This is a genomic window from Rathayibacter sp. AY1F8 (assembly GCF_002932165.1).
GTDB lineage: Bacteria > Actinomycetota > Actinomycetes > Actinomycetales > Microbacteriaceae > Rathayibacter.
Genome location: NZ_PSVB01000024.1, coordinates 1 through 43,338 on the forward strand (window position 1 = coordinate 1; position 43,338 = coordinate 43,338).

Here is a 43,338-nt window from a genome sequence, read left to right on the forward strand (position 1 = left end):
CCGCGGGAGTCTCCGGGCCTCAGCCCTTCACCGCTCCGCTCATGATGCCCGCGATGAGCTGGCGTCCGGCGAGCAGGAACAGCACCAGCAGCGGGATCACCGAGAGCACGGCGCCGGCCAGCACGATCGAGTAGTCGACGTAGTAGCCCGACTGCAGCTGCGCGAGCGCCGTCTGCAGCGTCGGATTCGTGGGGCTGAGGACGATCAGCGGCCAGAGGAAGTCGGTCCAGGCCATCATGAACGTGAAGAGCCCGAGGATCGCCATCGCCGGTCGCGCCGCCGGGACGGCGACGGTGAGGAACGTCCGGAACTGGTTCGCTCCGTCCACGCGCGCCGCCTCGATCAGCTCGTCCGGGATCACGTCGACCAGGTACTGGCGCATGAAGAAGACGCCGAACGCGGTGACCAGCGTCGGCACGATCACGGCGCCGAGCGAGCCGGTCCAGCCGAGCTGCCGCATCAGGATGAACAGCGGGATGATGCCCAGCTGCGTCGGGATCGCCATGGTCGCGACGACTCCGATCATCAGGCCGTCGCGCCCGCGGAACCGCAGCTTCGCGAAGGCGTAGCCGGCGAGCGTCGAGAACGACACGACGGAGAGCGTGATGATCCCCGAGACGATGACGCTGTTCAGCAGCGCCGTCCAGAACGGGATCGCCGTCAGCACCTGCGACGCGTTGGCGAGGAAGTTGCCGCCCGGGACGAGCGGCAGGGTCTCGCTGCGGGTCGCGTTCGAGCCGCTCGCCACGACGAACGACCACCACAGCGGGTAGGTCGAGCCGAGGATGAAGGCGCTCAGCAGCCCGTAGGTGAGGAAGCCGGGCCGGTCGACGCGGCCGGCGCGGGAGGCGCGGACGCGGCGCACCGGGAAGGCGGCGGAGGTGGCGGGGGCGGTCATCGCTCGCTCTCGTTCTGGCCGAGGCCGGTGGTGGTGAGCAGGGGGTCCGCGGCGGCGATCTCGTCGGCGGTCGCGGGGCGGGCGGAGCGCCGCTTCGAGCGCTGCGAGATCCGGTTCTCGACGGAGGCGATCCGCCGCGAGATCGCGAAGTTCAGCAGGCCGATCAGCACGATCAGGAGGAACAGCAGCCACGCGATCGCGGCCGCCTCGCCGAAGTTCTGGCGGAAGAACGCCATCTCCCAGAGGTAGAGGACGGTGGTCTGGAACTGCCGGTCCGAGCCGCCGATGCCGCCCGCGTTCGACACGTCGAACAGGCGGGGCTCCGCGAAGATCTGCAGGCCGCCGATGGTGGCGGTGATGATCACGAAGATCAGGGTCGGCCGGATGCTGGGGATCGTGATCGAGCGGAAGCGGCGGAACGCGTTCGCCCCGTCGATCGCGGCCGACTCGTGCAGCTCGCGCGGCACGGCCTGCATGGCGGCGAGGAGGATGAGGGCGTTGTAGCCGGTCCAGCGCCAGTTGACCATCGTCGCGATCGCGACGTGGCTGGCGAGGCGGTCGTTCGTCCACTCGATCGGGCTGATGCCCACGAGGCCGATCAGATTGTTGATCAGGCCCTCCTGGTCGCTGAAGACGCTCGAGAAGATCAGCGCGACCGCGACCGGCGAGACGATGTACGGCAGCAGGACGCTCATCCGCCAGAAGGTGCTGGCCCGCAGCGCCTGGTCGAGGGCGGCCGCGAGCAGCAGCGCGACGGCGAGCTGCGGGATCGTGGAGAGCAGGAAGATGCTCAGCGTGTTGACGATCGAGTTCCAGAAGAAGCGGTCGCCGAGCACGGCCGCGAAGTTCGCGAACCCGACGAAGTCGCCCTGGCCCTGTAGCAGCTGCCAGTCGTAGAGCGACACGACGAGCGTGTAGACCAGCGGGAACGCTCCGGTGAGCGCGAAGAGCAGGAAGAACGGCGAGATGTAGAGGTAGGGCGAGGCCTTCACGTCGAAGCGGCTCGCGCGCTGGCGGAAGGTCAGCGGGAGTCGGGGCGCCGGGCGCCGCTTCCCCGCGGGGGGCGTCGCCGTGGTCGGCGGGGTGAGTGTGCTCGTCATGGCGCTCTCTTCGAGGTCGAGTCGGAGTCGGAGGGGATGCGGCGGGGCCGGAGAGGTCTCGGTCCGGCCGGCGGCAACGGTTCTCCCGTGCGGCGATGCCGGCCGGACCTCCCGTGATGGTGGGGCGTCGTCCCGGAGGGGTCAGCCCCCGGGCGTCGGCCCGACCGGATCAGTCGACGAGCTCACCGAGGAGCTGGAGCGCCTCGTTCCAGCCCTCCTTGCCGTCGATCTCGCCGCGGTCGACCTTCTGCAGGACCGGTCCGAAGACGTTCTCCTGGATCAGCGAGTCGTCCGGGCCCTTGTACTGGGCGACGACGCCCTCGGCGCGCTGCGCGAGGATCGCGCCGGTCGGGGAGTCGTTCATGCCGGGGTCGGGAGCGGCCGCGGAGGCGAGCTCCTTCTGCGCGTCGAGGGTGCTCGGGAACGGTCCGGCCGCCTCGAACGCCTTCAGCTGCTGCTCCGGCTCGCTGAGCCACGACGCCAGCGCGGCGGCCTCGGCGGGGTGCTTCGACTGGGTCGGGACGGAGAGGAACGAGCCGCCCCAGTTGGCGGGGCCGCCGGGGAAGACGTCGGCGAAGTCCCAGCCGGTGGCCTCGGCGTTCCCGCCGCCGGCCTCGACGTTGCTCTTCAGCGTGCCGAACATCCAGCCCGGGCAGACGAAGGTGGCGAAGGTCTGGTCGGTGAACGACTTGCCCTTGTTCCAGTCCCACGCCTTCTGCGCGGCCGAGAGGCCGGAGGCGGTGGCGTCGGTCAGCTGGCCCCAGCGCTCCTCGAGCTCCGGGTTGCCCTCGACGTTCAGCTCGCCGTCGGAGGTGTAGTACCCCTCGGGCAGCTGGTTGACCATGGCGTTCCAGACGAATCCGGAGTGGTCGAACCACGCCTTGCCGGTGGCGTCGTGGTACTTCTGGCCGGCGGCGAAGTAGTCGTCCCAGGTCGCGTCCGGCCCGCCGAGCATCTCGGCGACGGCGGCGCGGTCGGTGGGCATGCCCGCTGCCTCGAAGGCGGCGGTGTTGTAGCAGAGGCCCTCGGGTCCGATGTCGGTGCCGTAGCCGATGACGCGTCCCTCGGGGTCGGTCGCCTGCTCGTACTTCCAATCGACCCAGTCGGCCTTGCGGTCCTCGATGCCGTGGTCGCGCAGGTCGACGAACTGGTCCGAGACCTCCATGACGGAGCCGAGCCAGCCCTCCTCGATGGCGACGACGTCGGCGAGTCCGGAGCCGGCGGCGAGCTTGGTGAACGCGTCGGTCCGCGCGTTGCCGCCGGTGTCGATGTTGTTCGGGACGATGGTGATCCCCGGGTTGGCGTCCTCGTACTCGCCGTAGAGCTCGTCGAAGCCCATGGCGTTGAACGTGGTGACGGTCAGCTCGATCTCGCCGCCCTCGGAGGCGTCGGATCCCGACGAGCATCCGGTGACGATCAGGGCGAGGGCCGAGGCGCCGGCGATCGCCGCGGCGATCCTGGTGCGTCGTGAATAGGGCACGGTCACTCCTTCGTGATGGTGGTGGGGCACCCCTGGGAGCGCTCTCACGCGTGCTGTTCCGCGTATGTGAGAGCGCTCTCACGAGGTGTGCGGCGAGCTTACGCACGCCCCCGCGGAGAGGTCAAGCGTTTTCGAGAGAGCGCTCTCATCGATTTGATGGTCCGCGCCCAGCCGCGCGCCTCCCCGCCGCCCTCGCCCCACGAGAACGCAGAAGTCGCGGTACTCGAACGCGAGTACCGCGACTTCCGTGGACTCACCGCCCCCTGCCGATCGAGTAACGGCTACTCGACCAGCAGGGCCGACCTCAGCCCACCAGCACCGCGAAGCCCTGCGCGGGCAGCTGCACGGACACGGCTCCGGACGGCGACGTCTCGCTCACGAGCGCGCCGTCCTGCGAGTAGACGCGCAGGGTGCCGGAGCCGCCCGAGACGCCGATCGCCGTGGTGCGCACCCCGTCGGTGGAGTTGCGGATCAGCTCGGTGCGGCCGCCCTCTCCTCCGACCACGAGGCGCGTCACCAGCGGGCGCACCAGCAGCGCATCGAGGCGCGTCTGACCGCTCAGCGGGCGGACCTCGACGCTCGACGAGCCGGCCGGCACGGTGCGGCGGAGCTTCTCCGAGAGCAGCGCGCCCGACGCCTCCGTCACCCCCTGCGACCCGACGGTCGAGCGGAGCAGGTCGAGCGGCCGCTTCCCGGACGTCCAGACGCTCAGCGGCGTGCGCTCCGTACCGCGCTGCGGCTGGTCGATGACGGCCTCCACCACGCGGTCCTGCGTGGACGAGCCGATCGGGATCGACACCGCGCGGCGCGGGTCGGTCAGCGAGAGGTACGAGCCGCTCCAGCCGGCCTCCCCGGTCCAGGACGACTCGGGCGTCACGACGGTGCCGCCGCGCGCGCTCTCCGCCTCGACCAGCGTCAGCCCGTCGCGCGAGCGCTCGGTGGCGACGGAGCGGGCGCGGTCGGCGACGTCCGGGTGCTCGTCGAGCGCCAGCATCGCCAGCAGGCCGTGGATCGTGCTCTCGGCGCCGCTGTTGCGGTTGACGGACCCGTCGGCCTGGACGCCGTCGAAGACGACTCCGGTGGCCGGGTCGTAGACCGGGCCGAGGCTGCGGTTCAGGCCGAAGAACCAGGCGCCCTGCACGGCCGCGAGGTCGGTGAAGGCGCTGGAGCCGGTGGCGTCAGCCAGGGCGAGCGAGTTCTGCAGGCGGGAGTCGGCTCCGTAGGCGATCTGCACGCGGTCGGTCGGAGTGGGGTTCCAGCCGTTGTCGGGGCCGCCGGCGGTGAGCAGCTCCGGAGCGAAGCGGGCTCCGTCGACGAGCGCGGGCTCGAGGAGCGAGGAGTCGTCGAGCGCCGCGGACGACGCGGCCAGGCCGCCGGCCATCTGCGACGACCAGGAGTGCCAGAGCGTGCGCGACTTCGTCCACGGGAGGATCGCGCCGTACGGCCAGGCGGTGGTGTCCGCCTCCGTCGTCGTGGTGCGGGCGTAGGCGGCGACGCCCTCGGCGAGCTCGGCCGTGCTCGTGCGCACCGCGGAGTCGTCGGGAGCGGCCTCGAGGTAGGCGGAGAGGCCGAGCAGCGCCTCCGAGGTGGCGTCGGCGCCGTCCACGATCAGCCAGGCGGGAATCTGCACGCCGTCGGCCTGCGCGTACTCGCCGTAGCGCGTGAGCACCTCCCGGTCGACCGCCGCGACGCCGAGCCGCAGCCGATCCTGCAGGAAGGCGGCGAACTCCGGATCCGTGTCGCGGAACGCCGCGTAGCCCTCGCCGAGCGCCCAGAGCGTGCGGGCGAGCCAGTAGCTGTCCTCGGAATCGCTCGGATCCGGCAGCTCGACCGGCTCGGCGCTCGCGTTCAGCTCCCCGTCGGTCTGCATCCAGAGCACCACGTTCCCGGCGTCCTCGCCCTCGGTGGTCTGGAAGTAGGCGAGGGCGCGGAGCGTCTCGAAGGCCTTCTCGCGGCTCTCGGTCGATCCGGTCTGCTGCCAGTGGCGGAGGTAGACGACCGCGGCGCGCGAGATGTCGTCGGTGTTGAACGCGCCCTGCTCGTAGTCGCCGGTCGCCGGATCGAGGCGGCCGCCACCCACGCGCTCGAAGGCGCCGCCGTCGCGGGCGTCGGCGTAGGTCCACGGCATCACCAGGGTCGGCTCCTCGTCGAGCCGGTAGGTGGTGTGGCCGGGCTCGGGCACCGGAGTGGCGGTGTCGAGGAGGAAGTCGAGGTGCGCCGTGTTCGTCAGCGGCTCGGCCGCCTGCGCGGGGGTCGCGCCAAGGGCGAGGCCCCCGACGGTGAGGGCGGCGGCGGCCAGGACGGCCGCCGATCTGGTGAGCGTGTTCGTCATCGAACTCTCCTTGGGTGGGGTGCGGGGGCGGATCTCGATAGGCCCGCGATGCGGGCGGCTCGATCAGCGGGAGGCGCCGGTGGACTCGATCAGCGGAGTCAGCCGTCCGTCCGGACGAGGCGGGCCGCGCCGATCTTCGAGTCGGCCATGCCGTAGAAGACGTAGTGCTGTCCGTCGATCTCCTCGATCGCCGTCGGGAAGACGACGTTCGGGACGATCCCGCTGCGCTCCTCCTCCGTCTCGGCCTCGAGCAGCGGCTCGGCGGTGCGCGCGATCACCCGCGACGGGTCGTCGCCGTCGAGGAGGATCGCTCCGGCCGAGTAGTTCACGTGCTGCTGCTGCGCGAAGGCGCTGTCGATCACTCCGGTCACCCCGTGGTGGATGAGCAGCCACCCCTCGGGCACGCGCAGCGGCGCGGGGCCGCCGCCGACCTTCAGCTCCTCGAACGGGAACTCCGGGCCCGCGAGGAACCGGTGCCGCGTCCAGCGCGTGAGGCTCGCCAGGTCGCGGTCGACCTCGTCCACCGGCACGTAGCTGATCCAGATGCTCTGCCGCGGGTCCTCGATCCCGGCCGGGAGGCGCACGCCCTCGCCCGGCCGCGTCTCGCCGAGGTCCCACATCGGCCGGTGCAGCACCGCGAACGAGCGCGTGCCGTCCGGGGCGGCGACGATCTCGGGGAAGAACACGCAGTCCTTGTTGTGGAACAGGCCCAGGTCGATGTCGAGCGCGTCGTCGTAGGCGAAGGTCACCGGGCCCAGGCGCCGCCAGTCGCGGAGGTCCTCCGACACGGCGAGCGCCGTCCGGGGCCCGAGCGGCCCGTAGGCGACGTACGTCATCACGTGCAGGCCGAGCGCTTCGATGAAGGTGATCCGCGGATCCTCCACGCCGGCGTTGTGCGCGCCGCGCTCGAAGCCGCGGTCCGGCGCGAGCACGACGCCCTCGCGCTCGACTCCGACGGGCACGCCGCCCTCGACGATCACGCGGGCGAGGCCCACGCGGGAGACGTTGCCGGCGGCGACCATCCGGGGCAGGAGGTACAGCTCGCCGTCGGGTCCGCGGCCGCTGCCGGGGTTGAGCACCCCCTCGGCTTCGAGGGCGTCGCCCGGAGCGGGCTCCATCACGACGCCGACGCGCTCGAGACGGTAGGGGACTGTGGTGAGGGTGGGAGACATGGTCAGCCTTTCACTCCGGATCCGAGATCGGTCGAGACGAAGTAGCGCTGGAACACGATGAACAGCACCACGACGGGCGCGGCGAGCACGACGGCTCCCGCGAGGATCGCTCCGAACGGGTTGTCGGTCGACGACGCCACGTTCGAGATGTAGTTGGCGAGGGACACGGCGAGCGGCTGCAGCGACGCGTCCTTGGTGATGAGGAACGGCCAGAGGAACTCGTTCCAGGGGCCGATGAAGGTCAGCAGCACGGCGGTCACCAGCGCGGGGCGCACCAGCGGGAGCGCGATGGTCCACAGCAGCTTCAGCTCACCGGCGCCGTCGATCCGGGCCGCCTCGAACAGCTCCTTGGGGAGCTGCAGGAAGTACTGCCGGAAGATGATCACCGCCGTCGAGTTGATGGCGAACGGCAGGATCATCCCGAGGTGGCTGTCCGCGAGGCCGTAGTCGCGCGCGATCAGCACGTAGAGCGGGATCTGCAGCAGCTGGAACGGGATGACCTGCACCAGCAGCGCGAGCGCGAACACCGCGTTGCGCCCCCGCCACTGCAGCATCGCGAGCGCGTATCCGGCGAGGACGCCGAAGAACACCGTGCAGAGCAGCACGCCGCCGGTGAAGATCCCGGAGTTGACCAGTCCGGTGAGCAGGCTGATCCGCTCGTTCACGTTGACGTAGTTGTCGAGCGTGAGGTTGCCCGGCTCCGGGATCGCTCCCGCCAACGTGGGGTCCGGATCCGTCTGCAGGGAGCCGACGATCATGTAGTAGAAGGGGAAGAGGAAGACGATCGCGCCGATCGCGAGCACGACTCCGCGCACGATCACGGCTCCGCGGCTGGAGCCGACGGGGCGCCTCCGCGGCGACTTCTCGGGGGCGACGGCGGCGGGCACGGCCGAGGCGGCGCCTCCGGCACTGGACAGGGTGCTCATGAGTTCCTCTCCCCCGCGAAGCGGTTCTGCAGATAGGCGATGACCAGCACCAGCAGCACCAGGACCACGCCGATGGCCGAGGCCACGTCGGGCTGCCCCTGCTGGATCCCGAGCTGGTACATCAGCAGCACGGGCGAGGCGGACGCGCCGTTGGGGCCGCCTCCGCCGGTGAGGAGGTAGGGCTCGGTGAAGAGGTTCGCCCCGGTGACGGTCGACACCAGCAGCACCAGGAGGGTCGCGGGCCGCACGCTCGGCACGGTCACCGACCAGAACTGGCGGATGCGTCCGGCGCCGTCGGTCGAGGCCGACTCGTAGAGCTCCTTCGGCACGTTCTGGAGCGCCGCCAGGTACAGCAGGATGTAGAACCCGAGCTGCTTCCAGGTGACGTAGAGCGCGATGATCGGCATCGCGAGCTGCTCGTTGATCAGCCACGACGGATTCGGCGCGAGCGGCCCGAGGAGGCTGTTGACCAGCCCGTTCCCGTTGAAGAGGAACAGCCAGACGCCGACGACCGCGACGCTCGCCGTGACGTAGGGCACGTAGAAGCTGACGCGGAGGAACGTCCGCAGGTGCACGACCTTGTCGAGCGCCGCGGCGAGCAGGAGCGAGAGCACCACCGTCAGCGGCACGTTGATCACCAGGAAGATCCCGATGTTGCCGAAGGAGCGGATGACCTGCGGGCTCGAGAAGGCCGTGACGAAGTTGTCGAGGCCGACGAACGGCCGCTCCACCTGCACGCCGGGAGCCGCGAAGAAGAAGTCGTGGAACGCGATCCAGACCGAGTAGACGACCGGGAACGCGAAGACCGCGAGCACGAAGAGGAGGTAGGGGCTGCCGAACAGCAGCCCGAGGGGCTGGGGCCCGAGGACGCGGTGCAGGAGGCTCCGCTTCCCCGGTGCCCCGGCCGGCGCGGGCCGGCGGGTGAGGGTGGTCACGGCCGGGTCACTGCTGGCCGGCGAGCCCGGTGACGGTCTCGGCCGCTCCGTCGAGTGCCGTCTTCACGTCGCCCTCGCCGAAGATGACCGTCTTGCCCCACGCGTCGCGGATCGCCTGCAGCATCTGCACCGTGTTCGGGCCCGACGGCACCTCGATGGTGCGGCTCGCCTGGTCGCCGAAGCGCTGGTAGGCGGGGTTCGCCTCGAAGTAGTCGGCGTAGGTGGTCTGCAGGTCGGTGCGCAGCGGCATCTGGCCCGTGGTCTCCAGCAGCGAGCGGTCCTGCTCCTCGCTGGTCGCGAACTTCAGCACCTCCCAGGCCGTGCCCTTGTTGGCGCAGGCGGAGTAGAGGCCGACGTTCTTCGCGTCGCTGAAGGTCCACGTGTCCTCGGCGGGCGTGCCGTCGGGGGTGGGCACCGAGACGGAGCCCCAGTTCAGGTCGTCGTAGACCGAGACCGCCCACGGGCCGACGATCGACATCGCGGCCTGGCCGTCGGCGAAGGCGTCGCCCTGGTACTGCTCGCGGCCGGCGAGGCCCTGGTCGTAGAGGCTCTTCCAGAAGTCGGCGACCTCGTAGCCCTCGTCGTCGGCGAAGGTGGCCTTGCCGTCCTCGACGAGGCTCGTCCCTCCGGTGGCCGCGGCGTAGAGCGGCATGAAGTCGAACTGGGTCTGGAAGAACTCGCTGGTGGGCGCGGGCTGGATCGCGGCGGGCGCGGCACCCGACTCGACCAGCGTCTTCGACGTCGCGAGGAAGTCGTCGTAGGTCGACAGCGACGGGTTCTCGGGGTCGAGTCCCGCCTTCGCGAAGAGGTCCTTGTTGTAGAAGATGACGACCGGGTTGCTCTTCCACGGCATCTGGAAGTACTCGCCGTCGGCGTTCTGGTACTGCTCGGCGAGGTCGCCGCTGCGGGTCTCGATGTAGTCGGCGCCGCCGTCGAACTTCGAGAGGTCGACGAGTCCGCCCTGGCGCTCGAACTGGCCGACCGCGCTGGGGGCCGTGTTGAAGACGAGGCACGGCGCGTTGCCGGCCGTGATCGCGGCTCCGATGACCTCCTCGCTGCTCTTGCCCGCGGGGATCTCCTGCCCGGTGATCTCCTCGTCCGGGTGGTCCGCGTTCCACGCGTCGACCATCGCCTTGCCCCACTGCACCTCCTGCTCGTTGTTCGAGTACCAGATGGTGATCGGTCCGGTGGCGGTGAGGTCGGTCGACGCTCCACCGCCGCCGCTGCAGGCGGTGAGGGCGAGGGTCGCGAGGGAGGCGGTGGCGATCCCGGTCAGCCAGCGTCTCGTCGTCGAGGGGGCCATGGTGTTCTCCTTGTCCGGCGTGCGCGACGGTCCGCACGCGTCTTCAGTGGGTCGACGGCCGCGGAGGAGCGGTCGAGTGGCGCACCACGAGCCCGGCGGGCTCGAGGTCGACGTCGGGGGCGCTGCCGGACTCGATGAGGTCGAGCAGCGTGCGGGCGGCCTCCTCGCCCCAGTGCGCGGGGCGCGTGCGAGCCGAGGTCAGCGACGGGTAGACGTGGGCGGCGATCTCGGAGTCGTCGAAGCCCGTGATCGAGAGGTCGTCGGGGAGCCGGAGCCCGCGGGCGTGCGCGACACCGAGGCCGGCGATAGCCATCGGGTCGTTGCCGAACACGATCGCGGTGGGCGGAGTCGGGCTGTCGAGGAGCCGCTCCGTGGCCGCCGCGCCCTGCTCGGCGCTGAAGTCGGTGGCGACGAGCGCGGTGGGCTCGAGCCCCGCGTCGGTGCAGGCCCGCGTGAAGGCCTCGCGGCGGCGGGAGGAGTGGAGCAGGTGGTCCGGCCCCGCGACGTGGGCGATGCGGCGGTGGCCGAGCTCCGCCAGGTGCCGGACGGCGTCGGCGATGCCCGCGGAGTCGTCCATCACGACGGCGGGTGAGGAGGAGCCCTCGAGTCGCCCGAGCGTGACGGCCGGGATCTGCAGCTCGGCGAGCATCGCCGGTCGGGAGTCGTCCTGCCGGAGGTCGGTGAGGAACACCCCGTCGACGCGGCGGTCGGCCGCGAGCGTGCGGTAGACGGCCTCCTCGGAGGCGCCCGGATCGACCACGCTGAGCACCAGCACGCGGCCGCGCTCGGCGAGCACCCGCTCGACCCCCGAGATGAAGGAGGGGAAGAACGGGTCGGCCGCGATGACCGCCGGGTCGCGCGCCACGACGAGGCCCACCGCGAACGAGACGCTGGTGGAGAGGGAGCGGGCCGTGAGGCTGGGCCGGTAGCCGAGCTCGGCGGCCACGCGGAGGATCCGCTCGCGGGAGTCGGGCGAGACGCCCGGCCGGTCGTTGAGCGCGAACGAGACGAGCGCCTTGCTCACGCCGGCCTCTCGCGCGACGTCGAGGATCGTCGGTCTGCCCGCCATGGGAGCTCCTTCGCTCGTCGCCGCGTCTGAACCGGTTTTGTAAACCGGTTCAGAGCACCGTAGCAGGGAGGCGGGCGGAGGAGAAGAGGGAGGTGGGTGAGGCGGTGCGCGTGCCACCTGGAGCCCGTTTCCCGCCTGTCCCCGGTGCTGGGACGTGCGCACGACGGCCGGTCGCTACGGTGACGGGCACCTGTGCATGGGCGCCAGGGATGGCCGCCGAGCGAGTGGCTCCAGGCCGCTCACGGAACGGTCGTACGGCGGAATCTGAGAGCCCTCCGCGTCCCGGCTCCGGCCCGACTGCCTGGTGCTGGAGTGTCCCGGTGCCCTATGACCCCGCAGGCACTCCCCCGACCCGAGAGAGAGAACGATCATGGCCCGCCCCCCCACCGCCAGCCGCACCACGAGCGAGCAGCGCACCGAGCACGCCGAGCAGTACTCGGCCGGAGCGCGCTACGCGTCGGAGGCGTTCGGCACCTTCCTCCTGGTCGCCGGCGGCGTCGGCACCGCGGTCTTCGCCTCCGCCTTCCCCGACTCCGGCAACGCGCTCGGAGTCGGCTTCCTCGGCGTCGCCCTCGCCTTCGGCCTCACCGTGATGGCCGGTATCTACGCCGTCGGCCACATCTCCGGCGGCCACTTCAACCCCGCCGTCAGCATCGGCCTCGCCATCGCCGGCCGGACCGAGTGGAAGCACATCCCCGGCTACATCGTCAGCCAGATCCTCGGCGGACTCATCGGAGCCGGAATGGTCTTCCTCGTCGCCGCCGACGGCCCCGCCGGCTACCTCGCCGCCGCCCGCGACTCCGGCTTCGCCTCCAACGGCTACGGCGCCGGATCGCCCGGCGGCTTCGGCCTCGGCGCGGTCCTGCTGACCGAGATCGTCCTGACCGCCGTATTCGTCGCCGTCATCCTCTCCGTCACCGCCAAGAGCGAATACAAGGCCGTCGCGCCGCTCGCCATCGGCTTCACGTTGACGCTCGTGCACCTGATCAGCATCCCGGTGAGCAACACGTCGGTGAACCCGGCGCGGTCGATCGCCGCCGCGGTGTTCGCAGGGCCGGACGCGCTCGGGCAGGTGTGGGTGTTCCTGGTGGCGCCGATCGTAGGCGCGGCGATCGCGGGGGTGGGGACGAAGGTGCTGAACCGGCGGAAGTAGGAGGTTGAGGGGCGTGCCGGGCTAGGCGCGTCCCTACGGACGAGGGCACGTTGTCGCTCTCGACCCACCTCGGAGGAGAGCCGGCTGAAGCCGCGCTCCCTCAGCCTGGTCGCGGTAGCAAGTAGAGCCGTCGAGAATCGGCCTCGCCCGTCGAAGTGCCGGAGGAGGGCGGCGTGTCCGTCCTCGGCTCCTTCGAGGAGCGCTTTCTTCCCGAATCGTTCAACTGCGGTCTTGCTCCCCGAGGCGGTCTCGCCGGAGACGTGCCGATGGTGCATGCCTCCAGTGACGAGCGCGTCGAGGTGCAACCGACCGCAACTGAACTGCCGTTCGTGCGTCAAGAGACCAACACACCGTGGCGCGGCTCCGCCGACGAAACTCCCTTAGATACGCGGAGCGAGACGTCCTACTACGAGACGCCTTCCTGAAACGGGCACGCACGCGAGACCCAGTGAGCCCCAGCGAACTGCAGGCGAGGCGACCGCCGCGCGGTAGCGCACCATAGTCGCGAGACCGACGGCCTCGCGCTACCACCCGGCCACGCCCGCTGCATGGCGTAGACAACGAGACGTCTCGCATCCCCGGCATTGCAGGCCAATCGATGCGGCAAGCATTAGCATCTGTTGAGACTGGAGGATCCGCCTGCCGTCTCGATCCGTTTCCGGGGTAGCACGACGATCGGAGGCCAAGCTGTGAACGACTTTCAGACTTCCATCGTTACCGTTGCATGGCCGCTGGCAGCCCCGCTGCTGGAAGCAGCCGCGGCCAAACATGACCACTTGGGGAAAAGCGCTAGAAACGGCAGCTTTCGGTAGGGTCGCAACCATGAAGTTACCCCAACCTGTCGAGACGGTGCCCTCGTGAGTGCGCCCTGGGTGTCAGCCGACGAGGTCGCAGCCACCTCGGGGTGACCAAGGAGACCGTCTATGTCTGGATCGCGGACAAGCACATGCCGGCTCACAAGGTGGGGCGTCTCTGGAAGTTTCAGATCTCCGAAGTGGACGAGTGGGTGCGCGGGGTGGAGCTGTCACCGGGGTGAACGACCGATGAGCGCTTCAAATGTCGGTGGCTCCTGCTGAAGTTAGGCCGGTGCTAGAGTCCGGGGCGCAACAGGTTCAAACGCAGAGTTTTAGACGGTGCAGTGCGCGTGCAAGTAAGGGGAACCCCAGCGATGACGAGCTCTTCCATCGCCGGGAGCAATTTCACCCTCGGCACACTGAGGACGACCGCCAGCCATACGATCGGCATTCCTCACTTGATCGAGCTCCTGCGCGAGGTGCCAGTAGATGCGGCCGCTGAGCAGTACCGTGAAGCAGTAGTAGACGGTAACGTCCTCGGTCGTCCGACGCTGGCTGGTCGGCAGCGTTCGTTCCGGCACCTGCGCGAGCTGTACTTCCTCGATCCGGCTCGCCCGGAGTTCACGGCATTGCGGCGCTTTTGGGATATCGACCCGGCGTCGCACCCGCTCCTCGCGGGCTTGTTGGCCGTCACACGCGACCAGGTGCTTCGCGCTTCGTTTGCCGCGATTGCGGACCTGCCCGCGGGGTCGAGTGTGACCTCGGGTGACCTCACCGCTGCGGTTGCCGCACAGTTCGGCAACGAAATGTCAGACTCCACGCTTGGGAAGACTGGCCGCAACACTGGTGCCTGTTGGACCCAGACAGGTCATCTCGTCGGTCGCGCCAAGAAGGTGCGCACCGAGGTGGAGGTCCACCCGGCGGCCATCGCCTATGCGGCCTACCTGGGGCACCTCGCCGGTCGGCGTGGACTCGGTGTCCTGGACAACCCGTGGTCGCAGATCCTTGGAATCGCGCCGGGCCGGACGTTGCAGGCCTTGAGGGAAGCGCACACTCACGGACTTCTCGACCTACTCGTGGCGGGCAACGTCGTGGACGTGTCCTTCCCCGCCCTCGGCGGTGTCGCATGAGTCGTGTCTCTGATCTCGTCGACGCCTACAAGGCCGAGCTGTCCCTGACGTGGAGGGACAATGTCTCCGGCGGGGAGCGTGTCTGGATGCTCGTCTACCCGCCCGACCTCGAACGCCAGATGCGCCACGCGCTGCCCAGCATCGAGTTGGCCACCACCCAGGCGGGTCGTGGCTGGACCGTGCTGGACGTGACCGACGACTTCGGGCGCTGGCTATCCGCACACCGGCACGCTGAGGCCTTTTACGAGGAGCCGAGCGACCTCACGCCGTCGATCCTCGACCAGTTCGAGACGATACTGGTCGCGCGCATCCGACAGACCCTGATGGAGGCTCCCGTGAACGCCGTTGTGGCGTTGGTCGGGATCGGCTCGATCTTCCCGTTCTTGCGCGCGTCGAGCGTGATCAAGTCCGTCGATTCCGCTGTGACCGGCCGCCTCCTCGTTCTCTTCCCGGGCCTTCACGACCCTGAGACTCATTCATTCCGCTTGCTCGACGCGCGCGATGGGTTCAACTATCGCGCTCGCGTCATCGACCCGCAGAAGGACCTAGCGTGACGATCAACAACAACCTTTTCGTCCGGCCACCGCTGAGCTTTGAGATTCCAAACGACGGTGTCACCAATGTCGACCGTCCCGAGGACTCCAACCAGTGGCATGTCCTCAAGTACGAGCTAGAAAGCTTCGTCTGCGAGGGCGAGTACGAGCACGGCCTCCAGCGCATCCTCGACTCGTACGTCGGCCACCGAAACCGAACGACGCAGCCCGCAGTATGGGTCTCGGGCTTCTATGGCAGCGGTAAGTCCCACCTCGTCCGCGTGCTTCAACACCTGTGGGCCGACACAAACTTTCCGAATGGTGCGACTGCGCGGGGGCTGACCAACATCCCGCAGGGCATCCAGGATCAGTTGACGGAGCTGACGACTCTCGGCCGCCGGGATGGCGCCGCACCGTGGGCCGCCGCCGGCGCGCTCGACAGGAGCGGCGACACCCTCAATTCAGTATTCCTCTCCATCGTCCTCGGAGCCGCCGGGCTGCCCACGCGCGTCGCGCCCGCCCAAGTGGCTCTCTGGCTTGCGAGCAACGGGCACCTCAACGCCGTCCGCGACCACATCACGACCAACGGCGGCAATTTCATCGAGGAACTCGGCGAGTACAACCTCAGCACGCTGCTCGCAAACGCCATCCTCACCTCCGACCCAGAGTTCGCCGCATCAGCTAAGGATGTGCGTGCCGCGCTTCGCAGCCAGTTCCCGCCGGACATACGGTCATTCTCCACTGACGAGACCGTAGCGCTACTCAAGAAAATCCTTGAATACGTCGGCAACGGTCAGATCCCGCCGTCGCTGATCATCCTCGACGAGGTACAGCAGTACATCAGCGGCGACGGCGGCCACGCGATGGAGGTGCAGAACCTCGTCGAGTCCGTGTCCCGTGAACTCACCGGTCGCGTGTTGCTCGTCGCCACGGGCCAGCAGGAGTTGACGGCGGACTCAACACTCCAGAAAATCCAGGACCGCTTCACCGTGAAGGTCGTGCTTAAGAATCAGGACGTCGATGCCGTCGTCCGTCGCGTACTGCTGAGCAAAGAGCCCGCAAAGAAGCCGGACCTCGACAGCACGCTGGCGTCGGTCGCTGGGCAGATTTCACGGCAACTCATCGGAAGCAAGATCCAGCACACCGCGGAGGACGACAAGGACCTCGCCGAGGACTACCCCCTACTTCCTGTACGGCGTCGATTTTGGGAGAGCGTGCTTCGCCAGGCCGACGCCGGCCGCGCCGGACAGCTTCGCTCCCAGCTCCGGATCGTGCACGAGGCGAACCGTAAGGTTGCGCCGGAGTCACCGGGCACAGTGGTCGGTGCGGACTTCCTTTACTCCCAGAAGCATGAAGACTTGAATGGCGCGGGGCTGCTCCTCAAGGAGACGCAGACGCTGATCCACGAGCAGTGGCAGAAGAACGCTCTGCGTGGGCGCGTCCTCGGCCTGATCCATCTCATCGGTCTGCTCCCGACTTCGGGGCATGGGGATATCGGCGTGCGCGCCTCGGCAGACCATCTCGTCGACCTGCTCGTCGAAGATCTCGCCCACGATGGCGACAGGCTTCGACAAGAAGTACCCGCCGTGCTCGAAGCGCTCGCAGAGGAGGGCATCATCCAGCAGGACGGCGAGGAGTTCCGTCTTCAGACGAAGGCGGGCCGCGATTGGGACGAGGCATTCCGCAAGCACCACGCCCAGGTCACCGACAGCGAAGTGAGCGCCGAGCGTGATTCGCTGCTGCTCTCGGAAGTCGGCCGGTCGCTGCCCGCGTCGATCCAGCAGGGGCGCGCCAAAGTATCGCGCAAGCTTGTCCTGCACGCCGATGCGTCGCACCCACCCGACTCCGAGGCGATCCCGGTATGGCTCCGCTCAGAGTGGGACGAAGGGATCACGGCGAAGCAGTTTGAGGAGGCCGCCCGCAGCCTTGGCGTCGACTCGCCGATCGTCCTCGTCCACGCTCCCCGACGCCAGGCCCCCGCGTTCGCAGCTGCGGTCCGCAAGAAGCTCGCTGCACAGCGAGTGATCGACCAGCAGGGCATTCCGCAGGATGATGAGGGCAAGCAAGCCAGAAGTGCGATGCAGACCCGCCTTAACCGCGCGACGGACCAGGTGAACTCCCATGTCCGCGACGTCACCTCTAAGGCAAACGTTCTCCTCGGGGGCGGAACCGCACCCGGCGGAGTCAGCCTGCGCGAACGGATCGAAGCGGGCGCGCAGGACGCCGCGACGCGGCTCTTTCCCCGGTTCGCCGAGGCAGACGACAATCGTTGGCCGCAGGTGATCGCCAGGGTCAAGAGCGGGTCAGCGGCTGATGCCCTTAAGGCCGTCCATCACGACGCCGACCCTGAGCAGCATCGCGTCATCAAAGAGGTGCTCAGCCACATCGGCTCGGCTGGCACCTCCGCAAACGACGTCGAAAAGGCCGTCACCTCGAAACCGCTCGGCTGGCCGAAAGATGCGCTCATGGCTGCCCTCGGTGTGCTCCTCGACACCGGGGTGATTCGAGCGACGCTCAACGGCAGCGAAGCAACGACTATCGACGTACTCAAGCAGACCCGCCTTGGCAATGTGCAGCTCCGTCGTGAAGTGACAGTTCTCAAGCCTGCCGAGAAGATTCAGGGCCGCCAGGTGCTAAGCGCCCTTGGATTTCCGACCGATAACGATGGACTCGTCTTAGCGGTCGAGCAGGCCGTGGAGTCGCTCGTTCAGCGCGCGAAGGACGTGAGCGGACCGGCACCGCTCCCGGACATCAGCGTCCCGAACAAGATCCAGGTCATCCTCAGCAGTTCAGGCAACGACCGAGTGCACGCCTTGCTAGGCGCGAAAGACGAACTCACGAGCTTCAAAGACAGGCTCGGGGAGCTTGAGCGCCGCAGCAAGAGCCGAACTACAGCCTTGGCGCTCGCGCGCTCGCTCGCCACATCCTCTGCCGGGTTAGAGACCGCGTCGCCTGTACGCAACCGCCTCGTTGCACTGGTGACAAGCCGTGATCTGCTCGCCGACACCGACCCTGTCGCCCCGATCGTCAAGGACCTGGCCGACGCGCTTCGCGACGCGATCCACTCAGCTGCGGGCGCGCTGAGGGACGCCCGCACGCAGGCCGTCGAAAGCCTCGAAGCGCAGCAGGCATGGAAGCCGCTTGACCAGGCGCAACGCGCATCGCTCCTCGCGGATCACCACCTCGCTGCAGAGCCGGAGCCCAATCTGGCCGATGCATCGGCCGTACTGGCGGTGGCGCAGGCGCGACCTCTCCAAGGGTGGACCGCCGAATTGGACGCGATCCCGCAGCGTGCCTCTCGCGCTCTGGAAGCGGCCATGCGGCTCACGACCCCTGCGGCGAAGACCGTCACGGTTACCGTCTCCACGGCGAGCCTGAGCAGCTCGGACGAAGTCGAGCGGTACATCGACGAACTGCGGTCGCAGCTTCTCGAAGCCCTGAGCAGCAATGACACTGTCGTGGTCAAGGGCTGATCATGACCGAAGCCACGATTACCGTCCTGAATTCCGACCAACGGCGCTTCCTCGATACCCAGACGCAACGCGCCCGCGAGGCGGCACAGCGCGCAGCCGAGGGCGCCCTGCGCGCACTCGCGGTCGGTGAGCCGAGCCGGCCTGACTACCTGAGCGAGGAGCAGAACGGGCTTCGCCTGGCGCTTCGGGACAAGGGTCGGCAACTCGGCGACGACACGTCGCGAGCGAGCGCACCCCTCACAAACCTCGTTCATGACGTCGCCTATGAGCAATGGCACCGCTTGCTGTTTGCGCGCTTCCTGGAGGTCAACCAACTCCTGCGGCACCCCGAGTACCGCGACATCCCGTTGTCGCTGGAGGACTGCGGCGATTTTGCGCCCGATCTCGGCGAACCCGACGCGTGGGCCGTTGCCGCTCGCTTCGCCTCAGAGATACTGCCCGGTGTCTTTCGCCTGACCGACCCTGCGGTACAGGTGCGGTTCGCGGCTGAGCATCGGAACGCGCTGGAGCGTTTGCTGCTGGAGATCCCCGCTGAGGTGTTCACGACTGAAGACGCGCTCGGCTGGGTGTACCAGTTCTGGCAGACGGCAGAGAAGAAGCGGGTGAACGACTCCGGGGTCAAGATCGGTGGCGCCGATCTGTCTCCCGTCACGCAATTGTTCACCGAGAATTACATGGTCCGCTTCCTGCTGGAGAACTCGCTCGGCGCTTGGTGGGTCGCTCGTCATCCCGAGTCGCCGCTCGTCAGCTCGTGGGAGTACCTCCGCCTCAACGACGACGGCACACCTGCCGCGGGCTCGTTCAGCGACTGGCCTGAGCACGCTGCCGACGTTGCGGTGATGGACCCCTGTTGCGGCTCCGGTCATTTCCTGATCGCTATGTTCGGGATGCTCTGGCGTATGCGCGCCGAGGAAGAGGGACTCACACCTGCTGAGGCACAAGACGCGGTGCTTCGGGACAACCTTCATGGTCTGGAACTCGACCCGCGCTGCACGCAGATCGCAACCTTCAACGTCGCGCTCGAAGCGTGGAAGCAAGGGGGGTTCCGCGAACTGCCGGCACCGCAGGTTGCTTGTTCCGGCGTTCCGGTGCGCGGTAAGAGAGAGGATTGGGAAGCCCTAGCCGGAGAGGACGCCGAGCTTCGCGTGCTTCTCGGCCGCCTCCACAGCCGGTTTCGTGACGCTGACACACTCGGTTCGTTGATCGACCCGAGGCCCTCAAGTGACGACGATGCGCTTTTCGGTCGAGATATGACAGTTGGCGTTCAGTGGATTCGGGTGCGCGCCGCCTTATTGAAAGCTCTCTCGGTCGAACGCCGCTCTGAGACAGTCCTCGGCCACGCCGCCCAGGACATCATCAGCGCGGCGGCGCTGCTCGGGGGGCTGTACACGCTCGTGGCCACGAACCCGCCTTACCTGAAGCGAGCTTCTATGGATACGAAGCTCCAATCCTTCGTCGACCATAATCACCCGTTGGCCAAGGGCGACATTGCAACGGCGTTCATCGAGCGTTGCGCCGCACTTGCAGGAGAAAGAGGGACGGTTGCGGTCGTCTCTCCTCAGAACTGGCTTCTCCTAACCACGTACCGCAAATTCCGACAGTCGCTCCTGCAAAAGCATCGGTTCGATATAGTCGCTCGCCTCGGCTCAGGCGCGTTTCGGCAGATTTCAGGAGAGGTGGTCAACGTTGCTCTCGGCGTACTTAGCACCCCTCTAGCGAAAGCTGGTCACGCGATCGCAGGAGTCCTCGTCCAGCACATCGCTGGCGCGGACGAGAAGGCGGAATTCCTCAAGAAATCTGGTATGTCGCCGGTTCCGCAGTTGACGCAGCTCAGGAACCCCGATATGCGGATCACGTTGACGCAAATTGACCCCGCCCACCTACTAGAGAAAATCGCCACCAGTTCGCAAGGCATCACTACCGGGGATAATCCCCGCTTCATTCGCAACTTTTGGGAACTGCCGGGAACCGGTGGCGGTGACTGGGCTCGCATTCAGGGGTCGGTCAGCCCGACTGAGGAGTTTGGTGGCCGCAATCAGGTCCTGTTTTGGGAGAGTGGATCGGGGATTCTGGCCGAAAGTAATGCGGCCAGAGTTCAGGGCTCGGGCGCCTGGCGGCGACGCGGTGTTGTTGTCACTCAGATGGGGAGCCTTTCCGCGACGATTTATGATGGCGATCTATTTGACATGAACGTTGCCGCGATTATTCCAAGGGATCCGAAAGACATTGGTGCGATCTGGGCATATGTCTCCAGCGACGAGTTCGCCAGAGATGTTCGCGAGATTGATGACAAGGTAAACGTAACCAACGCCACTTTGGTCAAAGTCGCTTTTGACCGCGCTCGATGGCAAAGGGCTGCCGAATCTGCCGGTCCTTTCCCATCGCCCAAGTCTGATGACCCGCGGCAGTGGCTGTTCAACGGAAGCGTCGTTTCATCGACAATGCCTCTCCAAGTTGCCGTCGGGCGGCTGCTCGGCTATCGCTGGCCGGATCAAGCTCCGGATGAGTTAGACATACTCACGGACAGCGACGGCATCGCAGCGCTGATTGCGTTGCCGGGGGAGCCAGATCTCGTGACGCGGCTTCGCGAGTTGCTTGCCGTGACGTACGGCACCGATTGGTCGAGTGGACTTGAACGAAAACTTGTGGCTGACGCTGGCGGCAAGAACGGCAGGCTCGAAGACTGGCTTCTTGACCAGTTCTTCGTTCAGCATGTGAAGTTCTTCGATAACCGGCCCTTCCTGTGGCACATCTGGGATGGCCGGAAGGATGGGTTCTCGGCGATTGTCAATTACCACAAGCTAGACCGAAAGACGCTGGAAAAGTTGACCTTCACGTCCCTCGGTTCGTGGATCGACAGACAGAAGCATGAGGCTCGCGCAGAACGGGCCGGTGCCGATGCGCGCCTGGCCGCCGCTGAGGATCTCCAGCGCAGGCTCAAGCTCATCCTCGAAGGCGCGCCTCCCTACGACATCTACGTGCGGTGGAAGTCCATGGCCGAGCAAGCAATCCACTGGGAGCCGGACCTTTACGATGGCGTGCGTTTCAATATCCGGCCGTTCGTGGCCGCCGACCTGCTTCGGTCAAAGGTGAACGTGCATTGGCGGAAGGATCGCGGGACGAACCCCGATGGGTCTGAGCGCCACAACGACCTGCACCCGACACTCGATGAGCGCCGTGCAGCCCGGAAAGCTGCGGAGGCAGCCGAATGACGCTCGTCCGTGCCATAGTCGCCAAGGCCCTTCGTGATGCCGGGGCCTTCAACGCGGGGGCGAACTTTGCCCCAGCAGCCGTTCTGTGGGCCGACCCCGAGCGCACATGGGAGCCGGTGATCCGCAGCCTTCAGGAGGCGGTGCCCATCCTCGTTCTCGGCGAGTACGACCCCGCAACTGGGCAGGGCCCGGCGCTCTGGCTTCGAGCCGTTCTTGCCTCGCCCGAGTCAGCGGAACTGCCGTCTCATCTTGCGGGACGCGATGAGCGCGACCCGTGGGTGATCTATCTCCCTGGTGTCAGCCGAAGTTCCGTGGCCGAGGCATCGGCTCTCGACGACTCCCTCGCGCCGCTCGCCGAGATCGCGATCCGCTCCAACTGGTGGCCCACGGCCCACGGTCAGTCACCGTGGACGCCGCACTCGTTCCTCGCGTCAAAGCAGGGTGCAGGGCTCGACATCGCGGCCGACGCCGCGACGAGGGCCGCCCTCGCTCAGGTGCTGGACAAGTTCTTCCTTGAAGACATTGACGACCTTAAGCGCGTGGGCCGACTCGACTCGTCGCGCCTGCACCACTTCGTTCTCGAGGACTCAGTGCGTATCCTCCTCGAATGGATGAATGAGCCCGACGCAGTGCAGGCCTCGCTCGAAGGCGCGCGGTGGCAGGCTCTGATTTCTTCATGCAAGTCGGTCTTCGGATTCAGCCCTGCGAAGGACGGCGCGCTCACCGCGGCCAGGCAGCTCGGAGGCCGGGCGGGCGAATGGCGTGCTGTCTGGCTGCGGTATGCGGAGAACCCCGGGCGCTATCCGAACATCCCCGGATTGCTCGACCAAGCACGCCCCTCTGTGGTGCCGCTATTTGGAGACACCGACCCTCACCCTGACTCATGGCCCTCATGGAATCGCGACCAGGAAGAGACGTTGCGTCACGCACTCGGCTCGCTCGCAACCCACCAAGGCCCACGTGGCCGGATCGTCGAACTCACCGCCGCGCACTCGGCGCGGGAGGACAACGTCTGGGCGGCCCTCGGGCAGGCATCGCTCGCGCGGGCTGTTGGACACCTCGCCGAACTGGCCGATCGTGTAGCGGCCGCCTCGTCGTCGTCAGACCTCAAGACTCAGATCGCCTGGTACGGCGATGAAGGGCACGTTATCGACGACCTCGCTCTGCGAGCGATCTCAACGGCGAAAACCGCACAAGACCGGGCCGCAGTGACCACTGCGCTTGGCGCGCTCTACGACCCCTGGGTCGACGAGTTGGCGCGGGTCTTCCAGAAAGCGGCAGTCACCGATTATCACGGGCGAACCGGCCTCGACATCGGAGCGGGAACTGCCGTCGTCTACGTCGACGCTCTGCGTTTCGACCTTGCTGCACGCGTGGCTCGGCGACTGTCACCGCTCAACACCGCCGTAGAGACTCGGTTGGCCGCATTTCCCAGCGTGACCCCGACCGGGCAACCGGCCGTCGCCCCCATTGCGATCACCGTGGGCGGTGGAACCGCCTTTGACGCCGCCGACGACCAGGGCCGATCCCTCAAGGGCGCCGTCCTGCGCTCGGCACTCGCGAGTGCGGGTGTGCAGTTCCTTGAGTGGGACGCCGCCGAGGTCGGCAATCCGAGCGGAAAGGCATGGACGCAGACGAACTCGATCGACTCGCTCGGCCATTCGCACGGACATGCACTCGCGGACCTCGTCGACCAGCAGCTCGACCTCGTTGCAGAGCGTGTTCGCGGGCTACTGGACGCGGGGTGGCGGAAGGTTGTCATTGTCACCGATCACGGGTTCCTCTTGCCCGGCCAGGCAGCGCACAAAGTCACTCTGCCGTTGCAGATTACTGAAGGGGACACGGCACGCAAGCCGCGTGTGGCGAGGTTGAAGGCCGAAGCGGCGCGCCCGGACTTCCCGATCCTGCCATGGACCTGGGATTCGGCCGTCGACATGGCGAGCGCACCGGGAGCTGCTGCATTCGAGGCGGGCCGCCTCTACGAGCACGGTGGTTTGAGCCTTCAAGAGTGTGTGATCCCCGTTGTCACGGTGACGCGTGGCGATACGGTCGTTGCGCCCGTCCAGGTTGAGGCCATCCGGTGGACCGGACAGCGATGCCGCCTCGACTACAGCCCCGCGGACGCCGACATCGTCGCTGAGATCCGGCTCCGCCCCGCCGACGCCTCAAGTGTTGTCGGCGGACCGAAGTCGCCTGCGGAGCCGGGCGAGGTCAAAGTACTCGTCGACGAGGAACAAGCCCCCAGTGGAACTGCTGCGTGGGTTGTGCTTTTCGACTCGGACGGTGGGGTTCGAGCCCAAGCACAAACGACAGTAGGAGGCGCCGAATGACCGAGGCAATCACGCTCGACGAGATCGACGAGACCGCGGCCTCGGCGTTCGAGGGGTACGTCGTCCGCAAGGATCTCGCCCAGCAGTTCAAGGGCGCGTACCCCGTCCCGACTTACGTAGGTGAGTTCCTCATCGGGCGCTACTGCGCCACGACGGATGCCGAGGAGATCGAAGAGGGCCTCCAGGTCGTGCGACGCCTCCTCGCCGACCGCACTGTACGAGCGGGCGAGGAGGAGTTGTTCAAGTCGCGTGCACGCGAGCGTATGACCGTCAAGCTCATCGACCTCGTCAAGGCCCGCCTCGACGCCAAGTCGAACGCCTACCTCGCTGAACTGCCCAGCCTCGGCCTCCGCGACGTCCGCATCGACGACGCCGTCGTCCGTGACAACGAACGCATGCTCACCGGCGGCTTCTACGCCGAGGTCGACCTGTTCTACGACGCAGCGATCGCCGAGGAGAACAACGGCAAGCCCTTCGCCATCGGGTCGCTGCGCCCCATCCAGCTGTCGACCCGCGACTCGCTCTCACGGCTGGCTGAAGGCCGCTCACGGTTCACGACTCAGCAGTGGAAGCATCTTCTGCTCCGGTCGGTGGGCTTCGAGCCCGCACAGCTCAGCGACCGCGAGCAGGACGTCCTCCTGCTACGCATGGTCCCGTTTGTGCAACGCAACTTCAACATGGTCGAGCTCGGGCCGCGTGGGACTGGCAAGTCCCACCTGTACCAGCAGGTTTCCCCCTACGCGCACCTGATCTCGGGAGGTAAGGCCACTGTCGCCCGGATGTTCGTCAACAACGCCACCGGCCAGCGCGGCCTTGTCGCCCAGTACGACGTCGTGTGTTTCGATGAAGTCTCCGGCGTCTCCTTTGACCAAAAGGACGGCGTCAACATCATGAAGGGCTACATGGAGTCGGGGGAGTTCTCCCGCGGCCGTGAATCCATCCGTGCCGACGGCTCGATCGTCCTTGTCGGAAACTTCGACGTCGACGTCGCGCACCAGCAACGCATCGGGCACCTGCTGTCGCCGTTGCCGCCGGAGATGCGAGACGACACGGCGTTCATGGACCGCATCCACGCGTACTTGCCCGGCTGGGACGTCCCGAAGCTCAACCCGACGCACTTCACCCGCCACTTTGGCCTTGTCAGCGATTTCCTCTCCGAATGCTGGTCCCGTCTTCGCGACCAGTCGCGCCTCGCGTCAATTCAAGGCCGAGTCAACTACTCCGATGCTCTGTCCGGCCGTGACCTATCGGCCGTCACCAAGACGGTCGACGGCCTCCTCAAGCTGCTGTACCCCGATTCTGAGACCGCGATCTCGGATGAAGACCTCGAATGGACAGTGCGCATCGCCTTGGAGTGCCGTCGTCGTGTCAAGGAGCAGCAGCGTCGTATCGGGGCAGCAGAGTTCCGTAACACTCAGTTCGGCTACCGACTCGGCGAGGGCGTCGAACAGTTCGTCTCGACGCCGGAGCTAGCGAGTCCCGACTCCATCGGCCTCGACCCATTGCCACCCGGCCAGGTGTGGGCGATTTCCGAGGGCAGCGGTGACGTCGGCCCGGGCCTCTACCGAATCGAGTCAGCGGATACGGCCGGCTCGGGCGCACACGGGTTGCTCAACCAGGCGGCTCCTGCTTCTCTCCGTGAGAGTTTCAAGGTCGCAGAGCAGAACCTCATCGCGCAGGCCCGACATCTCGTCGGGGACCGCGACCCTCGGGAGCACAGCCTCACCGCTCAAGTCCGAGCGCTCGACGCGGCCAAGACCGGTGCCGGCCTCGGCCTTCCCATCTTGCTCGCCCTCGCGTCCGCGATGCTTCAGCGGTCGGTCCGCGGCGGCTTGATTGCTGTCGGCAACCTGTCGCTGGGCGGTGGTGTCGAGATAGTTCTCAATGCTGCGCAACTCGCCGAACACGCGATGGAGAAGGGCGCTACGTCCCTGTTGCTTCCGGTGTCTGCCCGTCGCCAGCTCCTCGACGTTAGCGATGAGGTCGCGACGAAGGTCTCATTCATCTTCTACAGCGACGCCCAGGACGCTCTCGTGAAGGCGCTCGACGAATGAGGCCTTCGACGAGGAGATCGCTACATCGGCGGGGATCGGCACGACTGACACCGACCGTGCACAGGATGTTCGCTTCCTAGATAACCCTAGCTCGAAATGTGCTCGCAGAAACTACGGAGGCAGCAGTTGGTCCTTGAACGCACCGTTTACCCGCGCCAATACGGGCATGCTGACCAGTCTTCAATCTCTTGGGGCGGGCAGTTCGAATGGTTCTGGGGCGTTCCGGAAACGCTACGTGCTGCCGCCACGGAAAACAGTCGGCGAGCGATTCCGGCCGCACCGCGGCACGGAGATCCGCACCCTCAATCGAGGGGTTATTGGGCCGCGTTACAAATCCTGTTGCTGCGTCGCCTCGGATGGACGCGCCCCGACCTCGGCCTTGCTTGGTGGTACGACGAGGGCAAGCCGACCGACGATCCAACCCTCAAACTGATATCTGACGCGTGGGATGCAGACGGAAACCTCGATATTTACCTCGGCTGGCTGCTTCTTCGGCGCAACCGATTTCCTGTCGGAACGCCGAACCAAAGTTGGGTAACGTCGACCACAAGCGGCCGGCCGCTCCCCCAACGTTGGCAGCAGTGGTTACGGCAACTCGAGACCTCTGCTCAGGCAACCGAACACCAATGGTTCACCCTCGATCCGGGCGATTCGCTCCACCTCACAGGTCACCTCGGTGAAGGCGGCGAACCGGACCTGGCGGCGTACCTTGCGACCGTGGCGGCCGAGCATCGAAAGGCCGTTTTTGTCACGTCGGCAGCGGACACCTGGTATGTCGACTTGAAGAATCGTGGCGACAAGCTCCCGGTCGCCGGCGTGCAGTCGTGGAAGGTCGACGTCTTCGTGAAACCGATTGGGTATCTAGGCACATACCGCAAGTCCATGCAAACCGGACTGTGGTTCACCGGCCGCCACCGCTACCACGCTGCGGGGAACTGATGCCTGACGAGCAACCGCCAGCGGACCGATACATCGAGACGGAAGCCTGGTGGATCGCGAGCGAGATCGCACGACGCAATCCGCCCTTCGGATAGCCGAAACCGACCACGACGTCGTCGGTTCCTAGCTCTGCGTCTATGCCCCGCAAGCGCCGGCCGAGCAGCAGGTGTTATTCAACCGCATTTCTGGCATCAACATCGTCGGTGATCCGTTCTTTCACCGCAGCTGGAATGACGTCTTCGCAGCCGCAGCGCCCCACGAGATCGTGAAGCGCGTCGAGGCCGGCCTGATGCTCACCCCGCCCTCCCCTGCTCCTCCCACGACCAGCATCACGATCGTTCACCGAGTGATCGCCCAGGTCCTCGCTACCGTCGTCAACGAGCGACGTTCATAGACCATCCGAGGCCAGCGCCCCACCGGCCCGAGCGTCACGGACAACATCAACTGGGCAGGAGACACAGGAGGTCTCCCATCGCTCGAAGATCTCGTCGAACGCTGGTTCCGCGACGAACAGAATGAAGTGTTCCAAGGTCAGGGGCTGACGCACCTGTGGGTGCTCCTGCGCGATCTTGAGCCCATCGCCGTATTCGACATGTACGGCGACATCCATACCACACAAGGAGGCCAAGCCCTCCTGCCCATCTACCACCGTTCACGCAGCATCACCGAGACAGTCCAGGTTGTGCTGAGGCGTGAGCTTCCGTAGCCAGGAGCGCGGATAGGGCGCCGACACGTCCTTCGAAGCGGGGCGAGCACAGGAGAACGAACGGACGAGCTGAACGGCCCGTTTTCAACCTCAGCGAAGGGTCGCGCTACTTCCTCGGGAACAGTTCGAGGGCCAGAGAAGGTACTACCGTTCGTCCTCTCCGATGAGCGCGAGGAGTTCCTCGGCGGAGATCTGCTGCTCAGGGTCACCCCGTCCTCCCATGAGCGTGAGCCCCTCCTTGGTGAGTACGTCTGCGGGATCACGCTTGTCCTCGGCGTCGGGCCAGCGGAATTCTTCAGCGATGGTGCCGTCCCAGGTCAGCACGCGATAGGCGTTCACGCACCTGCTGCATCCGGCGAGGTGCCCTGCCATGGCTTGCGCACCGGTTCCAACCGCTTCGGCGAGGTTGTTGTAGCTCGTCCAGCGCCCGGCGGGGAGAGCATCGAGGATGGAATGAGCTTGAGACCAATCAAATCGGCGCGAGTCGCTGAACCGCTCTCGGTACTGGGCGAGTACCGGCTCCTCTAGCGCAGGAGTCGCCCAGATTGTGGCTGCTTGCGCGGCGAGGGAGGCGGCGCGTTGCTCGATGTGGGCTGCTCCCCATTCTTCGATCTGGCCGAGTCCCTTGTTGAGGCGGAGGGGGCTGTCGCGGAAACCGCCTTGCATGTCTCGCTTCTCGTGGAACGGCCGGTCTGAGTACTCCGGGTTGTAGCCGGTAAGCGTCAGGTTCCCGAGCGTGTGGAGGTAGCGGTCGTGTACGGATTCCCAGTCGGCGCCGAGCTCCTGCTGCCAGGCGCGGGTGACGTGCTGGGGCATGATGTGCTCGATGGTGTACTCCGCTGTGGAGACTTCTTCCTTCCGGCCGTGGTTCTCCATCTCGCGGAAGAAGTAGCCGCGCCGCTTCAGGTGATACATGTCCGAAGTTTTCAGGGCCTCCTCGAACTCCTCGTTCGTGGGGAATCGCCGATAGTCCGGGAGTGTCAGGAGACGGCTGCAGACGCTCTCGACGTAGTGTTCCGTGTCGATGGCGGAGGCGAGGGTCGCGAAGGTCTTGTTCAAGCTGTTCGTGGGGATCCGGCATACGGCGCGGCGGAACAGGTACGCGATGATCGCGTCGAGGATCTCAACGAACGCTCGACTGTCGAGAACGCCGGCAACGTAGTCCGCGTACAGACGCAGCTGGAAGGGGTAGGCGACCGTGGCCAGCTGGTCGAGCTCGCGAAAGCGCTTTGCCAGAGCCAGGTTCGTCTCCGCGCCGAGCGCCATGGCAGCGAACCAGCCGGCATGGTGGCTCAGGTCAGTTACCAGCTGATCGCGGGTGGTCCCGTTCCGCTCCTGGTCGAAGGCGTAGCTTTTGAACGCGTCGTAGATCTCGTCAATGCGCGGGATCGCGAGGGTTTTCACGGTGAGGAAGTGACGTACGAACTCGTCGAACCGGCCCTCGTCGGCCCCCTGGAACTGCCGCTCCATCGGGAACCAGTAGTCCTCGTAGAGACGCTCCTGCCTAGAGGGCGTCAGATCCATCAGCACGAAGTTCCGGATCAGATCAGCCTGGGACAACTTCTTGCCCGTTGCGTTCATCGACTCGAAGACGAGCTGCGGATCATCGGTGCCCCGGGTCAGCTTAACGTCGACCACGACGAGCTTGGCCAGGCCACGGCACACGTCGACGATGACGTCGGTTGTAGCTGCACGTAGAAGGTCCACGAAATATAGGTAGTTGCTGATCACCCGGGAATCCGAGGCCGGTAGCGGCGCGTCTCGGATGACAGCCTTCAGCGCCTCCTTGTCTCGCTGCGACAGGATCAGCTTGAAGAAACCGTCCCCCGACTCGAACTGGTTCGTCAAGTAGAGTCCGCGGATCTTCTGTGGAGCGAACCCCGCCACCGGCTCCCGCTCCTCCTCGGGTAGCTCATCCAGACGAGCAGCAAGGGCCGCGAGCAGCAACGTCACCGTCGTCACACGCTGCTGCCCATCGATGAGGAGGTCAGGCTCGCTCGATGTTCGGGTACCCTGACCTCGCTCGATGTAGACGATCGAGCCAGTGAAGTGACTGCTGAGCCCGTCCCGGGCGCCGGCGCGCGTGATGTCGGTCCAGAGCTGTCCGCACTCTGCCTCGCCCCAGGAGTACACGCGCTGGTAAATCGGTACGACGAAACGATCAGCCTTCTTCAACAGCTCCAGCAGGTTCGCGTCCACAGCTTTCAAAGCGTGTCTCCATCAAATTTTCGACTTGCATGATACTCGAGCGTACGTCGAGTGCAGTAATCGCTACGAGAGGTCTACCGAATCCACGATATCCCTTACTGCAAGGAGCGCATTCTCCTCGGAAGAGGGGCTTTCGGTCGACTCCGCGCTCAACGAGGGGAACATCGAGCGAGCCGAGTTCCTCGCCGGCGTGGCCGACCGGCAGGCTCCGTCGACCGACCACGGCCTCGTCGAGCTCCTCGACGAGTGGGAACGTCTCAGAGGCATCCTGGACTTCGGTGCCGCGGAAGAGAAGTCGTGCTTCCTCGTCGCACGCGGCTCCGCTCCGGCTTCGAAGAGCATCTGGCCGCTGACGCTCTACCCGAGCGGCAGTGTCGAGGTCGTCTTCCAGCACATGCGGAGCCGCCCGCCATTCGACTCGCTCCCTCTGAGACAAGCGCTGCTCAGTCGCCTCAATACCGTCAGCGGCGTCGACCTGCCCGCCGACCGGTTGGAGAAGCGACCTTCCTTCGACCTCGAAGTCCTCGCCGACCGGTCTGCTCGACGGCAACTCGTCGAGGTGCTCGAGTGGTTCGTGGGCGAGCTGACGGCGCACGACAACGCGCTTGACAGCAGGAGCGGATGATCTGGGAGCAGATCATAGCGCGGGCTTGAAGAGCGGACCCGTTCTGGTGTCTCAGAACTCGTTTCCAGTGATCCCACTGGCCGCGTACACGAGTTCGCGCCGCCGCTTCCTTACCGCCCCGCGGTGCTGACCTCAGGCTCCGACGCGAAAGGAGAAGCGATAGTGAGCGCTTCGGGCCGCCCGGCTTGACCTCGCACCCACGGCCCAGCGGCAGCCGGCCGGCTCCGGCCCCGAAAATCGCTAGCGGACACGAGGCCCCGGGCACGGAGGACGAGAATCACCACATTTCACCCCTCCTTCGGCGAGCGACTTCCACAGCGAGGCGTTGGTCTCCGTCATCGCCCAACCGTCGCCGGGCCAGAAGATCGGCCAGCGGGTGTCGCCGCCCATGCGGTTCTTCATCCACACCGTTGCCCGGCCGAACGCGCGCTGCATGGTCAGCGGCTCGACGCCGGTCACCTTCGCCACGTCCTCGAGGGCGACCGCCGCCGGCGATGCCGCAGCGAGGACGTCGAGGACCTCGCAGAAGAGCTTGATGGACTTCGCCTCGCCGGATCGCAGGACCTCGAACTCCTCGAGGGTCCACTCTCGCGAATCCTCGGCCTCCGTGTCGTCGTGATCCACGACTCTTGCGGATCCTCGACCGCGCAGTCGCTCATCGGCGGAGTCGTGCTCGGCGATGAGGCGCATCACGGGGATCACGAGGCTCTCGGGGACGGGGACCATCACATAGTCAGACATGATTTTTTCCTCTTCATGGTGGGTCGGATTCGAACAAGACGAAGCTTACACGTCTCGCATGACTCTTGCAAGACCTCACTGAAGTCTTCACCGGCTCCGACTCTCGAACCCGAGCGCTTCGGCAAGCAACCACGTCGACTCGGCCGCCGCTTCGCCGACCGCAGCAGCGAAGTGATCGTGGTGGCGCCAGGGACGTGGCGCCTCCGCCTCTCGCCCGTCGGGCCACGCCTCCACCCGAGCTGGGCGATCATCCGCGTGATGCCCCGTCTCACCGACCCGCACTTCCTCCTCGGGCCGGTCGAGCTTGACCTGAAGACGAAGACGGTCGCCGAGTACCTCGAGGAGTGGCGGCCTGCCTGAGGAGCGGCGATTCCGGCCCTATCCGGATCGGAGCGTCGGGCCTACTCTCAGGGCTACCACCGCCCCGAGTAGAAGGGTGAGGGCCGCAGATGCGCACGGGATCGGCCAGAAGCAGGGTGCGAGTACTCCTGGCCCCCGTCGCGTGCGTCCGTGACAGAAGTGACGCCGGAGTACACATCTCGATACGAGTGGCTTGAAGCACCACCGGCCAGACGATCGGAGCCCCGATGCACCCCACGCTCGACAACACCCTCCTGCTGTCGCCGCTCATCGTTCCGCCCGAGGCCGAGATGAAGAAGGCCCTGCTGCTGAGCGAGCGGTTCTCGACGATCGCTCCGCGAGGATTTCCACCCACCGAGACTCTCACCGAGATGGAGGATCGAGGCTGGTGGATCGCTGCTGACCTCGACGACCTCGACGAGCTCACGCGAGACCGGGCCGTCCGCGAGTGCATCGACGCCGCAGGGCGGTACACCTTCGCGACCGACGACTGGAAGCAGTCCGACAGGCTGTTCGCCCGCAAGCTCCCCTACGAACTGGAGCATTGGCTTCTCGCGAACGACTACCTCGAACCGGCTTCTTGCGAGGGCTCTCAGTTCCGAGCGACCAGGGAGAACCTGGTCCCCGCGCTCCTCGTGATCTGCGGCCGACGCCTCTGCCAGGCGAAGGGCTGGCAGTACGGCGTGGCCACGACCGCGACCGCCCGGCAGGCGCTGTTCGCGATCGATGACGCCACCGACCAGCGTGCTCTCGCCCTCACGCTCTACGACATCCCCGAGCCGCACCCGGAGGCGACCTTCGACGACATCGTGGCCTTCCGTCAGAGCAAGGAGAAACTCCTCGCCCGGTACATCGACGGCCTCCGGGACGTGCGGCACGCCGTCGCCGAGGCGGAGGACAGCCGGGAGCTCGAGGACGCGCTCCTCACCTACAAGGCGCGTGTCTCCGAGCTGCATCGAGCGTCCGGACCCCTGAAGGGCGAGGGCGGCGGGCGACTCGACCCGATGACTCTGCTCATCCCGATGACCGAGGTCGGCGTCGCGGTCGGAGACTGGTTGACCTCAGGGCCGAGCTTCGCTCCGATCGTCCTGGCGGTGCGGGCCGTCGCCTCGATCGTCACTCTGCGCCGGCACGATGCGACGTCGTACCTCTCCGCCGCGGTGGCCAAGAACCTGATCGAGGCGCCGGAGAGCCGCGCGGTGACGGTCGGTCTACGGGACTGACCGCATCACGGCGGCTCCCGTCGCGAGTCCGACACAGGGGACACCTCGACCGCCTGGCAAACGCGACTTGCCCGGCGGCTGCACCGTTGGAATGACGGTCGAAACGTCTCGCGCCCACCGACCGCTTCTCTCGTCGTCCCGGCTGAAGAACAAGCGCCTGAGGCCGCCCGCTCCCGAGCGGACGAGAACAGTGCCATCGTCACCCGGTGCTTCTGATTCGATACCAGACGATTCGCGAGGACGACACTGCGAGGGTCGCGAGCGGAAGAGGTCGGCACCGCCACACGCCTCGTCACCGTTAGTAGAAGTACCTATTGCCAGCTTTTTCTCAGCGTGCTATCGTCCGGTCACCACTCGCTCAAGACATTGAGCGCCGCCATTCCGATCACGCGGCGGACACCTGTGGAGCACTCCACGGCGCCACCGAGAGGAAAGGGTTCCCGCCTGTGGCGATAACACGTGTGCGCGTCGTCGCCGTCATCACCGTGGGAATCGTCTTAATGATGGCGGTCACTGCAGTCTCGATTGCAGCGCTGGACTTCGGGAGGAACAGAGGATGGTGGGGAGTGAGCGACTCCTTGCACATGCTTCAACACGAACCGCTGGCGAGCCAAAAGCTCCTGGGGCTTGCGCTCGCCACCTCGACGAGTGAACAGCGCTTCGATTCACTCCTCACGTCTGCTGCGGTCGTTTCCAACTGTTTCACCACCGATCCTGAATCGGCGGAGGCTCTTGATCAAGCCATCGCGATTGCCGTTGCCGACGGTTGGACCGAGGCCGCCGACACGAGACAGACATCCACCTGGGCCGGACGGAAGCCTGCGCCGAGCGGAGGAGAAATGACCGCCATTCTGACCTTCGGTGACCACCTGGGTTCCTGCGCCTCGAACGAACTCGGAGTCCGCCTCGTCTACTGAATTCACGTGCGCCACGTCTGATCGAACCCAGTCACCACCTCATTGGAGTGAAATGAAACGTCCAAACACCCTGCGCTTGTTCGCATTGACCGCAGCCATCGCATCCACGAGCCTGTTCGCAACAAGCGCCTCCTCAGGCGCCGCCGCCGCAACGGTGACACGAGCCGTGTCCATCACCCTGGTCGGCGACTCCTACACCGCTGGGAACGGAACCGGCGACTACTTCGGACCGAAGGGTTCCTTCCGCAGCGGTTCAAACTGGGGTAGCGTTTACGCCGATTGGCTGAAGAGGCAGGGCGTCAAGGCGAACGTGACCAACCTGGCATACAGCGGTAACGTCACAGACGATGTGCTGAAGAACCAGATACCCGACGTACCGTCCAGCTCCGATGTCGTCATGCTCACGATCGGCGGCAACGACGTCAAATTCTCGGAGATCGTCGTCGAGTGCTTTGCCCTCGGGGCGAGAGACCCGAAAACGTGCAAGCAGAAGGTGGAGGCTGCTCAGGACGGTCTTCCCGCGGTGATGACCCAGACGAAGCAGATCTTCGCCAAGCTCGATGAGAAGCTCCCGGACACCTCGCAGATCGTGCTCGTCGGCTACCCGTTTCTAAGTGAGGATGTACCCTACACGCTTGCCGAATGCGCTCCGGGGCTCCCGGCCGGCCGTTGCGACTTCTACAAGGCAGCGGAAGGAGTTCGTGCGCTGGGGGCCGAGGCCAACAGGCTCCAATCAGCTCTGGTCGCGCAATGGAATGCCGCCCATTCGACGAAGATCTTATACGTCGCAGACGTGAGCAAGACCTTTTTAGGGCACGAGCCCGACCCGAGCACAGCCAACAAGAACGATCGCCGTTGGATCAACGAATTCGCAGAAACGGCCGGCAAAGCGGGAAGTGACGGCAAGACGTCGGGCCGTTTTTCGTTCGAGAGTTCGGAGTTCTATCACCCCAACATCACGGGACATGAGGAGATGGCTCGCCTTGTCGAGCGCACCGTCGGCATTCCGAGCTCTACTCGCGATGTCGGCGAGAACTCCGAGAACATCGACATTGCATTCGCAATCGATACGACCGGCTCGATGGAGGACGACATCGATGCGGTCAAGCGGAATGTCGGAGCGATTGTGGAGCGAGTGGCGGCTACATCGAACTCCGCCCGCTACGGCCTTGTCACGTTCCGGGACCACCCAGTGGGCGGCGGAGATTTGACGGATTATGCATCGAGGGTCGAGACGCCGTTCACCGCTGACCCGGCCGTCTTCTCCGAGAAGCTGACAGCCCTGGGAGTCGGCGGCGGCGGCGACATTCCCGAGTCGGTTTACAGTGGCGCGATGACCGCCCTCGACTTCGAGTGGCGAAGCGGCGTCCGCAAGGTGCTGATCGTTCTCGGCGACGCTCCGGCGAAGAATCCTGAGCCAGTCACCGGATTCACGTCGACGATCGTCGCCGAACGGGCCTTCGCGATCGACCCCGTTGTGGTGTACGCCGTCGACTCAGGTGAGCTGACCGGCGGAGGAGTTGCGGACCTCGTCGCGAAGTCAGGCGGTGAGGTGTTCCAGACCTCCAGCACCGCGGACATCCCGGCAGCGATCAGCGAAGCGATCAACGCCGAGCTGATCAATCCCTTCGCCTGGATTCAGGGACCGTACGTGCTGAAGGCCGGTGAGGATCTGACGCTGGACGCATCGGCCTCTTACGCGGTGAAGGGCGAGATCGTGAAGTACGAATGGGACTTCGATGGAGACGGCAGTTACGACGCGGAAAGTTCGGCGTCGACCGCGACGCACCGTTACGCGTCGCAGTTCGACGGCTTCGCGGGAGTCCGAGTCACCGACACCGCAGGGCTCACCGCAGTCGGAAGCACGTCCGTTCTTGTTTCTCGGGACGGCGACTCGATCGCGGATGGCGAGGACAACTGCGTGGATATCGAGAACTTCGGGCAGGAGGATCGCGATGCGGACGGAATCGGTGACGCGTGCGATCCGGACAGTGGCCTCCCGACCGCGGATCTGCCCGGCGTCTACGTCGTCGAGGAGAACGGAAGCACTCCGGGTCCGACGGACGTTCCAACGCCGTCCACCTCGACGCCCACCACTGCAGATCTGAAGGTCGACATCGCCGCGCCGTCCGGCGGAACCAAGGGCAAGTCGTTCACGTACACGGTGACGACGACGAACGCCGGTCGCGCGGCGGCCAAGAATGTGGTGACGACAGCGATCCTGCCGCCAGGTGTCACTGTCCTGTCCGGCACGGGCGACTACAAGCGAGCAGGGAGCACGATCACCGCGACGACCGCCTCTCTCGGTTCCGGCAAGACGTCGACCGTGAAGATCGTCGTCAAGGTGGCTGCGAAGGGTTCTTTCACCGCAACTGCAGCGACGGTGTCTGCTCGAACCCCGGATCCTGTCATCCGCAATAACGCGGACCGTGTCGTGACCGTGATCCGATAAGGCCTGTCCGGGTCGAGCTCCATGCTGGTGCTCGACCCGGACAGGACGGAAGCATCGTCCTGCACCAGCGATCTCACCTCTGATCGATGATCGCGGAGACCGGGCGATCCGATGACTCTGCTGATCCCGATGACCGAGGTCGGCGTCGCGGTCGGAGACTGGTTGACGTCAGGGCCGAGCTTCGCTCCGATCGTCCTGGCGGTGCGAGCCGTCGCCTCGGTCGTCACTCTGCGCCGGCACGACGCGACATCCTACCTCTCCGCCGCGGTGGCGAAGAACCTGATCGAGGCGCCGGAGAGCCGGGCGATGACGGTCGGCCTGCGGGACTGACCGCATCACGGCGGCTCACGACGTGACCCCGCCATGCCGGGAGCGACCAGGGGGCTGCCGCCCGGCTTCGGTACCGTCTCCCCCATGTCCGACCCCACTCCCGACACCCCCGAGGTCGCCGCCGAGTACCTCCGCGCGGAGCTGCAGCTGAGGCGCTTCGGGCGACTCCGCCTCACCATCGACATGGCGCTGGGCAGCGGGTTCCTCGCGCCCTACGACCTGGTCGTCGTCCGCCTCGACACCGGCGCCGAGATCATCCGAGTGAAGGCCGATCTCACCGATCCCCACTACCTCCTCGGCCAGGTCGAGCTCGACCTCGAGACGAAGACGGTCGCCGAGTTCCTCGAGGAGTGGCGCCCCGCCTGACCGGGCCGGCACACCCGCGATCCCGGTGACGGGACGGGGCCGCGGCGACCGGAGCAGGACTGCGAAGATCCGCGCCCCCTCGCCTCACAGCTCCGCAGGAACCCTGTCGCGCTCCTCGCCAGCGACCACCACCGGCACCCACGCACCGCGCGCCGGCCGCCCCGCCCACCACACGTACACACCGGCTGCGACCACAGCGCCTCCGGCCGCGATCGCCCACCACGGGAACCCGGCGACATCGGGCGACTCCCCCGCCGCGTCCACGTCCGACTGCGGCGTCGGGATCACCCGTTCGCCGGTGACGAGGATGCGGTGGGTGTTGATCCCGAGCGGGGTGCAGGTGACGAGGGTCAGGAGGTCCTGGCCGGGCTGCACGAGGAGGCTCTGCGTGTCCTCCGGCTCGACGACCAGCGTCTCGCGCACGCGGTAGGTGACCACCTCGCCGTAGACCTCGATGGTGAAGGTGTCGCCGACGTCGACGCGGTCGAGGTGGGTGAAGAGCTCGGCCGAGGCGAGGCCGCGGTGGCCGGTGAGCACCGAGTGGGTGGAGGGGCCGCCGACCGGCAGGGCGGTGCCCTCGAGGTGGCCGACGCCGCGCTCGAGGACGGCGTCGCTCGTGCCGTGGAAGATCGGCAGGTCCACGTCGATGGCGGGGATCCGGATCCGGGCCATCAGTCCCTCGGCGTCGCCGCGCAGGAGGGAGGAGTAGCGCTCCCGGTCGGCGACCTGCTCGTCGTCGGCGAGGGGGAGGCGCTCGTTCGCGGCGACGGCGGCGCCGCCACCGCTCAGGCTCTGGTTGTAGGCGCGGGCCTCGACGAGGTTCTGCCGGAGGGTCTCGGCGCCGAGGTCGGTGATGTCCTGCGTGAGGGAGTCGATCTCGCGCGCCTGCTCGACGGCGCTCAGCCAGCTGGCGGCGACGGGGTACAGCAGCAGCGCCACTCCCGAGAGGCTGATGAGCGCGATGACCAGCGGGGCGATCGGCAGCCGCCAGCGCGGTCGGCGGTGGATCCGCCTCCGCGGAGGAAAAGGGCTGGAGACAGAGGAATGCGGGGCACCCGACGGGTGCCCCGCATTCGACTTCGTCATGGTGTGACGTTACTCCGCGGTCTGAGCAGCCAGCGCGGTGCGGCGGCGCGAGGCGATCAGGCCCGAACCGATCGCGAGGGCGAGGAGCGCGCCTCCACCGAGGGTGAACCACTGCGCGCCGCCACCGGTGAGGGGCAGGGCGAACGCCGGCACCTGGGTGTGGAGGAACTCGACGTAGTTCTGGATCGGCGCGGTGGCCGAGCTCGGTCCGGCGACGACCTGCGTCAGCACCTGGGCCGGGGTGGGCAGACGGAATCCGGCGGGCGGGGTCAGCTCGCGGACGTAGTAGTTGCCCGGCGTGATGATCGGGATCTCGACGATGCCGTTCGCTCCGGTCGTCCAGTTCTGGTTGCCGTTGATGAACACCGGGTTCTGGCCGAGGTTGGCGTCGTTCTCGGTGAGGAACACCTGGTAGACCGCACCCGCGAGCGGCACGCGGTTGGCGCCGTTGTTCTGGTAGGCGTACACGGTCAGCTGACCGATCGGGGTGCTGCCGGTGACCGTCTCCGTGGCCCCGTTCACGACGCTCGTCGCCGAGTTGGTGATGATGCCGTTGGCCGGGATGGCGGTGGCGCGGGTGAGCACCGTGAGGGTGACGACGCCGCCCTGAAGACCCTGGAGCTTGGTGAGGCCGGACTGCAAGAAGTTCAGCGTCACGTTCCGGGTCGCGGCGTCATAGCCGAGCGTGTAGTCCGTGTTCGCGATGAACGCCGGTGCGGGCGCGGTGCCCGCGGCGCTGGTCACCGTGATGCCGGTGGGCGCGACGCCGGCCGGTCCGGTCGGCAGGTAGGTCAGCTCGGCGGGGAGCGTGTCGGTGAGGGTGAACGCGTCGAGCGTGTCACCGGCGGCGAGCACCGGCACGTCCGAGGCGATGGCCCAGCGGATGAGGTCGGGGTTGCGCGCCTCGACCGAGTTCGCCGCCGCGGGGACGCGCGTCTTGGTGAGCTCCGTGACCGCGTTCTTGGGGTAGACGTGGACGTCGTAGATCCACTGGTTCGCCGGCGCACCGGTCGGGCCCGTCGGGAACGGCAGGGTGACAAGGAACGGCGCCGCGCCGTTGGTCGCTCCGGCGGGGAGCTGGGTCTCGGTCACGAGGTAGAGGCCGAGCGGCATGCTCGCGCCGTTGTTGAACACGGCCTCGCCGTCCGTGCCGCTGGTGGCGGTGAAGGTGTCGGCGGCGGTGACGCGGGTCGCCGCGGTGCCCGGGGTCAGGTTCGCGACCTGGTTCCAGCCGTCGGGCGTGGTGAGGTCGACGCCCTGGACGCGCGCGGCGGTGAACACGGCGCCGGGCAGCGCGTCACCGGGGACCGTGATCTCCTGGCCGGTGCCGATCGCCTGGCCGTTGTTGGAGCCCAGCGCGAGCTTGTGCACGGTGAGGGTGCGGCTGATGGTCGGGTCGATGTTGCCGGGCAGCGTGACCGCTGACGCCGGCGCGACGGCGGTGAAGACCGCCGCAGCGCTCAGCGCGAGGACGCCGGCTGCGGCGGCGAGCCGCCTGGTGAGTGAGCGGGACATGTGATCTCTCCTACTGAGGTCGTGAGTGCTGGTGTCGTGGAGTCGAAGGTGTGCGGGAAGGGGTCTGCGGGAGAGCGCCGGGGCTCTCGGTCGGGGCGTCACCGGGAGGGGCCTCGCAGCCTCCGGCGCCGCTCCCAGAGGAGGAGGCCGAGTGCGAGAGTGAGCACCGACCCCCCGCCCAGGAGGAACGCGTCGGTGCTGGCGCCACCGGTCAGCGGCAGGCGTGTGGGGTCCACGGGGGCGTTGACGAAGCGGTAGACCGCCGTCTGACCGGCCGTGGGGGCCGTGATCGTCCGCGAGGCGACCGGGGACCACGTCGTCCCGGTCAGGCGCTCGAGACGCAGTTCCTGGTAGGCGAGGCGGCGGGTCGGATCCGTCGCCGCCTCGGACAGCGTGTAGCCGTGACCCGGTCGCACCTCGAAGGTGCTCGCCGGGTTGCCCGCGGCGACGTACTCCGCGCCGGCCCGGGTCTCCGTCGGGAGCGTCCCTCCGGCCAGTGCGGCGGGCGTCGCGGTGACGCGCCAGTCGGCGGCCTGGAAGCCGGTCTGGGGGCGCAGGACCTGCTTGACCAGGGTGATCGTCGCGCTGGCGTTGTCCACGGTGCAGGTGACGGCGGCACCGTTCGTCGGGGTCACGTCTCCGGCCGCGCTCACGGTGAGGGCGGCACCGGTGTCGGTGCGGCACTGCCAGGGTGCGGTCTGCACATAGGTCGCGGAACCGCCGGTCTCGGCGAGCCGGTAGGCGGCACCCGGGGTGACGGGGATCGCCGACACGCCCGCGGAGCCCGCGCGGCCGGTCGGGCCGGGCAGGGCGCCGGTCGGGCCGGTGGCGCTGAGCGTGAAGTCGCTGGGCAGCGCGCTGCCGGAGCTCACCGTCTTCACGAGCGTGAGGGACGCCGTGGGCCGGTTCACGATCGAACACTCGACGACCGCCGCGGAGGCGATGCCGGTGAGGCTCGCGCTGATGACGGTCCCGGACTGCGAGAACGTGGTCGCCCGGGCGGTGCCGTTGACCGTGCAGGCGCCGCTGACGAACGCGAAGCCCGTCTGCTGCACCTCCGAGACGGTGAGCGTCGCCCGCGACGCCTCCGTGCCGAACAGGACGGTCCAGGCGGCCTGACCCGCGGCGTCCGTCTGCTGGCGGGGCGACTGCTCCGGCAGCAGGGCGACGGTGCCCGCGGTGGCCGTCGCCGTCGTGCCCACCGTCCAGTCCACGCCGGGGCGGGTCGTGCCGGAGGCGTCCCGGATCGTCTTGGTGATGCGCACGGTGGAGGCGGGGCGCGGGGAGTTGAAGAAGGTGCAGGTGACGTTGACGCCGAGCCGGTTCGGGAGGGTGACCGTGCCGGTCGGGTTCGAGCCCGTGCTCACCCGCACGCCGTCCGCGTAGCACTCGTAGATGCTCGTGTAGGCGGTGATCGGGGAGGCGGAGCCCGCGGCCATCGCCTCCGAGACCGTCACCGTGCTGTTGATCGGAGTGGGGAAGGGGCCGATCTGCGCGGTCTGGCGGCCGGTGGTGGCGCCAGTGGTGGTGGCCGTGGCGAACGGCGACGCCGGAGAGCCGGCGGCGGCGGTGAGCTGGAACTGGTCCGCCGCGGCCAGACGGCCCACCACGCTCTTCTGCACGGTGATCGTGGCCGGCGAGGAGCAGCCGGAGAGGTCGACGGCGTTGACGCTCACGCGCGGCGTGCCGCTGACACGGGTCCACGTGGTGGCGTCGAACTCGTAGGCGCTGCCGGGGATGGCGGGAACACCGTTCGCGGCGGCGACGTCGCCGTTGGCGAGGTAGACGGTTCCGCGCGGCGAGAAGGCGATGCCGTTGATGTTCGCGAAGGCGGCGTCGGTCCCCGTCACGGCCTTCGCGATCGAGGTGTTCACCGGGAGGGTGCCGCCGGTCGCCGCGGCCAGGGCGTCGGCCGGCACGGTGAAGATCGCGGCGCTGCTCGCGTTGTTGACCGAGCCCGCGCCGACGACGTAGAGGTTGCCGCGAGCGTCGAACGCCATGTCGCCGTTGCCGTTGGGGGTTCCGGAGGTGGGGAAGGAGCCGACGAGGGCGAACCGGGTGGCGACGGGGTTGGCCTCGGTGAAGCTCCAGATGTAGAACTGGCCGCTCGCGAAGCTGCCGAACAGGTACCGGCCCGTCCGGAGGTCGACCGCGCCGGCGACGATGCTGCCGGTCACCTGCGCTCCGCCGGCCACGGTCGTGTACGCGCTGTTCGCGATCCTCTGGAAGCCCGCCTCCGGCGTCCACTTGAGGACGGCGTCGACGTCCGTCGCGTCGGACGAGCGGTCCAGCGCGTAGGCGAAGGCGCCGTTCGCGCCGACGCCGAGCGCGTTGGCCTCGGCGGTCCCCGACCAGCTGCCGATCGAGGTCAGGGATCCCGTGACGATGTCGGCCTGCTGCAGGGCGCCGGCCGCCGTGAGGGAGTAGAAGCGGCCGGTGTCGCAGAACAGGCGGGGCGTCTGCACCGTGTTCGTGAAGGTGCAGAGCACCTCCGCTCCCGCCTCGCTGGGGATCGTGATCGACCCGGCGGCGGAGGCTCCCGAGGCGATGACCGTGCCGCCGCGCGAGCACTCGTAGTTGTTGGAGTACCCCAGGCCCGCGCCCGCGGTCTGCGCCTCGGCGATCGTGTACGTCGCTCCGGACTGCACGGTGAGGCGGCTGACCTGCGCGGCCTGGATCCCGGTGGCGGTGCCCGTGGTCGTGGCCGACGCGAGGACCGTCGTGCCGCTGCGCACCGAGAGCGTGAACTGGTCGCCCGTGGCGCTGCGCACCGGCAGGTTCTTCCGGACGGTGAGGGTCGTCGCGGCCTGGATCGTCACCGAGGTGGGGGCGGAGGCGATGAGGCCGGTGGGAGCCGTGGTCCCGGTGCTGTACGTCCCGGCGGCGGCGGCCACCACGTCCACCGAGATCGTGCAGGAGGTCGCGCCCGCGGCGAGGTCGCCGCCGACGGTCGAGACGGTGGAGGATCCGGCGGCCGCGGTCACGGCGAACGCCGTTCCGGTGACGTCGGTGCAGGACCCGCCGACAGCAGGCGTCGGGGCCACGACGAGGCCGGCCGGGAGAGCGGTCGAGAAGCGCCAGTCCGCCTTCGCGAGGAGGTCGCTGGTGTTGGTGACCGTGTAGGTCAGCGTGGTCGGCACCGTCGCGGTCGGCACGGCCTGCGTGAAGGCCGCATCGAGAGCGGGAGTGACGTCGAGCACGCGGAGGTCGTCGACGGCGAAGGCGCTTCCCGTGCCGGTGACCGTGTTCACGAGCTGCACCTGGGCCGCGGCGATCTGCGCCGGAGTGAGGAGCGCGGTGCTCGTGCCGGTGTAGGCGACGGCGCGGGCGGAGGCGGGGAGCGCGGGATCCACGAGCGCGCCGAGCCCGCCGACCAGCGGGAGGGTCGGGGACGTGTAGAACACGCTGCCGGTCGCGGCGCAGGGCACGACCGGTGCCGCGAATCCGGTGAGGACGGTGGACCCGCCCGAGACCAGGTTGAGGGAGAGGGACGCGTTGTTCGTCCCGCACTGCCCGCCGGCGGCGTTCATGCCGACGGCGTAGTAGCGGGCGGCGGGCGCGGAGACGCCGATCCCCGCGGCGCTCTGGGCGACGGTCGTGCCGCCGGTAATGGTGGCGTACGGGTACTCGACCAGGGCGTGGTTCGCCTGCGTGCCGGTGTTCGAGCCGTTGGCCGGTGCGGTGCTGGAGGTGGACCCCTGCACTCCGGCCGCCACCTGACCGAGGACGTCCGCCATGCGGCGGGTCTCGCGTGCGGCCGACGATCCCGTGCCGACGGTGAGGAGGGGCCGGGTCGGGCAGAAGGCGGAGTTGGGGTACGGCGCCGTGTAGTTGACCAGGACGCCGGTGCAGTTCGTGGCGGTCGACCAGCCGGTGGCGGCCGTGTAGCGGCCGTTCGCGTAGGCGGTGAGCGCACTCGGGGTGGCGGTCAGGCCCTGCTCGAAGGTCTCCGTCCACACCTGCCGCGGGGCCTCGG

The 43,338-nt window shown here is 67.3% G+C and carries 30 protein-coding genes and 1 pseudogene; 17 read left to right on the forward strand and 14 right to left on the reverse strand.

What is annotated here, in order from left to right; all coding sequences use genetic code 11:
• Nucleotides 1-19: 19 nt before the first annotated feature.
• The 9 genes from C5C35_RS14350 to C5C35_RS14390 form a co-directional block, all read right to left on the reverse strand.
• Nucleotides 20-898 (reverse strand): carbohydrate ABC transporter permease, encoded by an 879-nt coding sequence (locus C5C35_RS14350; protein ID WP_104223961.1) that lies wholly within the window; start codon nucleotides 896-898, stop codon nucleotides 20-22.
• Nucleotides 895-1,998: a carbohydrate ABC transporter permease gene (locus tag C5C35_RS14355; protein WP_104247219.1), complete on the reverse strand. Its 1,104-nt coding sequence runs from the start codon at nucleotides 1,996-1,998 to the stop codon at nucleotides 895-897. Before C5C35_RS14355 ends, C5C35_RS14350 begins: the two co-directional genes overlap by 4 nt.
• Nucleotides 1,999-2,167: 169 nt before the next feature.
• On the reverse strand, nucleotides 2,168-3,478 hold the full coding sequence (locus tag C5C35_RS14360; RefSeq protein ID WP_104224001.1) for an ABC transporter substrate-binding protein: 1,311 nt from the start codon (nucleotides 3,476-3,478) through the stop codon (nucleotides 2,168-2,170).
• 304 nt (nucleotides 3,479-3,782) lie between these two features.
• Nucleotides 3,783-5,810 carry a hypothetical protein gene (locus C5C35_RS14365; protein ID WP_104263401.1) on the reverse strand — a complete coding sequence of 676 codons (2,028 nt, stop codon included), beginning with the start codon at nucleotides 5,808-5,810 and terminating at the stop codon, nucleotides 3,783-3,785.
• A gap of 98 nt (nucleotides 5,811-5,908) precedes the next feature.
• Nucleotides 5,909-6,982 (reverse strand): glycosidase, encoded by a 1,074-nt coding sequence (locus C5C35_RS14370; RefSeq protein WP_104263402.1) that lies wholly within the window; start codon nucleotides 6,980-6,982, stop codon nucleotides 5,909-5,911.
• A gap of 2 nt (nucleotides 6,983-6,984) precedes the next feature.
• Nucleotides 6,985-7,908, reverse strand: a complete 924-nt coding sequence (locus C5C35_RS14375) for a carbohydrate ABC transporter permease (protein WP_104263403.1) — start codon at nucleotides 7,906-7,908, stop codon at nucleotides 6,985-6,987.
• Nucleotides 7,905-8,843, reverse strand: a complete 939-nt coding sequence (locus tag C5C35_RS14380) for a carbohydrate ABC transporter permease (RefSeq protein WP_104223956.1) — start codon at nucleotides 8,841-8,843, stop codon at nucleotides 7,905-7,907. Before C5C35_RS14380 ends, C5C35_RS14375 begins: the two co-directional genes overlap by 4 nt.
• Before the next feature lie 7 nt (nucleotides 8,844-8,850).
• On the reverse strand, nucleotides 8,851-10,146 hold the full coding sequence (locus C5C35_RS14385) for an extracellular solute-binding protein (protein ID WP_104263404.1): 1,296 nt from the start codon (nucleotides 10,144-10,146) through the stop codon (nucleotides 8,851-8,853).
• Between the two features lie 43 nt (nucleotides 10,147-10,189).
• Nucleotides 10,190-11,215, reverse strand: a complete 1,026-nt coding sequence (locus tag C5C35_RS14390) for a LacI family DNA-binding transcriptional regulator (protein WP_104263405.1) — start codon at nucleotides 11,213-11,215, stop codon at nucleotides 10,190-10,192.
• Between the two features lie 370 nt (nucleotides 11,216-11,585).
• Between C5C35_RS14390 and aqpZ the strand changes: the two genes are divergently transcribed.
• The 11 genes and pseudogenes from aqpZ to C5C35_RS17430 form a co-directional block, all read left to right on the forward strand.
• Nucleotides 11,586-12,368, forward strand: coding sequence for an aquaporin Z (aqpZ, locus tag C5C35_RS14395; protein WP_104263406.1), 783 nt, complete (start codon nucleotides 11,586-11,588; stop codon nucleotides 12,366-12,368).
• A gap of 173 nt (nucleotides 12,369-12,541) precedes the next feature.
• Nucleotides 12,542-12,793 carry a hypothetical protein gene (locus C5C35_RS16750; RefSeq protein ID WP_146084611.1) on the forward strand — a complete coding sequence of 84 codons (252 nt, stop codon included), beginning with the start codon at nucleotides 12,542-12,544 and terminating at the stop codon, nucleotides 12,791-12,793.
• 479 nt (nucleotides 12,794-13,272) lie between these two features.
• Complete coding sequence (locus C5C35_RS14400) at nucleotides 13,273-13,404, forward strand: excisionase family DNA-binding protein (protein ID WP_258069077.1); 132 nt, start codon at nucleotides 13,273-13,275, stop codon at nucleotides 13,402-13,404.
• A gap of 132 nt (nucleotides 13,405-13,536) precedes the next feature.
• On the forward strand, nucleotides 13,537-14,292 hold the full coding sequence (locus C5C35_RS14405; protein ID WP_104263407.1) for a hypothetical protein: 756 nt from the start codon (nucleotides 13,537-13,539) through the stop codon (nucleotides 14,290-14,292).
• Entirely contained in the window at nucleotides 14,289-14,846 is a 558-nt protein-coding gene (locus C5C35_RS14410; protein WP_104263408.1) for a BREX protein BrxB domain-containing protein, read from the forward strand. Before C5C35_RS14405 ends, C5C35_RS14410 begins: the two co-directional genes overlap by 4 nt.
• Nucleotides 14,843-18,298, forward strand: coding sequence for a BREX system P-loop protein BrxC (gene brxC / locus C5C35_RS14415; protein WP_181134950.1), 3,456 nt, complete (start codon nucleotides 14,843-14,845; stop codon nucleotides 18,296-18,298). The genes C5C35_RS14410 and brxC overlap by 4 nt, the downstream gene beginning before the upstream one ends.
• Nucleotides 18,299-18,300: 2 nt before the next feature.
• Complete coding sequence (locus C5C35_RS14420; RefSeq protein WP_104263410.1) at nucleotides 18,301-21,510, forward strand: Eco57I restriction-modification methylase domain-containing protein; 3,210 nt, start codon at nucleotides 18,301-18,303, stop codon at nucleotides 21,508-21,510.
• Nucleotides 21,507-23,840 (forward strand): BREX-1 system phosphatase PglZ type B, encoded by a 2,334-nt coding sequence (gene pglZ, locus C5C35_RS14425; RefSeq protein WP_104263411.1) that lies wholly within the window; start codon nucleotides 21,507-21,509, stop codon nucleotides 23,838-23,840. Before C5C35_RS14420 ends, pglZ begins: the two co-directional genes overlap by 4 nt.
• On the forward strand, nucleotides 23,837-25,894 hold the full coding sequence (gene brxL, locus C5C35_RS14430) for a protease Lon-related BREX system protein BrxL (protein WP_219814188.1): 2,058 nt from the start codon (nucleotides 23,837-23,839) through the stop codon (nucleotides 25,892-25,894). Before pglZ ends, brxL begins: the two co-directional genes overlap by 4 nt.
• Before the next feature lie 96 nt (nucleotides 25,895-25,990).
• A complete protein-coding gene (locus C5C35_RS16755; RefSeq protein ID WP_146084612.1) occupies nucleotides 25,991-26,833 on the forward strand; it encodes a hypothetical protein in 843 nt (280 codons plus the stop codon).
• Between the two features lie 154 nt (nucleotides 26,834-26,987).
• Nucleotides 26,988-27,539, forward strand: a pseudogene (locus C5C35_RS17430) (hypothetical protein); the annotation flags it as partial.
• Between the two features lie 144 nt (nucleotides 27,540-27,683).
• Here the strand turns inward: C5C35_RS17430 and C5C35_RS14445 are convergent.
• On the reverse strand, nucleotides 27,684-29,738 hold the full coding sequence (locus C5C35_RS14445) for a DUF262 domain-containing protein (protein ID WP_181134951.1): 2,055 nt from the start codon (nucleotides 29,736-29,738) through the stop codon (nucleotides 27,684-27,686).
• A 34-nt stretch (nucleotides 29,739-29,772) separates the two neighbouring features.
• On the opposite strand from C5C35_RS14445, the gene C5C35_RS14450 reads away from it, so the two are divergent.
• Nucleotides 29,773-30,372 (forward strand): hypothetical protein, encoded by a 600-nt coding sequence (locus C5C35_RS14450; protein ID WP_146084613.1) that lies wholly within the window; start codon nucleotides 29,773-29,775, stop codon nucleotides 30,370-30,372.
• A 240-nt stretch (nucleotides 30,373-30,612) separates the two neighbouring features.
• On the opposite strand, the gene C5C35_RS14455 is transcribed toward C5C35_RS14450, so the two are convergent.
• Nucleotides 30,613-31,113 carry a hypothetical protein gene (locus C5C35_RS14455; protein ID WP_104263416.1) on the reverse strand — a complete coding sequence of 167 codons (501 nt, stop codon included), beginning with the start codon at nucleotides 31,111-31,113 and terminating at the stop codon, nucleotides 30,613-30,615.
• Between the two features lie 587 nt (nucleotides 31,114-31,700).
• On the opposite strand from C5C35_RS14455, the gene C5C35_RS14465 reads away from it, so the two are divergent.
• From C5C35_RS14465 to C5C35_RS14485, 5 genes are all read left to right on the forward strand, one after another.
• Nucleotides 31,701-32,696 (forward strand): hypothetical protein, encoded by a 996-nt coding sequence (locus C5C35_RS14465; RefSeq protein WP_104263418.1) that lies wholly within the window; start codon nucleotides 31,701-31,703, stop codon nucleotides 32,694-32,696.
• 566 nt (nucleotides 32,697-33,262) lie between these two features.
• On the forward strand, nucleotides 33,263-33,613 hold the full coding sequence (locus tag C5C35_RS14470; RefSeq protein WP_146083146.1) for a hypothetical protein: 351 nt from the start codon (nucleotides 33,263-33,265) through the stop codon (nucleotides 33,611-33,613).
• Between the two features lie 166 nt (nucleotides 33,614-33,779).
• Nucleotides 33,780-36,065: a GDSL-type esterase/lipase family protein gene (locus C5C35_RS14475; protein ID WP_181134952.1), complete on the forward strand. Its 2,286-nt coding sequence runs from the start codon at nucleotides 33,780-33,782 to the stop codon at nucleotides 36,063-36,065.
• A gap of 111 nt (nucleotides 36,066-36,176) precedes the next feature.
• Nucleotides 36,177-36,395: a hypothetical protein gene (locus C5C35_RS14480; RefSeq protein WP_104263420.1), complete on the forward strand. Its 219-nt coding sequence runs from the start codon at nucleotides 36,177-36,179 to the stop codon at nucleotides 36,393-36,395.
• A gap of 84 nt (nucleotides 36,396-36,479) precedes the next feature.
• Nucleotides 36,480-36,761, forward strand: a complete 282-nt coding sequence (locus C5C35_RS14485) for a hypothetical protein (RefSeq protein ID WP_146084614.1) — start codon at nucleotides 36,480-36,482, stop codon at nucleotides 36,759-36,761.
• Between the two features lie 84 nt (nucleotides 36,762-36,845).
• Here C5C35_RS14485 and C5C35_RS14490 read toward each other — a convergent pair whose 3' ends face one another.
• The 3 genes from C5C35_RS14490 to C5C35_RS14500 form a co-directional block, all read right to left on the reverse strand.
• The gene (locus C5C35_RS14490; protein ID WP_219814189.1) at nucleotides 36,846-37,847 is read right to left on the reverse strand and encodes a class C sortase; all 1,002 of its coding nucleotides are present in this window, start codon (nucleotides 37,845-37,847) and stop codon (nucleotides 36,846-36,848) included.
• Nucleotides 37,848-37,856: 9 nt separating this feature from the next.
• The gene (locus C5C35_RS14495; RefSeq protein WP_104263422.1) at nucleotides 37,857-39,362 is read right to left on the reverse strand and encodes a SpaH/EbpB family LPXTG-anchored major pilin; all 1,506 of its coding nucleotides are present in this window, start codon (nucleotides 39,360-39,362) and stop codon (nucleotides 37,857-37,859) included.
• Between the two features lie 98 nt (nucleotides 39,363-39,460).
• Nucleotides 39,461-43,338: LPXTG cell wall anchor domain-containing protein (locus tag C5C35_RS14500; RefSeq protein ID WP_146084615.1), on the reverse strand; the 3,878-nt coding region annotated here is incomplete at its 5' end.

What these genes read in the sequence shown, in the direction of transcription:
- C5C35_RS14420 (WP_104263410.1), top strand. Translation starts at nt 18,301, where the DNA reads ATGACCGAAGCCACGATTACCGTCCTGAATTCCGACCAACGGCGCTTC.
- C5C35_RS14370 (WP_104263402.1), bottom strand. Translation starts at nt 6,982, where the DNA reads ATGTCTCCCACCCTCACCACAGTCCCCTACCGTCTCGAGCGCGTCGGC.
- C5C35_RS14490 (WP_219814189.1), bottom strand. Translation starts at nt 37,847, where the DNA reads ATGACGAAGTCGAATGCGGGGCACCCGTCGGGTGCCCCGCATTCCTCT.
- brxL (WP_219814188.1), top strand. Translation starts at nt 23,837, where the DNA reads ATGACCGAGGCAATCACGCTCGACGAGATCGACGAGACCGCGGCCTCG.
- C5C35_RS14390 (WP_104263405.1), bottom strand. Translation starts at nt 11,215, where the DNA reads ATGGCGGGCAGACCGACGATCCTCGACGTCGCGCGAGAGGCCGGCGTG.
- C5C35_RS14485 (WP_146084614.1), top strand. Translation starts at nt 36,480, where the DNA reads ATGTCCGACCCCACTCCCGACACCCCCGAGGTCGCCGCCGAGTACCTC.
- C5C35_RS14365 (WP_104263401.1), bottom strand. Translation starts at nt 5,810, where the DNA reads ATGACGAACACGCTCACCAGATCGGCGGCCGTCCTGGCCGCCGCCGCC.
- C5C35_RS14355 (WP_104247219.1), bottom strand. Translation starts at nt 1,998, where the DNA reads ATGACGAGCACACTCACCCCGCCGACCACGGCGACGCCCCCCGCGGGG.
- pglZ (WP_104263411.1), top strand. Translation starts at nt 21,507, where the DNA reads ATGACGCTCGTCCGTGCCATAGTCGCCAAGGCCCTTCGTGATGCCGGG.
- C5C35_RS14455 (WP_104263416.1), bottom strand. Translation starts at nt 31,113, where the DNA reads ATGTCTGACTATGTGATGGTCCCCGTCCCCGAGAGCCTCGTGATCCCC.
- C5C35_RS16755 (WP_146084612.1), top strand. Translation starts at nt 25,991, where the DNA reads ATGTGCTCGCAGAAACTACGGAGGCAGCAGTTGGTCCTTGAACGCACC.
- C5C35_RS14350 (WP_104223961.1), bottom strand. Translation starts at nt 898, where the DNA reads ATGACCGCCCCCGCCACCTCCGCCGCCTTCCCGGTGCGCCGCGTCCGC.
- aqpZ (WP_104263406.1), top strand. Translation starts at nt 11,586, where the DNA reads ATGGCCCGCCCCCCCACCGCCAGCCGCACCACGAGCGAGCAGCGCACC.
- C5C35_RS14480 (WP_104263420.1), top strand. Translation starts at nt 36,177, where the DNA reads ATGACTCTGCTGATCCCGATGACCGAGGTCGGCGTCGCGGTCGGAGAC.
- C5C35_RS14410 (WP_104263408.1), top strand. Translation starts at nt 14,289, where the DNA reads ATGAGTCGTGTCTCTGATCTCGTCGACGCCTACAAGGCCGAGCTGTCC.
- C5C35_RS14405 (WP_104263407.1), top strand. Translation starts at nt 13,537, where the DNA reads ATGACGAGCTCTTCCATCGCCGGGAGCAATTTCACCCTCGGCACACTG.
- C5C35_RS14375 (WP_104263403.1), bottom strand. Translation starts at nt 7,908, where the DNA reads ATGAGCACCCTGTCCAGTGCCGGAGGCGCCGCCTCGGCCGTGCCCGCC.
- C5C35_RS14385 (WP_104263404.1), bottom strand. Translation starts at nt 10,146, where the DNA reads ATGGCCCCCTCGACGACGAGACGCTGGCTGACCGGGATCGCCACCGCC.
- C5C35_RS14465 (WP_104263418.1), top strand. Translation starts at nt 31,701, where the DNA reads ATGCACCCCACGCTCGACAACACCCTCCTGCTGTCGCCGCTCATCGTT.
- C5C35_RS14495 (WP_104263422.1), bottom strand. Translation starts at nt 39,362, where the DNA reads ATGTCCCGCTCACTCACCAGGCGGCTCGCCGCCGCAGCCGGCGTCCTC.